The organism is Limosilactobacillus avistercoris (genome assembly GCF_014836425.1).
Lineage (GTDB): Bacteria > Bacillota > Bacilli > Lactobacillales > Lactobacillaceae > Limosilactobacillus > Limosilactobacillus agrestimuris.
This window is the reverse complement of the sequence record NZ_JACSQW010000002.1, coordinates 1-57,463: the sequence shown is the minus strand read 5'-3', so window position 1 is coordinate 57,463 and position 57,463 is coordinate 1. Positions and strand designations below refer to the sequence as shown.

At 39.1% G+C, this 57,463-nt stretch carries 58 protein-coding genes, 10 tRNA genes, 1 pseudogene and 1 other annotated feature (1 of these 70 cut by a window edge); of the genes and pseudogenes, 10 read left to right on the top strand and 59 right to left on the bottom strand.

Annotation, left to right across the window (positions count from 1 at the left end):
- The 8 genes from H9564_RS01005 to pdhA all read right to left on the bottom strand — a co-directional run.
- Positions 1 to 690: the 5' portion of an FtsW/RodA/SpoVE family cell cycle protein gene (locus H9564_RS01005; RefSeq protein ID WP_404804667.1), read on the bottom strand. The gene continues 519 nt to the left of window position 1, outside the view; the window shows 690 of its 1,209 coding nt (coding positions 1-690); its start codon is at positions 688 to 690; its stop codon lies beyond the left edge, outside the window.
- 116 nt (positions 691 to 806) lie between these two features.
- On the bottom strand, positions 807 to 2,651 hold the full coding sequence (gene typA / locus H9564_RS01000) for a translational GTPase TypA (RefSeq protein WP_191683720.1): 1,845 nt from the start codon (positions 2,649 to 2,651) through the stop codon (positions 807 to 809).
- Positions 2,652 to 2,758: 107 nt separating this feature from the next.
- On the bottom strand, positions 2,759 to 3,550 hold the full coding sequence (locus H9564_RS00995) for an inositol monophosphatase family protein (protein ID WP_225209496.1): 792 nt from the start codon (positions 3,548 to 3,550) through the stop codon (positions 2,759 to 2,761).
- Positions 3,534 to 3,830, bottom strand: a complete 297-nt coding sequence (locus H9564_RS00990; RefSeq protein ID WP_191683719.1) for a UPF0223 family protein — start codon at positions 3,828 to 3,830, stop codon at positions 3,534 to 3,536. Before H9564_RS00990 ends, H9564_RS00995 begins: the two co-directional genes overlap by 17 nt.
- 119 nt (positions 3,831 to 3,949) lie before the next feature.
- Positions 3,950 to 5,377: a dihydrolipoyl dehydrogenase gene (lpdA, locus tag H9564_RS00985; protein WP_191683718.1), complete on the bottom strand. Its 1,428-nt coding sequence runs from the start codon at positions 5,375 to 5,377 to the stop codon at positions 3,950 to 3,952.
- 5 nt (positions 5,378 to 5,382) lie between these two features.
- Positions 5,383 to 6,720, bottom strand: coding sequence for a 2-oxo acid dehydrogenase subunit E2 (locus H9564_RS00980; protein WP_191683717.1), 1,338 nt, complete (start codon positions 6,718 to 6,720; stop codon positions 5,383 to 5,385).
- A 44-nt stretch (positions 6,721 to 6,764) separates the two neighbouring features.
- Positions 6,765 to 7,742: an alpha-ketoacid dehydrogenase subunit beta gene (locus H9564_RS00975; RefSeq protein ID WP_003716864.1), complete on the bottom strand. Its 978-nt coding sequence runs from the start codon at positions 7,740 to 7,742 to the stop codon at positions 6,765 to 6,767.
- A gap of 2 nt (positions 7,743 to 7,744) precedes the next feature.
- Entirely contained in the window at positions 7,745 to 8,851 is a 1,107-nt protein-coding gene (pdhA, locus tag H9564_RS00970; protein WP_191683716.1) for a pyruvate dehydrogenase (acetyl-transferring) E1 component subunit alpha, read from the bottom strand.
- Positions 8,852 to 9,138: 287 nt separating this feature from the next.
- Between pdhA and def the strand changes: the two genes are divergently transcribed.
- Entirely contained in the window at positions 9,139 to 9,702 is a 564-nt protein-coding gene (gene def / locus H9564_RS00965) for a peptide deformylase (RefSeq protein WP_191683715.1), read from the top strand.
- A gap of 103 nt (positions 9,703 to 9,805) precedes the next feature.
- Here def and H9564_RS00960 read toward each other — a convergent pair whose 3' ends face one another.
- Positions 9,806 to 10,279: a hypothetical protein gene (locus H9564_RS00960; protein WP_225209494.1), complete on the bottom strand. Its 474-nt coding sequence runs from the start codon at positions 10,277 to 10,279 to the stop codon at positions 9,806 to 9,808.
- Positions 10,280 to 10,414: 135 nt separating this feature from the next.
- Between H9564_RS00960 and H9564_RS00955 the strand changes: the two genes are divergently transcribed.
- Both H9564_RS00955 and H9564_RS00950 read left to right on the top strand, forming a co-directional pair.
- Positions 10,415 to 10,627, top strand: coding sequence for a DNA-directed RNA polymerase subunit epsilon (locus H9564_RS00955; protein ID WP_191683713.1), 213 nt, complete (start codon positions 10,415 to 10,417; stop codon positions 10,625 to 10,627).
- A gap of 71 nt (positions 10,628 to 10,698) precedes the next feature.
- Complete coding sequence (locus H9564_RS00950) at positions 10,699 to 11,631, top strand: diacylglycerol/lipid kinase family protein (RefSeq protein ID WP_191683712.1); 933 nt, start codon at positions 10,699 to 10,701, stop codon at positions 11,629 to 11,631.
- A 69-nt stretch (positions 11,632 to 11,700) separates the two neighbouring features.
- On the opposite strand, the gene H9564_RS00945 is transcribed toward H9564_RS00950, so the two are convergent.
- The 3 genes from H9564_RS00945 to H9564_RS00935 all read right to left on the bottom strand — a co-directional run bounded on the left by H9564_RS00945 (position 11,701) and on the right by H9564_RS00935 (position 14,266).
- On the bottom strand, positions 11,701 to 12,336 hold the full coding sequence (locus tag H9564_RS00945; RefSeq protein ID WP_191683711.1) for a DUF421 domain-containing protein: 636 nt from the start codon (positions 12,334 to 12,336) through the stop codon (positions 11,701 to 11,703).
- A gap of 12 nt (positions 12,337 to 12,348) precedes the next feature.
- Positions 12,349 to 12,792 carry a DUF3290 family protein gene (locus tag H9564_RS00940; protein ID WP_191683710.1) on the bottom strand — a complete coding sequence of 148 codons (444 nt, stop codon included), beginning with the start codon at positions 12,790 to 12,792 and terminating at the stop codon, positions 12,349 to 12,351.
- A gap of 82 nt (positions 12,793 to 12,874) precedes the next feature.
- Positions 12,875 to 14,266: a C40 family peptidase gene (locus H9564_RS00935; protein WP_191683709.1), complete on the bottom strand. Its 1,392-nt coding sequence runs from the start codon at positions 14,264 to 14,266 to the stop codon at positions 12,875 to 12,877.
- A gap of 268 nt (positions 14,267 to 14,534) precedes the next feature.
- Between H9564_RS00935 and H9564_RS00930 the strand changes: the two genes are divergently transcribed.
- On the top strand, positions 14,535 to 14,960 hold the full coding sequence (locus H9564_RS00930) for an ArsC/Spx/MgsR family protein (RefSeq protein WP_191683708.1): 426 nt from the start codon (positions 14,535 to 14,537) through the stop codon (positions 14,958 to 14,960).
- Positions 14,961 to 15,110: 150 nt separating this feature from the next.
- Here H9564_RS00930 and H9564_RS00925 read toward each other — a convergent pair whose 3' ends face one another.
- The 27 genes and pseudogenes from H9564_RS00925 to H9564_RS00795 all read right to left on the bottom strand — a co-directional run bounded on the left by H9564_RS00925 (position 15,111) and on the right by H9564_RS00795 (position 41,847).
- A complete protein-coding gene (locus tag H9564_RS00925; protein ID WP_191683707.1) occupies positions 15,111 to 16,082 on the bottom strand; it encodes a ribose-phosphate diphosphokinase in 972 nt (323 codons plus the stop codon).
- Positions 16,083 to 16,155: 73 nt separating this feature from the next.
- Entirely contained in the window at positions 16,156 to 18,636 is a 2,481-nt protein-coding gene (gene recD2 / locus H9564_RS00920) for an SF1B family DNA helicase RecD2 (protein ID WP_191683706.1), read from the bottom strand.
- 23 nt (positions 18,637 to 18,659) lie between these two features.
- Positions 18,660 to 19,352, bottom strand: a complete 693-nt coding sequence (locus H9564_RS00915) for a tetratricopeptide repeat protein (protein ID WP_191683705.1) — start codon at positions 19,350 to 19,352, stop codon at positions 18,660 to 18,662.
- 16 nt (positions 19,353 to 19,368) lie between these two features.
- Positions 19,369 to 20,025, bottom strand: a complete 657-nt coding sequence (locus tag H9564_RS00910) for a histidine phosphatase family protein (RefSeq protein WP_191683704.1) — start codon at positions 20,023 to 20,025, stop codon at positions 19,369 to 19,371.
- A 140-nt stretch (positions 20,026 to 20,165) separates the two neighbouring features.
- Entirely contained in the window at positions 20,166 to 21,299 is a 1,134-nt protein-coding gene (gene mnmA, locus H9564_RS00905; RefSeq protein WP_191683703.1) for a tRNA 2-thiouridine(34) synthase MnmA, read from the bottom strand.
- 102 nt (positions 21,300 to 21,401) lie between these two features.
- Positions 21,402 to 21,752: a DUF1831 domain-containing protein gene (locus tag H9564_RS00900; protein ID WP_191683702.1), complete on the bottom strand. Its 351-nt coding sequence runs from the start codon at positions 21,750 to 21,752 to the stop codon at positions 21,402 to 21,404.
- Positions 21,752 to 22,918, bottom strand: a complete 1,167-nt coding sequence (locus H9564_RS00895; protein ID WP_191683701.1) for a cysteine desulfurase family protein — start codon at positions 22,916 to 22,918, stop codon at positions 21,752 to 21,754. Before H9564_RS00895 ends, H9564_RS00900 begins: the two co-directional genes overlap by 1 nt.
- Positions 22,919 to 22,926: 8 nt before the next feature.
- On the bottom strand, positions 22,927 to 23,625 hold the full coding sequence (locus tag H9564_RS00890; protein ID WP_191683700.1) for a 5'-methylthioadenosine/adenosylhomocysteine nucleosidase: 699 nt from the start codon (positions 23,623 to 23,625) through the stop codon (positions 22,927 to 22,929).
- A 12-nt stretch (positions 23,626 to 23,637) separates the two neighbouring features.
- Entirely contained in the window at positions 23,638 to 23,892 is a 255-nt protein-coding gene (locus tag H9564_RS00885; RefSeq protein WP_318241057.1) for a hypothetical protein, read from the bottom strand.
- Complete coding sequence (locus H9564_RS00880; protein ID WP_191683699.1) at positions 23,885 to 24,436, bottom strand: NUDIX hydrolase; 552 nt, start codon at positions 24,434 to 24,436, stop codon at positions 23,885 to 23,887. The genes H9564_RS00885 and H9564_RS00880 overlap by 8 nt, the downstream gene beginning before the upstream one ends.
- 1 nt (position 24,437) lies before the next feature.
- Positions 24,438 to 24,653 (bottom strand): cold-shock protein, encoded by a 216-nt coding sequence (locus tag H9564_RS00875; protein ID WP_191683698.1) that lies wholly within the window; start codon positions 24,651 to 24,653, stop codon positions 24,438 to 24,440.
- Between the two features lie 88 nt (positions 24,654 to 24,741).
- The gene (gene ileS / locus H9564_RS00870) at positions 24,742 to 27,537 is read right to left on the bottom strand and encodes an isoleucine--tRNA ligase (protein ID WP_191683697.1); all 2,796 of its coding nucleotides are present in this window, start codon (positions 27,535 to 27,537) and stop codon (positions 24,742 to 24,744) included.
- 55 nt (positions 27,538 to 27,592) lie between these two features.
- Positions 27,593 to 27,812, bottom strand: a binding site (T-box leader).
- 340 nt (positions 27,813 to 28,152) lie between these two features.
- Positions 28,153 to 28,741 (bottom strand): annotated as a pseudogene (locus tag H9564_RS00865) (DivIVA domain-containing protein); the annotation flags it as partial.
- A 26-nt stretch (positions 28,742 to 28,767) separates the two neighbouring features.
- The gene (locus H9564_RS00860) at positions 28,768 to 29,553 is read right to left on the bottom strand and encodes a YlmH family RNA-binding protein (protein ID WP_191683695.1); all 786 of its coding nucleotides are present in this window, start codon (positions 29,551 to 29,553) and stop codon (positions 28,768 to 28,770) included.
- Positions 29,554 to 29,559: 6 nt separating this feature from the next.
- Positions 29,560 to 29,826, bottom strand: a complete 267-nt coding sequence (locus H9564_RS00855) for a YggT family protein (RefSeq protein ID WP_225209493.1) — start codon at positions 29,824 to 29,826, stop codon at positions 29,560 to 29,562.
- A gap of 17 nt (positions 29,827 to 29,843) precedes the next feature.
- On the bottom strand, positions 29,844 to 30,248 hold the full coding sequence (locus H9564_RS00850; RefSeq protein ID WP_191683694.1) for a cell division protein SepF: 405 nt from the start codon (positions 30,246 to 30,248) through the stop codon (positions 29,844 to 29,846).
- An 80-nt stretch (positions 30,249 to 30,328) separates the two neighbouring features.
- Positions 30,329 to 31,567: a cell division protein FtsZ gene (gene ftsZ / locus H9564_RS00845; protein WP_191683693.1), complete on the bottom strand. Its 1,239-nt coding sequence runs from the start codon at positions 31,565 to 31,567 to the stop codon at positions 30,329 to 30,331.
- 20 nt (positions 31,568 to 31,587) lie between these two features.
- Positions 31,588 to 32,934 (bottom strand): cell division protein FtsA, encoded by a 1,347-nt coding sequence (gene ftsA / locus H9564_RS00840; protein WP_191683692.1) that lies wholly within the window; start codon positions 32,932 to 32,934, stop codon positions 31,588 to 31,590.
- A gap of 116 nt (positions 32,935 to 33,050) precedes the next feature.
- Entirely contained in the window at positions 33,051 to 33,881 is an 831-nt protein-coding gene (locus tag H9564_RS00835) for a cell division protein FtsQ/DivIB (protein WP_225209492.1), read from the bottom strand.
- A gap of 12 nt (positions 33,882 to 33,893) precedes the next feature.
- Positions 33,894 to 34,994 (bottom strand): undecaprenyldiphospho-muramoylpentapeptide beta-N-acetylglucosaminyltransferase, encoded by a 1,101-nt coding sequence (gene murG, locus H9564_RS00830; RefSeq protein WP_191683690.1) that lies wholly within the window; start codon positions 34,992 to 34,994, stop codon positions 33,894 to 33,896.
- 1 nt (position 34,995) lies between these two features.
- A complete protein-coding gene (gene murD / locus H9564_RS00825; protein ID WP_191683689.1) occupies positions 34,996 to 36,372 on the bottom strand; it encodes a UDP-N-acetylmuramoyl-L-alanine--D-glutamate ligase in 1,377 nt (458 codons plus the stop codon).
- 22 nt (positions 36,373 to 36,394) lie between these two features.
- Positions 36,395 to 37,369 carry a phospho-N-acetylmuramoyl-pentapeptide-transferase gene (mraY, locus tag H9564_RS00820; RefSeq protein WP_191683688.1) on the bottom strand — a complete coding sequence of 325 codons (975 nt, stop codon included), beginning with the start codon at positions 37,367 to 37,369 and terminating at the stop codon, positions 36,395 to 36,397.
- 14 nt (positions 37,370 to 37,383) lie between these two features.
- Positions 37,384 to 39,537, bottom strand: coding sequence for a penicillin-binding protein (locus H9564_RS00815; RefSeq protein ID WP_191683687.1), 2,154 nt, complete (start codon positions 39,535 to 39,537; stop codon positions 37,384 to 37,386).
- The gene (locus H9564_RS00810) at positions 39,537 to 39,908 is read right to left on the bottom strand and encodes a cell division protein FtsL (protein WP_191683686.1); all 372 of its coding nucleotides are present in this window, start codon (positions 39,906 to 39,908) and stop codon (positions 39,537 to 39,539) included. The genes H9564_RS00815 and H9564_RS00810 overlap by 1 nt, the downstream gene beginning before the upstream one ends.
- A 25-nt stretch (positions 39,909 to 39,933) precedes the next feature.
- Positions 39,934 to 40,884 (bottom strand): 16S rRNA (cytosine(1402)-N(4))-methyltransferase RsmH, encoded by a 951-nt coding sequence (gene rsmH / locus H9564_RS00805; protein ID WP_191683685.1) that lies wholly within the window; start codon positions 40,882 to 40,884, stop codon positions 39,934 to 39,936.
- A gap of 13 nt (positions 40,885 to 40,897) precedes the next feature.
- Positions 40,898 to 41,326 (bottom strand): division/cell wall cluster transcriptional repressor MraZ, encoded by a 429-nt coding sequence (mraZ, locus tag H9564_RS00800; RefSeq protein ID WP_191683684.1) that lies wholly within the window; start codon positions 41,324 to 41,326, stop codon positions 40,898 to 40,900.
- Between the two features lie 161 nt (positions 41,327 to 41,487).
- The gene (locus H9564_RS00795) at positions 41,488 to 41,847 is read right to left on the bottom strand and encodes a DUF3397 family protein (RefSeq protein WP_191683683.1); all 360 of its coding nucleotides are present in this window, start codon (positions 41,845 to 41,847) and stop codon (positions 41,488 to 41,490) included.
- A gap of 135 nt (positions 41,848 to 41,982) precedes the next feature.
- Here H9564_RS00795 and H9564_RS00790 point away from each other — a divergent pair, with 135 nt between their 5' ends.
- Positions 41,983 to 42,102: a DUF4044 domain-containing protein gene (locus H9564_RS00790; protein ID WP_081446177.1), complete on the top strand. Its 120-nt coding sequence runs from the start codon at positions 41,983 to 41,985 to the stop codon at positions 42,100 to 42,102.
- A gap of 103 nt (positions 42,103 to 42,205) precedes the next feature.
- Here H9564_RS00790 and H9564_RS00785 read toward each other — a convergent pair whose 3' ends face one another.
- The 3 genes from H9564_RS00785 to H9564_RS00775 form a co-directional block, all read right to left on the bottom strand.
- Positions 42,206 to 44,503 carry an FtsK/SpoIIIE family DNA translocase gene (locus tag H9564_RS00785; protein WP_191683682.1) on the bottom strand — a complete coding sequence of 766 codons (2,298 nt, stop codon included), beginning with the start codon at positions 44,501 to 44,503 and terminating at the stop codon, positions 42,206 to 42,208.
- A gap of 12 nt (positions 44,504 to 44,515) precedes the next feature.
- On the bottom strand, positions 44,516 to 45,025 hold the full coding sequence (trmL, locus tag H9564_RS00780) for a tRNA (uridine(34)/cytosine(34)/5-carboxymethylaminomethyluridine(34)-2'-O)-methyltransferase TrmL (RefSeq protein WP_191683782.1): 510 nt from the start codon (positions 45,023 to 45,025) through the stop codon (positions 44,516 to 44,518).
- A 212-nt stretch (positions 45,026 to 45,237) separates the two neighbouring features.
- Positions 45,238 to 46,086, bottom strand: a complete 849-nt coding sequence (locus H9564_RS00775) for a methyltransferase domain-containing protein (RefSeq protein ID WP_191683681.1) — start codon at positions 46,084 to 46,086, stop codon at positions 45,238 to 45,240.
- A 105-nt stretch (positions 46,087 to 46,191) separates the two neighbouring features.
- Between H9564_RS00775 and H9564_RS00770 the strand changes: the two genes are divergently transcribed.
- From H9564_RS00770 to H9564_RS09060, 3 genes are all read left to right on the top strand, one after another.
- Positions 46,192 to 47,217, top strand: a complete 1,026-nt coding sequence (locus H9564_RS00770; protein ID WP_191683680.1) for a lactonase family protein — start codon at positions 46,192 to 46,194, stop codon at positions 47,215 to 47,217.
- 111 nt (positions 47,218 to 47,328) lie between these two features.
- Positions 47,329 to 47,652, top strand: a complete 324-nt coding sequence (locus H9564_RS09065; RefSeq protein WP_225209491.1) for a hypothetical protein — start codon at positions 47,329 to 47,331, stop codon at positions 47,650 to 47,652.
- 142 nt (positions 47,653 to 47,794) lie between these two features.
- Complete coding sequence (locus H9564_RS09060) at positions 47,795 to 48,706, top strand: IS3 family transposase (RefSeq protein ID WP_318241059.1); 912 nt, start codon at positions 47,795 to 47,797, stop codon at positions 48,704 to 48,706.
- Between the two features lie 99 nt (positions 48,707 to 48,805).
- Here the strand turns inward: H9564_RS09060 and H9564_RS00760 are convergent, their stop codons facing one another.
- The 3 genes from H9564_RS00760 to H9564_RS00750 are packed head-to-tail and all read right to left on the bottom strand — an operon-like array spanning position 48,806 to position 51,159.
- Entirely contained in the window at positions 48,806 to 49,690 is an 885-nt protein-coding gene (locus H9564_RS00760) for an RluA family pseudouridine synthase (protein ID WP_191683679.1), read from the bottom strand.
- Positions 49,690 to 50,505 carry an NAD kinase gene (locus tag H9564_RS00755; RefSeq protein ID WP_191683678.1) on the bottom strand — a complete coding sequence of 272 codons (816 nt, stop codon included), beginning with the start codon at positions 50,503 to 50,505 and terminating at the stop codon, positions 49,690 to 49,692. The genes H9564_RS00760 and H9564_RS00755 overlap by 1 nt, the downstream gene beginning before the upstream one ends.
- Positions 50,506 to 50,514: 9 nt before the next feature.
- A complete protein-coding gene (locus H9564_RS00750) occupies positions 50,515 to 51,159 on the bottom strand; it encodes a GTP pyrophosphokinase (protein ID WP_191683677.1) in 645 nt (214 codons plus the stop codon).
- Between the two features lie 166 nt (positions 51,160 to 51,325).
- Between H9564_RS00750 and H9564_RS00745 the strand changes: the two genes are divergently transcribed.
- Positions 51,326 to 51,961 (top strand): DsbA family protein, encoded by a 636-nt coding sequence (locus H9564_RS00745; RefSeq protein WP_191683676.1) that lies wholly within the window; start codon positions 51,326 to 51,328, stop codon positions 51,959 to 51,961.
- 61 nt (positions 51,962 to 52,022) lie between these two features.
- On the opposite strand, the gene H9564_RS00740 is transcribed toward H9564_RS00745, so the two are convergent.
- The 4 genes from H9564_RS00740 to spxA form a co-directional block, all read right to left on the bottom strand.
- The gene (locus H9564_RS00740; RefSeq protein ID WP_191683675.1) at positions 52,023 to 53,399 is read right to left on the bottom strand and encodes a C69 family dipeptidase; all 1,377 of its coding nucleotides are present in this window, start codon (positions 53,397 to 53,399) and stop codon (positions 52,023 to 52,025) included.
- A gap of 49 nt (positions 53,400 to 53,448) precedes the next feature.
- On the bottom strand, positions 53,449 to 54,441 hold the full coding sequence (locus H9564_RS00735; RefSeq protein WP_191683674.1) for a competence protein CoiA: 993 nt from the start codon (positions 54,439 to 54,441) through the stop codon (positions 53,449 to 53,451).
- Positions 54,442 to 54,528: 87 nt separating this feature from the next.
- Complete coding sequence (locus H9564_RS00730) at positions 54,529 to 55,218, bottom strand: adaptor protein MecA (RefSeq protein ID WP_191683673.1); 690 nt, start codon at positions 55,216 to 55,218, stop codon at positions 54,529 to 54,531.
- Between the two features lie 127 nt (positions 55,219 to 55,345).
- Positions 55,346 to 55,747, bottom strand: a complete 402-nt coding sequence (spxA, locus tag H9564_RS00725; RefSeq protein ID WP_191683672.1) for a transcriptional regulator SpxA — start codon at positions 55,745 to 55,747, stop codon at positions 55,346 to 55,348.
- Positions 55,748 to 56,038: 291 nt separating this feature from the next.
- On the opposite strand from spxA, the gene H9564_RS00720 reads away from it, so the two are divergent.
- Entirely contained in the window at positions 56,039 to 56,533 is a 495-nt protein-coding gene (locus tag H9564_RS00720) for a hypothetical protein (protein ID WP_191683671.1), read from the top strand.
- A 108-nt stretch (positions 56,534 to 56,641) separates the two neighbouring features.
- Here H9564_RS00720 and H9564_RS00715 read toward each other — a convergent pair.
- The 10 genes from H9564_RS00715 to H9564_RS00670 form a co-directional block, all read right to left on the bottom strand.
- A tRNA-Asp gene (locus H9564_RS00715) sits at positions 56,642 to 56,716 on the bottom strand.
- Between the two features lie 4 nt (positions 56,717 to 56,720).
- Positions 56,721 to 56,794, bottom strand: a tRNA-Met gene (locus H9564_RS00710).
- A 13-nt stretch (positions 56,795 to 56,807) separates the two neighbouring features.
- Positions 56,808 to 56,879, bottom strand: a tRNA-Glu gene (locus tag H9564_RS00705).
- Positions 56,880 to 56,887: 8 nt separating this feature from the next.
- Positions 56,888 to 56,975, bottom strand: a tRNA-Ser gene (locus tag H9564_RS00700).
- Between the two features lie 3 nt (positions 56,976 to 56,978).
- Positions 56,979 to 57,053 (bottom strand) — tRNA-Ile (locus H9564_RS00695).
- 7 nt (positions 57,054 to 57,060) lie between these two features.
- A tRNA-Gly gene (locus H9564_RS00690) sits at positions 57,061 to 57,131 on the bottom strand.
- 17 nt (positions 57,132 to 57,148) lie between these two features.
- A tRNA-Phe gene (locus H9564_RS00685) sits at positions 57,149 to 57,221 on the bottom strand.
- Between the two features lie 4 nt (positions 57,222 to 57,225).
- Positions 57,226 to 57,300 (bottom strand) — tRNA-Asp (locus H9564_RS00680).
- A gap of 4 nt (positions 57,301 to 57,304) precedes the next feature.
- Positions 57,305 to 57,378, bottom strand: a tRNA-Met gene (locus tag H9564_RS00675).
- Between the two features lie 13 nt (positions 57,379 to 57,391).
- A tRNA-Glu gene (locus H9564_RS00670) sits at positions 57,392 to 57,463 on the bottom strand.

Below are 57,463 nucleotides of genomic sequence, written 5' to 3'. Positions count from 1 at the left end.
CATCCGGTACCCGTGAATCAAACCATTTTCAACTGCTTTTTCGATTAACAAGTAACCCATAATTGGAATAAACAGTAAAACACTAATACCAAAACTCCAGCGGAAATCACAGGCCAAGAAGAGAACCGCAACGATCATAATATTAATTGCCATCCCACCAATATCTGGCTGAAGAGCAATCAGGAGTAAGCATAGGGCTACCACAAGCCACGGGCCACCACCCGAACTAATAAAGTGAGCGTTTCGCGAGCGTGCTCGTGCCATCCGATCTGATAAGTACAAAATAAAATAGACCTTACAAATTTCAACCGGCTGAATATTAATAACTCCAAGATTAATCCAGCCTTTTGCACCATTCACAGCATGACTCAACACGAGAACAAATAAAAGCATCCCCACCATAACAAATGTCGAATCACGTAAAAAGCGTGGCGTTCGATAATGCTCTAAAGAATAGTTAGCACCAAAAATCAAACAACAAATTCCCATTATGACATAGATTATTTGTTTAATCAGGTACGCAGTTGGTGATCCGCCGTTCTGCATTTCGATTGCCGCACTGGAAGAATATACCATCACAATGCCGATCATACAAAGAACTAAGTAGGGCACCATTAAATAATAATCCCAGTAATGAAAGTTTTTCCAAACCTGGGAAAGATGAATTTTATGAATATGCTTAACTTTCACTATTGCACCCACCTAATTGAAAAAATTCTCTTTTATTATACACCAAAAACAAAAATAGTCCTGAAGGTGGTGCAAGAAGTCATCTTCAGAACTATTTTTAAAATAATATTATTAACTTACTTCCGTGAGGCAGCACGGCGGCGCTTAGCATCCTTTTCACGGGCGTTAGTATTCAAAATTTTCTTCCGTAAACGAATATTTTCAGGTGTTACTTCACAGTATTCATCTTCGTTTAAGAATTCAAGGGATTCTTCAAGGGAGAAGTGGGTAGGAGTCTTAATGTGGGCCATTTCATCAGAACCAGCCGCACGAACGTTGGTTAAGTTCTTACCCTTAGTAATGTTAACCGTAATATCATTTTCACGGCTGTTTTCCCCAACGATCATTCCTTCGTATACTTCTGTACCTGGATCAATTAATAATTGACCACGACTTTCAATCCCCATCATGGCGTAAGTGGTAGCCTTACCAGCATTCATTGAAACAAGAGTACCCTTTTGACGACCAGGATTCCAGTTCTTAATAACTGGAGCATACTTTTCAAAGGTATGACTCATAATTCCGTAACCACGAGTCATTGTCATGAATTCAGTTGAGTAACCAATCAACCCACGTGATGGTGCTAAGAAGATTAACCGGGTTTGACCATTGTCACCTGGTTCCATGTTCTTCATTTCACCCTTCCGCTTGGAAAGACTATCGATAACTGCACCCGTGTATTCATCAGGAGTATCAATTTGAACTTCTTCGTATGGTTCACACATTACACCATCAATTTCACGATAGATAACTTCTGGACGTGAAACTGATAATTCGTATCCTTCACGCCGCAAAGTTTCGATCAAGATTGAAAGGTGTAATTCACCACGACCAGAAACAGTCCAGGCACCTGGATCATCAGTATCTTCAACCTTTAATGATACATCAGTTTGTGTTTCACGCTTCAAACGATCTTCAAGTTGACGGGCAGTAACAAACTTACCTTCACGACCAGCAAATGGAGAATCATTAGTCCGGAAAGTCATCCGTAATGTAGGTGGATCAATCCGTAATGGTGTAATTGCTTCTGGGTGTTGAGGATCAGCAACAGTTTCACCAACGTTGATGTCTTCCATTCCTGAAACAGCAATCAAGTCACCGGCTTCGGCTTCCTTAATTTCCAACCGCTTTAGACCGAAGAAACCAAAAAGCTTAGTAACCCGGAAGTTCTTCTTGGAGCCATCAAGCTTCAACAAGGTAACGTTATCGCCGACCTTGATCTTACCACGGAAGACACGACCAATACCAATCCGACCAACAAAGTCGTTGTAATCCAAGATTGCCACTTGGAATTGAAGTGGTTCATCAGAATTATCAACTGGTGCTGGAATAGTCTTAACAATAGTATCAAACAATGGCTTCATGGTATGTTCTTGAGTAGAAATATCAGAGTCATAGCTTGAAGTACCGTTCATAGCTGAAGTGTAAACAACAGGGAAGTCAAGTTGATCTTCATCAGCGCCCAATTCAATAAAGAGGTCAAGAACTTCATCAACAACTTCTTCAGGACGTGCACCCTTACGGTCAACCTTGTTAATAACTACGATTGGTGTCAAGTGTTGTTCAAGAGCCTTCTTCAAAACAAACCGAGTTTGTGGCATTGTTCCTTCAAAAGCATCAACAACTAAAAGAACACCATCAACCATCTTCATAACACGTTCAACTTCACCACCGAAGTCAGCGTGTCCTGGGGTATCAAGAATGTTAATTTGGTACTTACCATACTTAACAGCAGTGTTCTTAGACAAAATGGTAATACCACGTTCACGTTCAATAGCGTTAGTATCCATTGCCCGATCTTCAATTGAGAAGTGTTCTGGCAAAGTGTCTGATTGTTTCAACATTTCGTTAACCAAAGTAGTCTTACCGTGGTCAACGTGGGCAATAATCGCAATGTTCCGAATGTCGTCACGAGATTTCAAGATTCGATCTTCCTTTCATCTTAACTCTACTCTAACAAGTTCAGTATACACTGTCCCGCGAGTGATTTCATAAAAAAACTGCGACAAATTAGTCACAGCTTCGACAACTATTTAGTAATTTGCCAAACATCCTGACAAACTTTTTTCGTTGCTACTAATACAGTGTTTGATGATAGCACATTAATTGGTTGGTCGTCAATTGTTTTCACAATCAAACCAAGTTCTTCCGCAATTACCCTTCCGGCAGCAATGTCCCACGGTTTTAGCCTTGATGTATAACCACCAAGCTGGCCTTTTAGGACATGAATGATTTCTATTCCTGCACTTCCATACATCCTTAATCCAGCGGCTCCCCTTGCAATTTCTTGCTGATGAAAATTATTTTTCATTAACTGCCAACCGTTAATTGCAATGAGACTCTCATTAAGGTGCGCATCGACCGGCTTTGCCAGCTGTTTATCATCCACATATGCTCCATGTTCTCGCCAAGCATGGTATAAGTGTTTATTCATTACGTCCATAATGTAGCCCAGTGTTGGTTGCCCATCACAATATAGAGCTAACATGATTGCAAAATGATCCCGTTGTTTAACAAAATTCAGTGTCCCATCGATCGGATCAATAATCCAAGTATTGCCACTCAAATCTTGATCAAGTTGGTGCTGAAAGCTCTCTTCTTCACCAACAATACGTGCTGATGGATCAATTTCCATAAGTTTTCTTCTCATCAGTCGTTCATTCTGCTGGTCAACATTAGTCACTAAATCATTAGCAGAAGATTTGATATCAATTACCAGTGGCGTATTCATTAGTTCAATCGTCTGGTCTCTGACCGCCCACAGAAGTTTCTGTGCTTTGCGGTCAAATTCTTTTAACTCTTTATTATTTGGCATCCCCATTTACTCGTATCTCCCCGGCCTGTTTTCCCTTTGTCATTTGCATAACTTTATACAGCGAATAACCCGATACATCCTCAAAACGCTTCCCCAGTTGCTTTTCATATGCTTTCGAATTTGCAACCTGTTTAAACTTTTTATATTGATCGAGCACTGCCTGACGATTAACGCCAACTTCGTATGCATCCTCAACGACACGGAACATCCCAACTACTGCACTAATCTCTTCGTTTGTCCAGTCCGGATCAATCGGATAGGAATAGTTATTTTGTTTTACACCCATCGTTATCACACTCTTTTCGTAAACTTTAATTTACCACATATCTTATTTTAGCTTTAAACCCACAAAACACGCTACCTTAATGATAGCGTGTTTTGGGATTTTGGATGTTTTACGACATTCTAAATGTGAGTTGGAAGTCCAAGGGCAACATCAGCTGCTTCTTGAATTGGTTCATTTAATGTTGGGTGTGGGTGAATTGTCAAAGCAACATCTTCGACATTCATACCACAGTTAACAATCAATGAAAGTTCACCGGCTAAAGTACTTGCTTCTGGGCCGACAACTTGTGCACCAACGATGTTCTTCTTATCCTTAGTGTAGATAAAGCGAACAAATCCTTCTGGTTCATCAAGTGAAACAGCACGTGCGTTACCAGCGAATGGGAATTGTGAAGTAGCAACTTCGATTCCCTTTTCCTTAGCTTGTTCAACATTCATACCAACTTCGGCTAATTCAGGATCAGTGAAGCAAACTGCAGGAACACCAACCCAATCATTAGCAGTATTCTTACCAGTAATTGCACCAGCAGCAGTCTTTCCTTCGAAGAATGCCTTGTGTGCCAAAGCGGGACCTGGAACAATGTCACCAATAGCATAGATATGATCAACTGAGGTCTTACCTTGCTTATCAACAACAACCTTACCATGGTCATCCAACTTAACACTGGTCATTTCAAGACCAAAGTTATCAGTGTTTGGCTTCCGGCCTACTGAAACCATGCAGTAGTCAGCAGTTAATGATTGTTCCTTACCGTCTACTTCATAGTTAACAGTAACGCTCTTGTCATCCTGTGAAGAACTCTTTGCCATTGCGTTTGTAACAATGTCAATGCCCTTCTTCTTCAAGTTCTTTTCAACAACTTTAACCATATCTTTGTCAAAGCCATTCAAAATTGAACCGGTTCCTTCAAGAATTGTTACGTGTGAACCAAGGTCAGCATATGCACCAGCTAATTCAGTACCGATGTAACCACCACCGATAACAACGAATTCTTTTGGAACTTCAGGAAGGTTCAAGCCACCAGTAGAGTCAATAACCCGACCTTCAAACTTGAAGCCCTTAATTTCAACTGGACGTGAACCAGTAGCAAGAATTAAGTTGTTCCACTTAATTACCCGGCCGTTGTCATTGTCCATGAATTGTTTAGGACCAGTCTTCATAACCCGAAGTTGTGAGTCACTGTCCATTACAGCTTCACCATCAATGATTTCAACCTTATGCTTCTTTAAGAGCATCTCAACACCACGGGTCATCCGGTCAACAACCTTGTGTTGCTTCCAATCTTGAGTCTTTACAAAGTCGATTGAAGCATCAGTCTTTGAGATTCCGTATGTTGAAGAATCCTTAGCTTGTTGCAAACGGTGACCAGCAGCAATTAAAGCCTTTGATGGAACACAACCAACATTAAGACATACACCACCAAGTCCTGGTTCACCCTTTTCAATCAAGGTAACCTTTTGACCTAATTCTGAGGCACGAATAGCGGCAACGTAACCACCAGGACCTCCACCTACAATAACAGTATCTTTTTGTTCAACATCAGCCATACTAATTAGCCCTCCATCATCAATAATTCAGGATCTTCAAGGAGCTTCTTCAAGTAGTTCAAAGCTTCTGTAGCAAGGGCACCATCAATCAAACGGTGATCAACGGTTAATGACAACTTCATGTTGTGACCAACGACAATTTCACCATCTGCGTTAACAACTGGTTCAGTTGCAATTGTACCCATACCAAGAATAGCTACTTCTGGTTGATTGATGATTGGTGTGAACCATCCACCACGCATTGAGCCAATGTTAGAAATAGTCATGCAGCCATGAACCATACTTTCTGGGCTAAGTTTGTTTTCTTCAGCAGCTTCAGCATTATCTGAAATTTCCTTAGCGATTTCAAACATACTCTTTGAATCAGCATTCTTAATGTTAGGGTTGTAAAGACCGTGGTCAGTACTTGTAGCAATACCAATGTTGTAGTAGTGCTTTTGAACAAGTTCTTGAGTACTGTCATCAATTGAACTGTTGAATTCTGGGTACTTCTTCATCATCGCAATCAAAGCCTTAACAACATAAGGTAAGAATGTTAGGTGAATTCCTTGATCAGCTGCTACAGGCTTGTACTTCTTCCGGTTAGCCATCATCTTAGAAACTTCTGCGTTAGCAAATACAGTTACCATTGGGCTAATGTCAGCAGATTCACGCATGTTCTTAGCGATGATTTGACGCATCTTGGACAATGGTTCACGGGTTTCAGCATCCTTGCCAGCACCTTCATAAGGCTTGATAGTATTACCTGCAGCAGGTGCACTAGAAGCAACGGTAGCATTGGCAGCAGGAGCGGAGGCAGCAGCACCATTGAAGTTATCAATATCTTCTTTTAATACTTGACCGTGATTACCACTTGGTTGTACCAATGAAATGTCAACGCCCTTGTCACGAGCATATTGACGTACAGATGGCATTGCCATAACAAGCTTGTTAGGTTCAGCTAATGGTGCTACTCCGCCTTGCTTTGGAGCAGGTGCAGGTGCACTAGAAGCAGCTGGTGCTTCACTTTCAACTGGAGCACTTGATTCTTCAGCAGCAGTGTCGTCAGCACTGTCATCGGCATCTTCAGCGTCTTCATCTTCAACGTTTGTGCTTACGCCATCCTTGCCATCATCGATCAATACAAGGTCATTACCCTTTTCAACATGATCGTCTTCCTTTGCTTCGATCTTCTTAATTGTCCCGGCAACAGGAGAAACAAGTTGGGTAGTTGATTTATCAGTTTGAATTTCTACTAATGGGTCACCATCTTTGACTTGGTCGCCTTCCTTAACTAAGAAAGAAGCGATGTCCCCTTCAGTCAAACCTTCACCCATTTCAGGTAGTCTAAATTTATAAGCCATATCGATTTAACTTCCTTTCTTAATCAGTGGTGTGTGCACCGCGATTAATAATTAACAGCTTGTGTTGCGGCATCTTCAATGTCATCAGCACCAGGAAGCCATACATTTTCTGCTTGTGGGAATGGGTAAACAGAGTTTGGAGCAGCTACACGAATAACTGGAGCATCCAAGTACATGATGGCACCTTCTGAAATAGCAGAAGCTACTTGTGCACCGACACCGGCCATCTTTTGTGCTTCTTGAACGATTACTACATGGTGAGTCTTCTTGATAGATTCAAAGATAGTGTCTGTGTCAAGTGGGTAAAGTGAACGGAGATCGATAATTTCTGCTGAGATATTCTTCTTAGCAAGCTTCTTAGCAGCCTTTTGAGCTTCTGAAACTTCACCACCATAAGCAATGATTGTTACATCGTTACCTTCTTCAACGACATTTGCCTTGTCCAAAGGAACAGTGTACTTGTCATCAGGAACTTCGCCCTTAACTGAACGGTAGAGACGAAGGTTTTCAAGGAAGAGAACTGGGTCATTATTTTCAATAGCGGAAATAACAAGTCCCTTAGCGTCATAAGCTGAACTTGGTGTAACAACACGAAGACCTGGAATACCTACGAAGAAGTTTTCAAGATCATCCCCGTGCAATTCAGCAGTATGAGTACCACCACCGTATGGAGTACGGATAGTGATTGGCATGTTCTTAGTACCATCATATTGGAAACGTACACGTGACATTTGTCCAGCAATTGAGTCCATTGCTTCAAAAGTGAAGCCCATGAATTGAATTTCTGGAACTGGACGCCAACCAGTAGCGGCTAAACCAATTGACAGACCTAAAATACCAGATTCAGCTAATGGTGTACTAAATACACGGTCCTTACCGTACTTTTCTTGCAAGCCGTTAGTAGCACGGAAGACACCACCGTTTTTACCAACATCTTCACCGAAGACCAAGGTCTTTGGATCTTCAGACAAAGCAATGTCAATACCTTCAGTAATAGCTTTGATATAAGTCTTTTTAGCCATGATTACTTCGACTCCTTTGCTTCGTACTTCTTAATTTGTTCTTTGATATCTGGGGTTGGAACTTCGAAGGTCCGCTTAAGCATGTCTGTAACCTTTTCTGGTTCTACAGAGTCAGCTTCCTTCATAGCCTTCTTGAAGTCTTCCTTGCATTCATCAGCATACTTGTTTTCTTCGTCTTCAGACCAGAGGCCCTTCTTAGTCAAGTACTTACGAAGCCGAATCAATGGATCCTTGTCGAACCATGGCTTTTCTTCTTCCTTGGTACGGTAACGACTAGGATCGTCACCAGCAGAACTGTGAGCACCGAACCGGTAAGTCAAAGTTTCAATTAATACTGGACCATTTCCGGCAGCAGCGAATTCACGAGCTTCCTTGGCAACTTCGTAACATGCCAAAACATCCATCCCATCAACTTGAACACCTGGAATACCAGCTGCAACACCCTTTTGGGCAATAGTTTGAGCATATGTTTGAAGCTTCCGTGAGAATGAAATTGCCCAACCGTTATTTTGAATGATAAATACGGCAGGAGCTTGGAATGCACCAGCAAAGTTCATCCCTTCGTAGGTGTCACCTTGTGATGAACCACCTTCACCGGTATATGCATAAGCAACGGCATCCTTTTCACCGTTCTTCTTAATACCAAGGGCAGCACCGGCCATTTCAACCATTTGGGCACCGATAATAATTTGTGGACGTAATGCACGAGCGTCAAACATGTTACCTTTAAGGTGACCTTTTGACCAAAGGTACATTTGAGCAACAGTTGCACCGTGTTGAATCAATTGAGGTAAGTCACGATATGCAGGGAATAAGAAGTCATTCTTCTTAAATGCAGCCGCGGTCCCCATTTCTGAGGCCTCTTCACCCCAAGTTGGGGCATAAAATCCTAAACGACCTTGCTTAGAGAAACTCATGGTTTGTTCGTGAAGTGCACGTTCCCAAACCATCTTCTTCATTAAGTCAACTAACAGATCATCACTGAAGTTGGCCATTAAATCCTTGTTAACGACATTCCCATCATTATCGAGAATTTGAACAGGCTTTGCATATGGAGCGCCTTCTTCAGCTTTAATCTTTGCAAAGTCAACAGCTTTGGTATTGGCCATTATAAAACATCCCTTTCCAAATCCAATTAACATCATCGTAAGCGATTACTTACCTTACTTACATTATTTAGTATACCGCTCTTTCAATATAATACAAGCGCTTTCATTGACTTATTTTAATTAATTAGGCTAAGAATTTATTAATTTGTATACATTTTCAGTAAAAATAGTTAGTTGGGCTTTGCTTATTTTATATTTTGGCGAAATTTTTATTCAATATTAGTTTGTGATAAACTACTATTTGTTTGAACTATAACAATAATAATTAAATTTGGAGGATGATCATTGTGTATTTAATGAAAGATATTGTTCGCGATGGTGACCCTGTCTTACGTAAACGCGCTGCGAAAGTTGAATTTCCATTATCAAAAGAGGACCAAGAATTCGCCAAGCGTGCTATGGAATACCTTGAAGTAAGCCAGGATCCAGAACTATGCAAGAAATATAAACTCCGCGCCGGTGTTGGTTTAGCTGCTCCTCAAGTTGGCATTTCAAAGCAAATGGCTGCAGTTCTCGTTCCATCTTTAGATGAAGATGACGATAAGCCTTCTTTTAAGGACGTTATTATCAACCCAGTTATCGTTAGCGAATCTGTCCAGTACGGAGCACTAACAGAAGGTGAAGGTTGTCTTTCTGTTGATAAAGATGTTCCTGGTTACGTTCCACGTCACGATCGCATTACGCTTCGTTACCAAGATGTTAATGGTGAGACTCACCAAGTTCGTCTTAAAAATTACCCAGCAATTGTTTGTCAACATGAAATCGATCACCTTCATGGAGTCCTTTTCTACGACCATATCAATAAGGAAGATCCATTCAAGGCTCCTGACGATACTATTATGATTAGCTAAAAAATAAAGAGGTCGGTGAAATTTCACCGACCCCTTTTTGCTTTTTAAATACTGTAAAAGTTTAACCACAAAGAATAATAAAAGACGTTTCCCAAAGTCCCGCTTATTTATGCTGATCTAGACGCCGTAAATCTGCAATGTATTCACGAGTTGCTTCATTTAAAACATAAGCAACATCAATATGCAAGATATTTTCATAAGTCCACCAATCAGTTACCTTAAATACGGTCGAATTTTCTTTATACGCCTGAACTTTATTCTTTTTTGCATACTCAGTTAGCTTTTGTTCAAGAATATTCCTATTAAGTTGATCCTTTGTTAAGTGGTATTTTGCTGGATTAAAATGAAACTCAAAAGCAAGAACACCTTTCCCCCAAACATCTGCAACAATCTCAGAAGAAAGATTAAATGTTTGACCACTTAATTGACCAAGACAATTATTTACCGCCTCATTAGTTACTGACTGGGCTTGGTTTTTCAATATTAAAGTTGCGTGATTAATCAGTAAGCGATGAACAACAACATAAATAATGATTACAGCGATAACCGCCAAAAGAACTAGCCAAAAAAATGACATAGGCTCATCCCATTTCTTAATTATATTTAACTTAATCATACCATTTTCCAATTTTAAGTAACACAATTGATTAGATGTGCTAAAATAATTTAAGTAACTAAAGTTTAAATTAAATAATAAGGAGCATTTTACAGTATGACTTTTAAGGTATACTACCAACCCGATGCAACTAAGCGACCGGTTCGTGAAAATACTCAATCATTGTACATTGAAGCTGACTCAGAAGCTCAAGCTTTACTACTGGTTGAAGAAAATACTGACTACAACATCGAATTCGTTGAGCAATTAGACGATAAAGTTTTGGAATACGAAAAGCAAAATCCAAACTTTAAGATTACTAAATTCTAATTGCTAATTAAGACAGTCGGGAATTCAATTCTCTCGGCTGTCTTTTGCTTGATATTAAGGGAGGTCTAATTATGCATTACGAGATAATCCTAAATCCGACTGCAGGAAATGGGAAAGCTCAAAAGACTTGGAACATTCTCCGTCCCACCATTGAAGGACAGTTAGATTATTCCCTCCATCAAACTAGCTACGCTAAACACGAAGCATTTTTGGCAAAAAAGATTTCCGCAAACTCTAATAAAAATACCGTTGTAATCGTAATTGGTGGGGACGGCACTCTGCATAACGTTCTTAATGGCTTAATAAAAGCTGGAGTACCCCTTCCCTTATCATACATTCCTACTGGTACTGGTAATGATTTTGCACGTGGCTACGGAATTTCATTAAATCCCGAAAAGGCTCTTCAACAAATTATCTCTACCACAGAAGCACGAACCATTACAATTGGTCATTATTTTGAATCAATCAAAAAAGAAGAAGGCTTCTTCTTAAACAATATTGGAATCGGTTTTGATGCCGCAATCGTTAGCCGGACTAACTCATCTAGTACGAAGAAAAGGTTAAATAAGATCCGATTAGGGAGTCTTTCCTACTTAAGTAAGGCTTTTGGTGTCATATATGACCAACAACCTTTCCAGCTAACTCTTCAGGAACAAAACCATCATTATATTTTTCCTAAAGCTTTTATCGTGGTAGCAACTAACCATCCTTATCTTGGGGGCGGCTTCCAAATTGATCGGTCCGCAAATGTTGGTGAAGATGCTATTAATGTGGTGATCGCTGAACAAAAAAATTGGCTTCTTACTCTTTGGGAAGTGATTCAGCTTGCACGGGGTAAACTAGCTGAATCACGATTCGCTCATCGATTTCACGCAAAGAAGCTTCACTATTCCACGACTTCTTTAGAATTTGGCCAAATTGATGGCGAAAACATGGGAAATCGTTTTTATGATCTAACAGTTAACACTAGTCATTATCAATTTTGGCAGGCCCCATTGAAATAAGTTAGTGTAAAAAAAGTTCCCAAGTTCGGTTTACCGAGCTTGGGAACTTTTTTATATTCTTTACATTGACTAGTTCTTTGGATAACCGACCAAGTGTAATTTACCATGGATATATTCACCAAGATAAATATCATTAACACTACTAAAGCCGGCATCATTGACCTGCTGTTCAAGCCATTCCTTATCATGATGGATCAATTCAAGAACATCACTATTAATTTGGTCACCATTGATCAAGGGAAAGCGAACATTTTCTTCATTATTTTCAATTACCACTAGTTGTCCATTCTGTTCTAAAATTCCACTCTTAACTTTTGAAATTTCATAAATTCCGTGACTTCGCAAGCGGAACATTAACTCGTTAGCTGTCATTCCAGCTCGCATACAATTGCCAACAAGGACCTGACCATTTTTAATCAGTAAACGCGGTTGTCCATCAATAATGTTTTGAATAAGCACATTATGTTCCTTAGCATATTTAACAACAAATACAATAAGCGTCCAAATTAGTAAAACCATCACAAACTGTAATACAGTAATATCTTGGTTATAAATAATGCCACCGATTATTCCCCCAAAGACATAATTCTGTACCTGGTCAATTGCAGAGGTCGGTGCTAAGTTTCCCTTTCCCAAAATGTTAATTTGGAAAATTAGACAAACCATCCCTAAAACAAACTTGATCGTGATTAAACCATAATCCATAACTTTATCCCCCTACTTTTCAATAATCACACGATGATCGACAACGTGAGCGCGAGTAAGAGTATAATTGTCCCCATTAGGGCTTAAATTTACTCGATAATCTTTTTTATTAAAGCGAACAATAATTCCGTCAGTTAATGTTGTTGAATTAACCACCACTTTATCTGAACTAATATTATGGTCTCTAGCAACCGCACGAATAAATGGACGCATTTGTAATGATTGGGATTGTTGAGAGTAACTCTTTTCTAAATTGGTAATTTGAAGGCCCGCAAAAATTAGTAAAAGCAAGAAGAAGATAATTCCTAGATCACGGTAGCGAGTCTGTAACTGGTGGTGAAGGTAGCGAAATGAATTAATTAACACTAAAATGATTAAAACTAAAATTACTGCATAGTTAATAACACTATTAAACTGTTGCTGGTGTAAAAAATAGTCCTCTGTATAAAAGGTCATATATTGTTCTCCTTATCAGCTTAATAAGCAAAAAAGAAACTAGGCAAAACCTGGTTTCTTTTTTTTACTACTATAATTAATCTTACTTAACTGTACCAGCAAAACTTGGCGTGAAGTAAGGACTTAAGTTATATACAGCCACATTGGTTCCTGGCTTAGCGGCAGCAGCATATTGGTTGTTCCCCATGTAAATACCAACATGGTATGTACTTCCATGGTTACCCCAGAAAAGAAGGTCGCCTGATTGGGCTTGGCTAACCGGCTTTTGATCTACATAACTTTCCATTGCAACGGTGTTATGTGGTAATTGCTTACCCTCAGCGTTTGCATATACATATTGAACAAAGCCTGAACAATCCATTCCACTTAATGAATTACCACCCCATTCATATGGAACGCTATTTGAATTAGCAATCTTGCTTGCCAAACTTACCACTGAACCTGAATGTAAATCAACGTTATTTTGAGTAGTAGTTTGAGGCTGTTGTGAAGCTACCTGGCTTTGTTGTTGTGGCTGTGATTGCGTTTGAACAGTAGCAGAACTGTTAGAAGTTTGGTTCTGGGTATATGCCACTTGTTGAACAGCAGGTTGTTGTGAAGCAGTACTACTATTTGCAGTTACTTCTTGACTAGTATTAACTGCTGAAGCTTGACTTGTCTGTTGGTTATTAGTGACAGGAGCCACTGAACTTTGTTGACTAGTAACAGCTGTTGAATTATAAGCCGCTGCATTTGCATCACTTGTGTAAGCGGTTGCCGTAGAGTTAACAGCTACTGCTTGTTGGCTAGCGACTTGCTGACTTGCAACCGCAACCGTTGAACCTTGCTGACTAACAACTGCTGAGTTATAAGCTGCTGCATTTGCGTCACTCGTGTAAGCAGTTGCAGTCGGGTTAACAGCTGTTGCTTGTTGGTAGGTCCCTTGTTGATATACAGGCGTTACTTGTTGTGAAACAGCTTGTTGAGCTGGTGCAGTTTGCTGTGCTTGATCCTGTTGAGCACCATTTTCAGCTACAGTGTAGGATTGAGGTTGAGCACTTACTGTACTTGATTGGGTTGTTGCTGAGTTAGCACCCTTTCCTTCAACTAATAGCTGTTGACCAACGTAAATCAGGTTTGGATTCTGAATATGGTTCCAGGAAACAAGGTCATTAAGGGTAACATTAAAGTGAACAGCTAGTTCGCTTAAAGTATCACCACTTTTAACCACATAAGTACCGTTATGTGTAGTTGAAGCTGACTTAGCTGCAGATGATGAAGATACCATTGGAGCCAATGACAACTGATTATCGTTCCGAATAGCACTTGCTGAAGAACTCATTGATTCAGGTTGTTCAGTGCCTGCATTATTATTCTTAGCCTTTGCTTCAACAGTATTGTTTACTTGGGCAGTTAAAGCAAAAACACTTAATGCACCTACCGTCCCAGCAACTAATCTTTTTGATGAACTATACTTATGTACCTTTTTTACCATACAGAAACATCCTCTCAAAATAAACGAAAAATAATTGCTAATTACTTAGTATTTAACTTTAAATCTCTTTAACCATATCATTTTTTTAGAAATTCTTGTACTAATTTTAATATTTTTAAAGATTTTATTTTTTTATTAAAGCAAAATAATGTGATAAATGTTACAAAAAGGTTATTTTGCTTAAGTTTTATTAAAGACAATAGTAAATTCAAACTGCCAATCTCATTTCATTGATAAAATAAAAATAGTTATAGAAGGAAGTGATTGCATGATTTGGATATACTATCACACTAACGATCCTTCAAAACGAAAAGCAGTTAAATGGCTTACCGCTCACCGATTATCTGTAAATGAACGGAATATTGAAAAGCAACCATTAACTCAAGCAGAGATTTTTAACTTGCTGAGTAAATCAATTAACGGAACTGCTGACTTAATTTCCAGTCGTTCTCGAGATACAAAAGCTCTCAAGTTAACTTCTGAAAACTTAACAATTAATCGACTTGTAAGAACGATTCAGAAGAATCCCCACGTTTTGAAAAATCCGATTATCTGTGATGAAAACAAGTTAGTAACAGGTTTCGATCAAGAAAAAATGGGCATTTTCATTTCACAACAAGAACGCAAAGATGAACTTGCGGACTTATTATTGAAACAAAATCTCCAAACAAACCATTTTGCATTTCCTTTCTAATCAAAATGGCTTAATTATGCAATTATCATAATCTTATACATATTAAAAGGTCACCGGTATTCAATAGTCTGAATACTGGCGACCTCTTTTTTAGCCTTTTAGGACGACACACTAGCTCTAAGAACTTACTAGTCGTCTCCCTAATTTATTCTAATGCTTAAATAATTCACGAATTGATTGGTGATTGTGGACCCGTACTATTGCTTCCTTTAAGAGTTCGGCAACAGAAAGACGACGGAGCTTCTTAAATTCTTTTTCAGCAGGCAAATTAATTGTGTCTGTAACCCACATTTCTTCAAGTGGTGATTCTTCTAGCACTTGAGGAGCATTTCCGGATAAGACAGCATGAGTTGCAATTCCATAAATCTTCTTTGCGCCAAATTTCTGTAATGCCCGTGCAGAGAGGTTCATCCGAACCCCAGTATCAACAATATCATCAACGATAATTGCAACCTTATCTTTAACATCACCAATAACATATTCAGGAACTTCTTGATCAGTTCGTTCCCGAACTTCATCATTCCGATTATCAACAATCGCAATTGGCGCCTTAATTTCTTCTGCAAATCGCCGTGCTAAACTAACCCCTGCATGATCAGGTGAAACCACGACAATATCATCGCCAAGTTCCCGTTCTTCGACATACTTTGCAAACAATTGAGTTGCCTGTAAATGATCGACTGGAATATCAAAGAAACCTTGAACTTGAGCAGCATGCAAGTCAATCGTAATTAGACGATCAATTTTATCCATTTCAAGCAAGTTAGCAATTAATTTTGCGGTAATTGGTTCCCGACTTCGTGCTTTCCGATCTTGCCGTGCATAACCATAATACGGCATCACAACATTAATCTTTTTAGCGCTTGCCCGACGTAAGGCATCAACCATAATTAACAATTCCATCAAGTTAGTATTAACTGGATCGGAAACCGATTGAATTACGTAGGTTTCACAACCACGAACACTTTCATCAATCGTCACTTTGATCTCCCCATCAGCGAAGTGACTAATTGAAGCCTTGCTAAGAGGTAAACCAATTTTATCAGCGACACTTTTAGCTAGTGGTTCGTTAGAGTTCAGGGCAAATAAGCGAACATTTTTCGCATCTTTTATTTCAGTCATTGTTATTCTCCTCAAGATAAAATCAACAATACACTGTTATTATCGCAAGTTTTTCTATCCGGTGCAAGCTGAACTATTTTTTAAAATCGGTTGGTCTTATTCCATCCATTCCGATCATTGGATCAATTGTCCCTGCTTTAACTAAGACGGGCGTAAGAACTGCTTCCTTCACGTTACCAGTTTCGGGTAATTTCACTGACCCTTGTTGTTCATGATCATGTTCTTTAGTTTTATTAAGCTCAAATTGATCTTCAGTTCCCTGTTCAAGAGGTGATTTTAATTCTCCATGGTGGTTCCAAACATCTGTTAATCGTTTCAATAAACTAGTCTGCCGGTTAACAGACTGGTTGTTAATCGCAGTCACAAACGCGTAAGTCTCACCAAGCATAATTAATTTATCCGCAGCCCGGGTAATTGCAGTATACAAAAGATTGCGTTGGAGCATCCGCCCGAATTCGCGTACAAGGGGCAAAATCACAATTTTAAATTGGCTCCCCTGAGACTTATGAATTGAAATACTATAAGCTAACCGAATCTGTGACCATTCCAGCCGACCATAATTAACCTCGTTCCCGTCAAAGTCAATTGTCATCGTCGCATTCTTTTTCCCCTTAGTTCTACCATTTTCAATTGAGACAATCCGTCCAATATCACCATTAAAAACGTTATTTTCTGGACTATTAACTAATTGTAGGACTTTATCGCCAACCCGGAAAATCTGACCACGAAATTCGATTTCCTGTTTACTAGAAGTTGCCGGATTATATACCGTCTGTGAAAGATCATTAAGACGATCAACCCCCGCTGCTCCGCGGTACATTGGAGCAAGAATTTGAAGATCATTTGCGTCATAGCCACGTTTTTGGCTCATCTCAATAATTTGTTTTACAACTCCTGGAACCTGTTGTGAATGACACGCAATAAATGACCGATCCGCCATCTTAACTGTCAAATCACTAGGAATTTTTCCTTCCCGAATAGCATGGGCTAACGGAATAATTGTTGAATCATCTGCCTGTCGGTGAATCTTTTTCAATTCGATCCGTGGTAAATCAGCAAACTCCAACAAGTCATGAAATACCTGACCAGGCCCAACTGACGGTAATTGATCCTTATCACCAACAAAAATAACGTGCATTGACGTTGGGATCGACTGAACTAGGACTTTAAATAGTAACGTATCAACCATCGACATTTCATCAACAATTAATAATGAGCCTTCAAGATCCTTTGCATTTAACTCAGTCGGCATTTCACGACCATTTAACCCCAATAACCGGTGAATTGTGCTGGCTGGCAAGTCAGTAGCTTCACTCATGCGCTTTGCCGCACGCCCCGTTGGAGCAGCTAATAAAATTGGAAATGCCTTTTCCTTGTATTGATTAGGATCAAGGGTAATATCATGCATTTCAGCAAAAGCTTCCACGACACCCTTAATAATCGTCGTTTTTCCTGTTCCTGGTCCCCCAGTAAGAAGCATTACTTTAGATGTCAGTGCAGTTTTAATTGCCTCAATTTGAATATCATCATATTTGATTCCTGTCTTAATCGGCAACTTTTCTAAAATAGTTGCAACTTGTTGTTCATTTTTTGAATTGTCCTGTTTCTGGAAAAGGCGATGTAAGTTTTCAGCAATTTGCCACTCAGCTTTATAAAGGCTTGCTGGATAAATCCGTTTCTCTTCGTATTGAATGGCACCCTCTTTTTCCATCGTTACAATCTGCTGGGTTACTTTGGCTGTCGAGATTGGTTCCCCACTACCCTCAGCAAGCAACCGCATACTTTCCTGAAGTAATGGCTTAGCGCTTGTATAGGTGTCACCACTTGCCATTGTTAAATCATCAATCGATTGAATAATGGCAGCCGAGATTCGCCGCTCGTCATCCGAAGGGATCCCCATTTTAATTGCAACTTGATCTGCACGTTTAAAACTAATTCCGTCAATATCTTGAACAAGCTGGTAGGGATTTTCACTAATAACATGGAGAGTCTCGTCTCCATACCGATCAAAAATTGCGCTACTTAGGTTACTCCCAAAGCCAAGATCGTTTAATCCAATAATAATTTGATCCATTCCCTGGTTAGCATTGAGATTTTCTACAAGACTGGTTCGTACTGCTTCACGTAGCTTTAAACCATCCAAGACATGTGGATCAGCATTAATTTTATCAATTGCTTGAACCCCTAAATGATCGACAATTTTTTCTGCAGTCTTTTTTCCCACTCCAGGAAACTGTTTCCCAGAGAGAAAGTTAATGATTCCTTCTTTACTCGTTGGCTGGTTGGCATGATATGAACTGGCCTGAAATTGGCGTCCATATTTCGGGTGATCGACTAGTTTTCCCTCAAATCGATATGTTTGGTCATCACGTAAATCACCAAAGCTTCCCGTAACCGTTATTTCGCTTTCTTTCCAGTCAAAGTTAGCATCTTCTACCGATACCAAAAGAACCTTATAAAAAGAATCAGGACTATCAAATATGTCTGATTGAACCTGGCCAATAAAAAAAGATGGCTCTTCTGGCGCCTCAAATAGGTTAATTTCTTCTGCCATGAAAGTCATCCTTTCTCTAATTATTATTTATCATTTTGTGGTTTCTGGGTTGCTTGTAAAGTCTTTGCAATTTCTGCAATCCGTTTTTCACTCTTCGCGTAGTAATCTAGATCAAGCTGCTGTGCCTGGTTTAAGTAGTCCTTATAAGGCTCACCAAGAACCATTGCCACTAATCCACGGTTAAACTGTGTATCAGCTCGACCAGGATGACGCTTAAGAATTGCATCATAGTATGAAGCTGCTTGCTTAAATTCACCTAATGCTAACAATGCATCTCCTAATGCTTGGTTAATTTCCGGATCCTCTGGACGTAATTCATGAGCGGTCAGGCCATAAGCGACTGCCTGCTTATACTGTTTTTTCTTACTGTAACTTTGGGCAAGCATCAGGTAAGAATCAGCCTTTAACTTCTTATCATCAATCTTGTTATAAAGCTTAATAGCCTGATCAACCTTTCCGACTTCATAATACAAATTTCCGAGGCCATAATTTAACAGGTTTTGGGCTTCTTGATCGTTTTTTGCTTCAAAAATTCCTAAAGCCTTCATAAAGAGCTCTTCAGCTTGAGCATAGTCTTGAAGACGAGTCAGCAAGGAACCAAGATCATAGTAATTATTAGCCTTTTCAGGATGTTCATCAATTGCAGTAATCAACTTATGGACTAAACGTTCAGTTTGCTTTTTTTGTTCTTCACGGTTAGTTTTCTGTTCAGTCATTGAAATTCACTCTCCCTCAAATTGTATCGGTTGGATCGACGCTAGTTTTATGCAGATATGATGTATCGTTCCATTTTTCCAATTCGAAATGTTCAGCATCATCAGTCGTTAAAATAGTTGTCGAGGTGTTACTAAGGCCTCCCCGATCTTTAAGGTGGGTCATTGGAGTACCAACTAATGCATTAATGCTAGCATTCAGGGCTGCTCCATGGGAAACAATTAAGACTGACCCATGTGGATCATTACAACAAAATTCTCTAATTGCTGTCCCCATCCGGTCAATAACTTGTTCAAAGCTTTCACTTTCAACAATTGTACTGTCATACTTATCAGGGTGATGACGGAAATTTTTAAGTACTTCAGGCCATTTTTGAGCTACCGCATCAAAGTGCATTCCTTCCATTTTTCCCAAATTAAATTCTTTTAACCGACTATCAATTGTTAATGGGACTGGCCGGTTAAGGTGCTGTAATAATGTCATTGCGGTTACCCGGGCACGCTTCAACGGGCTTGCATATATATGGTTAATCGGAACATTCTTCAACGATGCAGCAAGCATTTCGATTTCTTTATAGCTTTGATCAAGTAACGGTGAATCGCCATTTGCCCCTTGATAACGAGATTCAAGATTCCATTGAGTTTTTCCGTGACGGATTAAATAAACTTTAGTCATATTATTCGACCTTTTTCCTCTATTTTAACAAAATATCGCCATCATGTTTCAAACTTTTCTAAATATATGTATAGGGAAGTCTACCGTCTATATATTAATAACGGTAACTTCCCTGATTTGCACTAATTTACTTATGTTTTTTAGACGTATTGGCAAAGGTGATCGTGATTGTAAGCCCGATCAATAATTGCACTTCCTAGACATTCTTCACCATTATAGAAAACTACTGCTTGACCTGGCGTAATTGCCCGTGCTGGATCATCAAAGGTTACGGTTACCATTTGGCCATCCTCAGAAAGGTGAACTGTAACCCCAACATCTTTTTGCCGGTAACGGAACTTTGCAGTACAGTGGAAATCACGACCATACCGACTTACAACATCATCAACCCAATGAATATCACTTGCTTCCAAGTGAGTTGCATAAAGGTGTTCGTTTTCGTATCCTTGACCGACATACAGAACATTTTTCTTAATGTCCTTACCAATTACAAACCACGGGGCATTACTCTTCTTGTTTCCCCCAAGGCCGAGCCCACGACGCTGACCAATAGTGTAGTACATTAAGCCCATGTGTTGACCGACAACCTTTCCGTCGACGGTTTCCATATTTCCAGGTTGGGCTGGTATGTACTGGCTTAAGAATTCACGGAAGTGCCCATCTTCACCAATGAAGCAAATCCCAACTGAATCCTTCTTCTTTGCAGTCGCCAAACCTGCCTCTTCAGCAATTTGCCGAATTTCTGTTTTAGTGTAGTCAGCTAACGGGAAAAGAACCTTGTCCAATTGGTGGTAGTCCAATTGACTTAAGAAGTAAGTTTGATCCTTATTCTGATCCTTAGCCCGCATTAAGTGCATCCGCCCATCACTATCACGCTTTAAATCAGCGTAGTGACCAGTAGCAACATAGTCAGCACCAAGTTGGTTTGCGTAATCAATAAAGGACTTAAACTTAATTTCCTTATTGCAGACCACATCAGGGTTAGGGGTCCGTCCCTTCTTGTATTCAGCAATAAAGTATTTAAATACCCGGTCCCAGTATTCTTTTTCAAAGTTTACAGAATAATATGGGATCCCAATCTTAGCGGCCACCTTTGCAACATCCCGGTAATCCTCTGTTGCAGTACAAACACCATTTTCATCCGTGTCATCCCAGTTTTTCATGAAGACACCAATAACGTCATAGCCTTGACGCTTCAATAATAGTGCAGTAACTGAGGAATCTACTCCCCCACTCATTCCTACAACAACTCGCTTACGGCGATTTTCGGCCATTTTATATCACCATCATTTCAAATAGATTCTGGAACAATCTACGATAGAAGGTCGCATGTTACCAGTATGAACTATTGTATCAAAGCTTGCTAATTACTGCACCTATTTGCCCTCATTCTTAACAAAGACATCTCGTTGTAACATTTCTTTAAGAATAAAGTGGTATTGTTCAACAAATTCCGCTGATCGCTGGTGATTAAAAATATTAATTTTCCGTGTCCCGTTACCAGTAATCGTTTCCATCTTAAAGCCACTTAAGTCACTGTTAATTAGGATCCGTAACTTAGCAACCGGTTTAAACGGGTTCTTCGTATCTACACTACCCACATACTCAAAATTGCCCCGCTTGGTTTCTTCAAAGCCCAAATCTATTAATGTATAACGTTTTATCTCAGGACTTAATGAATAACGGTCAGGATCGCCCTGAAGTTGAATACTCTTTTCAAATTCCATTATTCTTCAACTCCCTTAACCTTTTTAACTTTGTTGACAATTTCTGCAATTGCATCTGCCAACTCCTTAACATCTTCTTCAGTATTCATAATACCGAAACTAATCCGGATTGACTCACTAATCCGTGGGCTTTTCTTACCAAACATTGCGGTCAAAACATGTGATGGTTCAATACTTCCAGCTGTACATGCAGAACCGCCAGAAACGGCAAAGCCAGCTAAATCAAGATCCGTTTGTAAAACGTACGTTGAAATTCCCTTAATCCAAAGGTTTAACACATGGTTAAGGTTATTCGGATCCACACGACCATTAACTTCAAAACCTACTCCGGCATCCGTCAAGCGTTGAATAATTACTTGCTTAAAATGGAAATAACGTTCCTGACGTCGTTGCTTTTCTTCCGGAGTATCAATCGAGACAGCCTTGGCAAAAGCCGCAATTGCTGGAACATTCTCCGTTCCCGCACGCCGTTTTGTTTCTTGATCTCCCCCGCGAACAAAACTAGGGAAATTGATTCCTTGACGACGATAAAGGAACCCAATCATCTTCGGACCATTAATTTTATGGGCAGAAGTTGAAAGCATATCGATATGATCAGCCTTAACGTCAATTGGCAATAAACCATAAGTTTGGACAGCATCAGTATGGAACCATGCTTGGTGATCTTTTAAAATTTCACCAATCTCATGGATTGGCATCCGGCTACCAACTTCATTATTCCCCATCATAATCGTGACAAGAATGGTATCGTCACGTAAAGCATTTCGAAAATCAGTTAGTGAGATTTCACCATTTTCATCTACAGGTAAGTAAGTTACTTCAAAGCCCAGTGATTCAAGGTAGTGTAACGGCTTCAAAATTGCTTCATGCTCGATCGCTGTAGTAATGATATGCTTTCCTAATTTTTGCCGGGTTAGTGCAGTTTGAATCACAGCAGTGTTATCACTTTCTGTTCCTCCACTAGTGAAGATAATTTCATCTTCATTTGCATTAATACTTTTAGCAATTACCTGCCGACTTTCATCCATCACCAGTTTTGATTGACGACCATATGAATAACCAGTTGAAGCATTTCCCCAACTCGTAGTCATTTGCTTTGTCATCTCATCTATAACTGGCTTTGTCATTGGGGTGGTAGCAGCATTATCAAAATACTTCTCACTCACTTTTTTCACTACTCCTTATTCAAATCATTAAAAAGTTGTAACAGCATCTTTGCGGACCGTTTACCAGCATCAATAATAAATTCATCAAAGCTAACACCAGCAGCTTCATCCCCGGTATCAGACATTGCACGAACAACAACATATGGGATGCCATGATCAGTGGCAACTTGTCCTACGGCAGCCCCTTCCATTTCACTTGATAATGCTTCAGGGAAGTAATGGAGGATCTTTTGAATTGCGTCCTTACTTGCAACAAACTGATCACCAGAAACAATCAAACCACGCTTAACATTTAACCCGGTCTTTTCACCAGCAGCTTCAAGAGCCTTTCCCCACTTTTCAGATGCCTTAAACCGTGGTTCTTTTCCTGGTAATTGACCATAAACATAATCAAAGACTCGTGCATCAACATCATGGTATGCAGTCTCACTTGAAATAACAACATCACCAACATGAAGGCCTTCACCAATTCCACCTGCAGAACCAGAATTAATCACAACATCCACCCCACAATCAGTAATTAAGTGCTCAGTTGTAATTCCAGCTTCAACCTTACCAATTCCAGATTCAACCAAAGTAACATTCTGGTTATCAATTTGACCAGAATAATACTTTTTTCCACCAATTTCCTTAACACTTTCGTTTTCCAATGCCGCCGTTAATTCCTTGATTTCTTCTGGCATTGCGCAAATAATTCCAAACTTCATTCTCTTCATTCCTTACTTTACAAAAAATAAAATTAAATAGACGATAATAATTGCAATCACTAAAGCAATAATTGCAATGTTTAATCGTCTTCGTAACCGGTACATTTTCTGCTCACTTGTCAACTGCTCTTGCTCAATCTTTTGAGCAGTTCGTGATTGAGAAGTAAACGATTGGCGTCCTTCTTCACTACCGTCTCCCGTACTTTGTTGACGATATTGCTGACGCGTCATCCGTTCACTATTGCTATTTTGAGGATCCTTATCCACGATTACTCATCCCTTGCCAATAGTAAATTGCCATAATTGTCTTGGCGTCTTCAATTTCTCCCGCATCAATCATTTTTAATGCTTCGTCAAGGGTAACCTTTTCTAATACTAATTGTTCATCACGATCCTGGGGTAACTTTTCCTTCACTGGGGTTAGATCAGTTGCTAAATACAACGTCATAAATTCATCCAAGACTCCAATTGAAGTATAAAATGATGAAATCTTTTTGATTGTCCCGGCTTCAAAACGGGTTTCCTCATTCAATTCACGCTTTGCTGCATGAAGAGCATCATCACTATCACGTGAATCTACTTTTCCTGCAGGAATTTCTAAAGTGGTGTTATGAATTGGTGAACGCCACTGCTTCTCCAGTATCATCTTGTGATCATCCGTTAAAGCTAAAATTGCTACCGCTGGAACATGGTGGACAATCTCCCGCTGTGCCTTTAAGCCTTTGGGAGTTTCAACTTCCTCAACAGCAACTTTAATTACTTTCCCATCAAAAACAGTTTTCTCACTTAAGGTTTTTTCTTCAAAATTCATTTTAAAAACCTCGCTTACTTAGTCGTTGAACATGTGCCGCTTGTGGCCCCCGTTTTCCTTGAACAATTACTAACGAGACCTGTTCGCCCGGGGTTAAGATTCTTAAACCATGACCATCAATTCCTGAATAGTGAACAAAGATTTCACCTTCATTAGGAACGTTGATAAATCCCCATCCTTTTTCACGATCAAAACTTTTGACTGTGCCTTGTAACATTAATTTCACCTACAAACAAAAATACCAAGCAACATAAACGTCACTTGGTATTTTACAACGCTATTCAGGGTTTGTCATTGATGGACAACTATTTTTCTAAGCCTTCATCAACAGTTTCTGGGAAGTTTTCCCGGACAACCTTAGCACAACGAGCACAAAGGGTTGGGTATGCTGAGTCTGAACCAACATCTTCCTTCACCATCCGACAACGTTGACAAGTTTCACCTGGGGCAACACTGACCTTAACGGCAACTCCATCGTTATATTGATCGGTATCTTCATCCGCTTCATCAAGAGAATGAAGAACTAGTTTTGAAACACCAAGTAATAATTGAACATCTGCATTCAGACTCTCTAATAATTTCTTATTATGGTCGTTAACATAAAGGTCAATTTGTGCTTCTAGTGATTTACCAATCATTTTGGCATTCCGTGCTTCTTCAAGACTCTTCAATACATGAGAACGAACTTCCATAAATTCTGACCACTTGTCTAGTAAGCCATCTTCACCATCAAAGTGACGAACTTCAGGAATTTCTGTTAATTGAACGAATTCTTCAGGTTCATTCATGTAGCTCCAAACTTCTTCAGTCGTGTGAGGAAGAATTGGGGTAAGCAACTTAACCATTGTTAGTAAGATGTCATAGAAGACTGTTTGCATAGAACGACGAGTCCATGAATTCTCAGGTTCAATGTAAAGAACATCCTTAGCAACGTTCATGTAGAAGGCTGACAAGTCATTATTAACAAAATTAATTAATAACCGGTAAGCATCAAGGAAGTCATAGTTATCGAAATCAGCCCGCATCTTCTTAAGAAAGTGGTTTAACTTAACGAGCATGTATTGATCAACTGAACTCAAGTATTCATATGAAACAGTATCTTCACTAGCGTCAAAATCACTAGTATTAGCAAGCAAGAAGCGGAAAGTATTCCGTAACTTACGGTAAGCTTCAGAGATTTGTTGGAAAGTTCCCATTGAAACCCGAACATCAGCAGAGGTATCAGCACTCATTACCCAAAGACGGATAATTTCAGCACCCATTTGTTGGACAACCTTGTTCGGATCAATAACATTTCCTTGAGACTTACTCATCTTGTTGCCACGCTTATCAAGGGTAAATCCTTGAGAAATAATTGACTTGTATGGTGCTTGCCCTGAGCAAACAACACTGGTAATCAAACTAGAATTAAACCATCCACGGTATTGATCTGAACCTTCAAGGTAAAGATCAGCTGGATATGTCAAGTAGTCACGTTCAGTTAATACTCCTTGGTGAGAAGAACCAGAATCAAACCAGACATCCATAATGTCAGTTTCCTTAGTAAACTTCCCATGAGGTGAATGCTCATTAGTGTAGCCTTCGGGAAGAAGATCCTTTGCATTACGTTCAAACCAAACGTTAGAACCATACTTTCTAAAGAGATCGGCCACATGGTTAATTGTTTCTTCTTCCATGATTGGTGTACCATCTTCGGCATAGAAGATTGGCAATGGAACACCCCAAACACGTTGACGAGAAATTACCCAGTCACCACGGTCTTTGATCATGTTGCGCAAACGAACCTTACCCCATTCTGGGTAGTACTTAACGTTTTCCAAAGCATCTAAAATGTTTTGCCGCATCTTTTCGATAGAAACAAACCATTGATCTGTTGCCCGGAAAATGATTGGCTTCTTTGTCCGCCAGTCAAATGGGTAACTGTGATTTAATGGTTCTTCAAGTAAAAGGGCATTGTTATCTTCCAACTTTTGAAGTGAAATATCATCAGCCTTTTGATAGAAGACACCATCAAAGTCCTCACCATTTTCTTTCGTCAATACCCCTTGATCATTAATTGGAGCAAAGATTGGTAAATCATACTTCTTCCCAAAGTTGTAGTCATCATCACCATAACCTGGTGCAGTGTGAACTAATCCAGTACCAGCATCAGCAGTAACGTAATCTGCAACCCCAACTAATAAATCACGATCAAGGTATGGGTGTTGAGTGGTTAATCCTTCAAGTTCCTTACCAGCTAAGTGCTTAACTACTTTATAATCTTCCCAGCCAAGCTTTTCAGCTAAACCGTCAAGCAAGTCAGTAGCAACAACAAATTGCCGTTCGTCGTTTGCTGGCTTAACAACAGAATAATCAAACTTAGCGTTTACAGCAACCGCCTCTGAAGCTGGAATAGTCCATGGGGTGGTCGTCCAAACTACTAAGTAGGTATTATTATCTAGAACACCCTTACCATCCTTCACTTGTTCAGCAAAGAAGGCTGTCTTAGCAGTAACATCATGGTATTCAACTTCTGCTTCAGCCAATGCTGATTCAGATGACCATGACCAATAAACAGGTTTCTTAGCTTGGTAAAGAAGGCCCTTCTTAGCAAATTCACCAAAGACACGAATTTGAGCAGCCTCAAATTCCTTATTCAATGTTAGGTATGGGTGATCCCAGTCAGCACTAACACCTAAACGCTTAAAGTCAGTTCGTTGTTTATCAACTTGTTCCAAAGCATATTTCCGACAAAGATCACGGAATTCGGTTAAACTCATCTTTTTCCGGTCATAACCAGCCTTAGTCAATTGGTGTTCGATCGGTAACCCGTGAGTATCCCATCCTGGAACATATGGTGAGCGGTAACCACTCATTGACTTGTAACGAACAATAAAGTCCTTTGAAATCTTATTCATGGCGTGACCAATATGAATATTACCGTTGGCGTATGGAGGACCATCGTGAAGAATAAATGTTGGTTTCCCCTCATTTAATTTTTGCCGTAATTCATATACTTTATTTTCTTCCCAGACACTTTCACGTTGTGCTTCTGTGACTGGTAATTTTCCCCGCATTGGGAACTTGGTTTTACCCAAATTTAAGGTATCTTTAACCCGCATATGCAATTCTCCTTCCATATTTTTTATAATTAGTAAATAAAAAAACTTCACCCCTAATTGGGACGAAGTTTTCTCGTGGTACCACCCGTTTTCAGGATATTCGACTTTCCAAATACCCCCTCAATCATTGATTAACGGTAATGAACCGACCTAACTTAAAAATTCAGTTAGGTACTCAGGACCGATCAAGCAACGCAGTACTAAGTGTTAACCTCACACCTTTTGCTAACTCGCTGAACCGTTCATGCCTTGCTAATGTCCCTCAACGTTTTTACTAATTATTTCTATCTAATTTCAACAACTAGTTATTATCCGGGAAGACAACAACCGTATCTCCATCATCACTATTACTTGATTCTGTTGAAGTCGAATCGACAGAATCAGTAGTTGCTGATGAAGAATCACTATTTTGTGACATCAATGAATTAAAATCAATTGAAGAATTAAAAGAAACAGTTTCCGCTGAATTAGTAGAAGTAGTTTCTTTTTCTTCTTCTGGTTGAACTACAACTTCAGAATTTGATGTAATATCTGGATTGTTATTACTATCAATTTCAACATTCGCTGATGTAGCATCAGAAAGTGAAGTTGTACTTTCCGCTTCTAAATTACTAGTTGTAATTGAGGTTGATTCTACACTTTCACCCGAATTATTGTCAAGACGAGTTCCTAAAATATTTTGAATTTCGCCGTATTTATCAATATCGTCATTAGCTAAAAGCTTATCCCATTCAGCACTTTTGACAACCTCTAACTGAGATTCAAGCATCACTTGTAGACGTTGGCGGAAAATTCTGGTTTGCTTCTTTAGATCACTAGTTTCAGAAGTTAACTTGCGAGTCCCTTCTGCAGTATTCTCAACAATTTGATTAGCCTTTTCATTAGCAGTTGAAACAATATCAGTTGCTTGTTTTTGTGCTTCGCGAACCATAATATCAGCTTCACGCTTAGCATTATTTTTAACCTTATCCGCAGCTTCTTGAGCAACTAAGATTGATTTATTTAATGAGTCCTTTAACTCACTAAAGTACTTCAACTTACTCTCATCAGCCTTTACTTTTTCTTGTAATGCCCGATTTTGTTCACTCAATTCTTGAACTGTTTGTGCAACTTCTTTAATGAAGTCATTCACTTCAGTTGGATTGTAGCCACGCATTTTGGTGTTAAATTGAATTTGATTTATTTCATCTACAGTTAAACTCATCAGTTTTTTCCTCCATGTGATCTTAATTAAGCATGAATTATTGATAAGGTAATTCGTTGCTTATTTTTTCTCGTAATGGTCCCAACCTGGTCAACTCGTAACCGGCCAGCATACCTTACGGACAGCATATCATGTTCACCAACCAAGTAGTCTGGTCGTTGCATTTCTTCCCAATTAATCTGCACAAGCCCATGCTCTAACAATTGTTTTGCTCGATTACGAGAATAATTAAAACCAGCAGCAACTACCGCATCAATCCTTAATGACGAAACAGTAGTCGTTAATTGTTCCCAATCATCTTCTGGCGCAATTAATTGCTCAAGGGAAATTAGCTTCCACTTAACCTTAATCTTCCCAACATGGTCAATTCGTTCACGCACAAAACGGGCCATTTGATTAGTAATTACTACTTGCCACCTTTTACCATCAGTAACAATATCTCCAAATGCAGCCCGATCCAGTCCTTCACCCAATAACGTTCCCATTATTTGACGATGGTGTAACTCAGCAAATTTTTGTGGATAATCAATTTCTAAACAGGTAACCTCAAAATCTTTTACTTGTGGCTGATAATAAGACGGAAAGAAAAGGACCCGCTTCATTTCCGCATGCTGCCAACCACCGTTCGATACCATCTTCACGTTATCGTTACCATTCACAAGTGTCTGGGCAATATAACGTTGTCGCGGATTAAGAAATGGTGTCAGTACAGGGCGGTATTGATCTGTAGTTTGTACTAACCAATCATTAATCTGATCTATAATCGGCCCTTCATCAACCCGAAAATGTTGTTTTATGTTTAATTCATCCATAATTAATCAAAGCATCATGGTAATTGCTTTTAGTCCATATTGAACAAGGTAAAGGATAAAGATCGCTACAATTGGTGAAAAGCTAATTCCTCCTAGTGGTGGAATAAAATCAAACCACCGCATATAAGGTTCAACCAACCGATTAACAATCTCACCTAATCGGCTTCCCCTTGCATTTGGGAACCATGATAGCAAGCACCAAATGACAATCACCAAAATATAGATATCAATTAGTTGGTAAATTACCCAGGCTAAAAAATTAATAATTGCCATTGCAAGCTCCTTTTATATTAAATCTTATCTGTATCATTCTTAAGGTTATCAGATAGGTTACCAGAAACCTCAAAGTTTTTTGGTGTACAGAGGAAAATTTCTTTTCCAATCCGCTTAATATCACCACTAATTGCAAAAACAGTTCCATTTAAGAAATCAACAATTCGACTTGCCACTTTTGAATCCATTTGGGAAAAGTTAACAATTACTGCCCGATCATTTAATAATTGATCGGCAATTTGTTTAACATCCGCATAGAGTCGTGGCTCATAAAGGGCAATCTTACTTGAACGTTGCCGGATACTATTCATTGAAACGACTTTATTATCGCTTTGTGAAACCGGGGTCTGTTCATCATAGTATTCGTCTTGATTATCAGACTCACTATCACTAAAGAGACTCTTAAAAAGGTTATTTGCCATCTTACTTCCTCCTTACCTTCCTAGAATTACGAAATGGGAGATGCCCTAAACCAGTGCCTCTCCCCATCACTATCTATTAATTATTGACGACGATTCTTAAAGAATGGTGGCGTTGATAAATTATCATCGTCATCATCAGTTGCAGCAGAATCATCGTTAAAGACGTTAAATTCTGGCTTCTTCACATGTGAGAATTCATTATCCGTCTTTTCGTTTGAATCATTAATCCCTGCAGTTGGAGCATTCCAACCATCAAATGGATCTTCAGGAGTAGCTGATTCTTCAGGCTTATTATCCTCACTCTTTGGTTTATCATTTACGGGAGCTACATGTTGTGCCTTCTGAGCATTTTTACTCTTCTTAGCGTCAATTCCTGTAGCAATTACAGTAACACGAACTTCATCGCCTAATGATTCATTCAAGGACATCCCAAATGAAATATCAACATTTGTACCAGCCGCTTGTTTAATTACGTCAGAAGCTTCTTGAGCTTCAAACATTGAAAGATCTTTACCACCAGTAATATCCATCAACACATGTTGGGCACCAGAAATTGAAACTTCAAGAAGTGGTGATGAAATAGCCTTCTTAGTAGCTTCCGTTGCACGGTTTTCACCAGTTGCACTCCCAACCCCCATCAAGGCAGAACCTTGATTAGACATTAAGGTCTTAATATCGGCAAAGTCCAAGTTAATGTAACCTGGAGTAACAATCAAGTCAGAAATACCTTGCACACCTTGACGAAGAACATTATCTGCTTCCTTGAATGCTTCCATCATTGGAGTCTTCTTATCAATCATTTCTAACAAACGATTATTAGCAACAATGATTAAAGTATCAACATTTGCCTTTAACTTTGCTAAGCCTTCACTAGCAAACTTATCACGCCGGGGACCTTCGAAAGTAAATGGACGGGTAACAACACCAACAGTTAATGCACCACTATCCTTAGCAATCTTGGCAACAACAGGTGCAGCACCGGTACCGGTACCACCACCCATTCCGGCAGTAATAAAGACCATATCTGAGCCTTCAAGTGCTTTTTGGATTTGTTCTTCACTTTCTTCAGCAGCTTTGTCACCAACTTCAGGATTAGAACCAGCACCAAGCCCCTTAGTCAATTTAGGTCCTAATTGGATCTTGGTCTGTGCTTGAGAAGCGTTTAGTGCTTGGAGGTCAGTATTAGCAACGATAAAATCGACACCCTGAACCTTTTCAGTAATCATTCGATTTACGGCATTACCACCACCGCCACCGACACCAATAACTTTAATCTTAGCTCCGGCAAATTGGTTTTCCATTGAATTCTCGTTATCCATTCGACACCCTCCGTTAATCATTAATCAAATAAATTATTGAAGAGGCTCTTAAATTTACTGCTAAATGAGCCATCCTTCTTTTTTGTGGTTTGTTCCTGGCTAGTCCGTTTTTGAATAGGACCATTACTATCTTCAACTGATTCTTGACTCTGAAGTTCACGATTACCAGCATTAGTATCCGGCATAGCCTTTCCAAAGTCAGCCTCTTGGACTACTTGTTTAATTAATCGGTCTATCCCGGATAACCGATCTTCATAAAGACCAAGTGCGTAACTAATAGCAAAACGCGGATGACGAATTCCCATTTGTTCTGGGACAAAAACTTTTACGTTACCAGAGAAGTATTGTTTAGTTAATGACCTAATGCCAGGTAAGGCAGCAACTCCACCGATTAAAATCACACCACCTGGTAATTCAGGTGCATTAATCCGGTCAAGTTGACGGGCAATCCGGTCAAAAATTTGCCGAATCCGCGCTTCAATTACTTCTGAAACATACTTTTCACTATATTGAACTGGCTTATCTTGACCAACAACTTCAACGTCAATCTGAACATCATCAGCCTGTGTACTATCGGCAAAGCCATGATCACGTTTTAATTGCTCTGCATTCTTTAACGAAGTATTCAAAACAGTTGAGATATCCTTAGTAATGTATTGGCCACCTTCAGGATCAACATAACTGTACTTTAACTGATGATCATGAATAATGCTTGTAGTTGTTTGGCCGCCGCCAAGATCAATTACTAATGTCCCAAAATCTTGTTCACCATCATTAAGTAGGTTAAAGCCAGTGGCAATTGGTGTAACAACAAAATCCCGGACCATGTAACCAGCTTTTTGAATCGCTTTTTTAGCATTATGGACAATCGTCTTTGGACCAGTATAGAGAGTTCCCTTCATTTCAAGACGAACTCCAACCATTCCACGTGGATCTTTTATCCCATCAAAACCATCAACGGTAAACTCAGTTGGTACCAAGTCGATTACCGTTCTTTCAGGTGGGATGCTTTGCGTCAATGCTTCTCGTGCTAAATCTAAGACATCTTGATCAACAATTTCACGCGATTGACCATTATTAGCAATGGTTATCATTCCATGAACCCGTTGCATTTGTAAATAGTTTGCTGGCAAGCCAACAATTACTCCTTTAATGTCTATATTGGACTTTTCCTCAGCCTGAGCAATGGCATTTGAAATTGCACGAGCGGTTTTATCAATGTCAACTATTACACCGCGACTCATTCCGGCCGCTGGTTCAACACCGGCACCAATAACCTTAATTTGCCCTTTTACATTTTCACATACTAATGCTTTTATCGAGGTGGTTCCAATATCTAACCCAACATAAACCTCAGAATTATCCATTGAAAGGAACCTCCTAAATTTTTACACTAAATTAATATTTTTATTTATTAGTCTAACCTAAATTTTACCACAGTTAGTCACTTGTAAAAAAAGATCTTTGTGATTTTTTTATAAAATCATTTATCTTTTGCCCCATAATTATACGAATAGGCACCAATACGAAGATCAACTACCCCTTGTCCTTTCATCTTGGTTAGAATTGATGGGTAATATTTCATCTTATCACCAACATTCGTTAACGTGGCCTTAACGGTATTTCCATCTTTCATGTAAAGAATCACTTGGTGAGGTGACTCTTTTGTTGGTTGGTATTTAACTGATGAAATCCCGTGAGAAATTACTGGCTTCAATTTTCCCAGCTGTTGACCAAGGATTTCAAGTTGTTGACGGTGGCTTTCAAACCCCTGAAAATCAATGTTTGTATTATGCGCTGTGGTTAACTGTAATTGACCGTTTGACAACACAGCATGTTTTTGTTTACCAACTTGGGCCTCACCTAACAACCGATTTTCTGTAATTGCAACGTGAACACTTTTGAGGCCACGAAGGCTAACTTCAAGTGTTTTAACCTGTGGATTTTTGATTCTAGCCTCATGCTCTAAATATTTCTGGCCTAACCAGGCAGTCCAAATAAGCCTTCCTGGACGAATTGTAGATGCATCTTCAACTTCTCTATCTGTTAATTCGTTATTCCCACTAATCGTAATATTAGTGATCTTACTTATCGGTAGAATGATATAAATCATTACTAACAGAACAATTCCAAAAAGCCACATTAGCGCACTAATTCTCTTTTTGCTGGAATTTTGACGCTGCTTCTTTATTCCAACAACCTTATTACCAATCGGTTGATGTGGTCCCTTTCGTGCAGAAATATTCCGCTTTTCCAGATGAGCTAAGCGTTGAGAATAACGACGATGCTCTGGAATAGAATTGCCTCTCGTCATTTCATCCACCAACTAATGCTCGTTAATTGCTTTATGGAGAACAGAAATTAACTCATCAGCAGCTTGTGGATGACCAACCTTACGAGATGCATTTGCCATTTTATCACGAAGGCCTTGATTTTCCATAATTTTATCTGCCTGAAGCAATAATGTCCTACTATCTAAATGATCCTCAGTAATCATTACTGCAGCATTCTTCCGAACTAGCGATTGCGCATTCTTTACTTGGTGATTAGCAGTTACATATGGACTTGGAATTAAGATTGTTGGTACACCTAAAGCAGTTACTTCCGCAATTGTAGTCGCTCCCGCTCGGGAAACTAATGCAGCTACTTTAGGCATTTTGGCTGGCATATCCTTAATATACGGAACAACTTTAACATTTTCACCAATTTCCGTTCCTTGTAACTGTTTTTGAACGTTATCATACCGCTTCTGTCCAGTAGCAAAGATCACTTGATAGGAACGCTTACTAAATTCCGGAATTGCATCTACAACTGTCGAATTAATTTTTGGTGCACCTTGACTTCCCCCAAAAATCATCAATGTTGGGACATCATCCTTTAGCCCATACTCTTCCCAAGAAAAGTTACTAGCAGCTTGAGAAGCAACTTGTTGCGCTCGCGGATTACCAGTCATCGTCACTTTTCCTTCCGGGAACTGACTGCGTGCAGCTTCAAACGCAATTGCTATCTGATCCACATACCGACTTAAGAACTTATTTGTTACCCCAACAACACTATTTTGTTCATGAATCACTGTTGGAATGTGTTGTTTAGCTGCGGCATAAAGGACCGCCCCACTTACATAACCACCAGTTCCCAAAACAACGTCCGGTTTAAAATCATGAATAATCTTTTTTGCATGGTGAACAGAACGGAGAAAAAGGTAAACTGTCTTAATGTTTTCCAATGAAAGTGACCGCTTAAACCCCTGCATTTGCATTGTTTCAAGCTTAATTCCTGCATCTGGAACAATTTTATTTTCAAGTCCCCGGGTAGTCCCAACATAAAGAACCTCTGTATCTGGTTCTACCTGTTTTAACCGCTCAATCAATGCTAATGCCGGATAAATATGACCACCGGTTCCACCACCAGAAACAAGTAACCGCATATTATTTCTCCTCCTGTTCTTTAATTAACGTATTAACAGCTTCAATAAACTTATCACCACGAACCTCAAAGCTTGGGAACTGATCCCAGCTAGCATTAGCAGGGGACAGTAAAATGACATCCCCGGGTTCACTAACCTTCCAAGCTTCTGGGACAGCAGTAATTGCATTTTCACTTTCAATTATTGTTGGAATTTCAGCTTGTTTTGCAGCATCTTTCATTTTATCTTTACACTGTCCAAAAACAACGATCGCTTTAACATGCTTTTTGAAATATGGAACCAGTCGTTCAAATGTATAGCCACGATCTAACCCACCAGCTAGTAGAATAACTGGTTGTTCAAAGCCCTGAAGTGCGACTTCAGTTGCTTCAATATCAGTTGACTTAGAATCGTTATAGAACCGACGACCCGCGTAATCTGTTACGTATTGAAGACGGTGACGGACACCACTAAAAGTTGTCAGGACATCAACTATTTCCTGATTAGCAACCCCACTTAATTTAGCAGCAGCAATTGCAGCTAACGCATTTTCAACATTTTGTGGACCGATTAGGCGAATGTCCTTAGCGTCCATGATATACTCACCACGCCAATAGATCTTGCCATTCTCCTCATAAGAACCTTCATGACTTTTATTTTGGCGTGAAAATGGAATGATCGTTGCCTGTGAACGCCGTGCAATTTCTTGCCATTCATCACGATCCCAATTCATGATTAAGTAATCATCACTGGTTTGGTTGCGGGTGATATTTAACTTAGCATTAATATAGTTTTCACGTGTTTTATGGTAATCAAGGTGGTTAGAGAAAATATTAGTAATAATGGCAATATGTGGATGAATAGTGGGCGCTCCTAGTAACTGAAAGCTTGAAAGTTCAGTAACCAACGTATCCTCTGGTCCTAATTCAGCAGCTACTTTACTAAAGGAAACACCGATATTACCGGCATATTCAACCCGGTGAGAGTTATTTTTTGCAATCATCAATTGTGTCAGGGTCGTTGTCGTCGTCTTCCCGTTACTTCCAGTAACACTTACCAAGTGTCCTTCAAAAATCTGCCAACCCAACTCTGCCTCAGTGATAATCGATGTCTTCTTTTCAACAAACTTAGCAACTAATGGATTATCATAAGGGATTCCCGGATTTTTTACCACAACATCAAAGTTGTCTTCCGCAAGACTAAGCGGATTAGAACCAGTAATTACTTTAATCCCATCATTTTCAAGTCCTTCAACAATTGAAGGATCCTTAGGTGTTGCCTGGTCATTAGCAACAACGTCAGCACCCAGCTTTCTTAATAGGTGTGCTGCATTTAACCCACTAATTCCAAAACCCATTACAAGAACTTTTTTATTATTATAGTTTGTTACTTTTTTCATTTCTCTTGCCACCTAGCTTAAATTAAATATTAAAAATTAAAATACTTGCTACCGCAATAATTGAAGCAATTAAACCGACACACCAGAAGACGATATCAATCTTCCACTCACTCCATCCGCAAAGTTCAAAGTGGTGATGGATCGGGGTCATCTTAAAGATTCGCTTCCCAGTAAGTTTAAATGATGCTACTTGCATGATTACGCTAGCGGTTTCGCAGACATAAACAATCCCAATTACTAATAATGACCATTCATGATGAAGTAATAGTGAAACTGCAGCTAGTGAAGCACCAATGGCTAACGAACCCATATCACCCATAAAAATTTTAGCGGGTTTATGGTTATAAGGAAAGAACCCACACAAGGTTCCAATCATTGCTAAACAGAATAAAGCAATTTCTGCATAACCAGGTTGGTTAATATTTACAAGGGCAATAATAAGGTAAGCCAAGAATGAAATAATTGATAATCCACTAACTAATCCATCCAAACCATCAGTCAAATTAACAGCATTTGAAAAACCAACAATCCAAAAAATGATAAAAAGGCCGTACCACCAACCAGCTTGACTAGTTCCAAAGCCCATTTGGAAGCCTTCATGCTGGTAAATTACTGTAAAAACCATTGCGGCAATAACTTGACATAAAGCTTTTTGCCATGCTTTAAATCCTTCATTTTGGTGGTGAAAAATCTTTATACTGTCGTCCCACATTCCAATTAATCCATAAACTACCAGGACAAACAAGAGGGCCCACATAGTATTAGTTAACATCCCTATGAAACCGCCGACCAATAAAACGGTAATAACGGCTGAAATTATAAAGAGGAGTCCTCCCATAGTAGGTGTCCCCGCTTTTTTAGCATGCCACTTAGGTCCTTCTTTACGAATCTGCTGCCCTTCTTTTTTCGCCCGGAAATAACGGATTAAAGAGGGCATTAATAGAAAAGTAATTAAGAATGAACAAACTAATGTTATTACAATACTAAGAAAATTCATGTTTTCCTCCTAAATTAATGTCGAGAAGAATACTCGACAGTCAATGTTGATGACTTTTTCACACTATCATTTGGTTTAATACTTTGCTTAGTAACATAGCCAGAACCTTTTTCTTTTAACTTGATCCCCATCATTTGAGAAAGTTTCTGGACATCATTAGAACTCCAATTATTAATATCGGGCATTTTGTATTCTCCTCCAGTATCCAAAATAATATGTTGGTTAATCAGAGAAGGTTGCCCCTTAGTAATTGATTGCTTTTTAACGCTGTGTCCAGAACCAATTACAACTGGAACAAGATGTTTCTTATTAAGCTGATCACTTGCGTCCTGAGGAGACTGGTTTACAACATCCGGGACCTTAACAATTCCCGAATTCTTTTGTTTAGTACTCTTCTGACGACTCAAAATAAATTTCATCGTTGGGTTAAAGACTTCCGCAATCATTTTAGTTGCTGGTTTACTAAGATTATGTGGTTTCCTTAATGTTACGTACATTACATAACGCGGCTTGGTTGCAGGAGCAATGCCAACAAATGAGTAAAGATAATTACTATCACCATTGCTATATCCACCAGCACCACCAATTTGTGCGGTTGCTGTTTTTCCGGCTATTTTATAATCGTCAATTTGATAATCATGTCCGAGGCCCTTTTTATCATAGATAACCCCTTCCAACATTTTAACTACCTTTTTAGAAGTTGAGGCTTTGATTGGCTGTCCAACCTGTTGAGGTTTTACCTTCTGAATAGTTTTTCCTTCGTTATTAGTAACCTTATCAACAATATATGGTTTCATCATCTTACCATTATTGGCAATTGCGCTAAAGCCTTGCATCATCTGCATAGCATTGACGGTAATTCCTTGACCAAAGGCAGTGTTAGCTTGTTGCAGAATTCCCTTAAAGGCACTATAACCACTTACTTCACCATCCATCCCTTCAACGTTAACCTTATTAAACATCCCAAAACGGGTTAAGTATTTTTTCCAAGTTTTTGCCCCCATATTCTGTTCAACATGGGCAAAGCCAACATTACTTGAAAGATCAAAAGCGTCCTTATAGGAGATTGTTCCCCAACCGGACGCTTGCCAATCAGTAACTTTACCGCCACCAATTTGCCAAGTACCAGAATTAAAGGTTGCATTCGGATCAAAATGACCAGAATCAATTGCCGCGCTCAAGGCAAACGTCTTCATTGTTGAACCAGGCTCATAAACATCTTGAACCAGCATATTTCGCCAAACAGGATCTTTCTTCGAACGAAGCGTCGGTCGTTGAGAGGCTGCAATAATTTTACCAGTTTTTGCATCCATCACAACTGCAATCATTGATTCTGCCTTCGATTCCTTAAACACCTTAGTTAGCTTATTTTCCATAATATGTTGAACCTTGGCATCAAGCGTCGTGTAAACATTATCACCGTTCACTGCTTTTTTTACCACTTGGTTACTATTAGCTAGACTATACCCATAAACGTCTCGTTTATCTTGACGGAGACCATTCTTTCCGGTTAATTTCTTGTTAAAGTACTTTTCTAGGCCGACTTGACCAACCAATGTCATCTGGCCAGTTTCTTTATTGGTAACTCGTGGTGTCGCCATCCCAACGATTTGAGAGGCAAATTCACCCTCTGGATAAGAGCGGGCAGGTGTTGCAATGAAACCAATTCCAGGCAGCTTTTCTGCTTTAATTTGCTGCATCTTGGCAACTGATAGGTTTGCCCCAGCACTCCCAAACTCAACTTGGTAGGACTGCCCTTTTTTTGAAAGAGTCTTTAAAATTTGAGATTTAGGCATGTCAATATATTTGGCAAGGATTTTTGCAGTCCGCTGCTTATTTTTTACGTAAAGTGGCTTACCATCTGCAGAATGCTGACTTTTATCTAAAACTGCATAGAGGGTATACTTGCTTGTATCTGTTGCAAGGACCGAGCCATGCTGATCATAGATATTGCCACGCTTAGCAAGAATTGTCCTTTTCTGTGTGTAAATTTGTTCGGCTTGAGAACGTAAATTAACGTGCTGGACATCCTTTGTAATCGCAATATACGCAAAACGAACGATAAATAACGTAAACATTGCAACCACGATTATAAAGAGCCACTTACCAAAAGTTTCTCTGTTGCCACTATTTCCGTTATTTTTCGTTCGTTGAGTCATCTTATTCATTATTTATTAACGTTCCTTACGTTTGAATTATGATCCACTAATCCATATTTCTTAGCGGCTGATCTTAATTGGGATTGACTCGTCATTTCAGCAATTGCCTGCCGATGACTGGCATTGTCATTTTTGGCTTGATATACCTTTGTTTGTAAGTCTTGCAATTGATGTTGACGAGTATTAATTGTAATTTTCGTTGATAAAAGCGAAATGGTTAAACATAAGGTTAAAATACTACAAACTGCAACTAGCCCACGTTCAAAATTTGACCAAGCCACTGTTTTCACAGCGGGGCCTAATTGTTGACGCGCCTGTGCTCCAGGATCAGTCGTCCTCGGCTGATCACGAGAAATCCTTTTTGCAGTATTTGAAACCATCTTTAATCACTTTCCTTTTGTGTTCTTACTTTTTGATTCTTTCAATTACCCGTAATTTTGCGCTATGAGCACGATGATTATTAGCTAATTCTGCATCACTCGGTAGGATTGGCTTCTTGTTAATCAACTTGTACTTTGGTTGCATTTCTGGTGGAATGACCGGTAATCCCGGTGGTAATTCGTCTGCTAATGAGACCTTCTCATGAAACATCGTTTTAACCAACCGATCTTCTAATGATTGAAATGTAATCACACTGATCCGCCCACCAACATTAAGCATTTCAAGCGCTTGTTCTAAAGAATCCTCTAATGCTCCCAATTCATCATTAACAGCAATTCTAATCGCCTGAAAAGTCTTCTTTGCTGGATGACCACCATGCCGCCGTGCAGCAGCTGGAATGGCTTCCTTAATCACATCAACAAGCTCAAAGGTTGTTTTAATCGGCTTACTTTCCCTTCGTCGCTCTATTTTTCGTGCGATCTGTTTAGCAAATCGTTCTTCCCCATAGCGATAAAGAATTTTAACTAATTTCTCATATGGCCACTCATTAACAACATTCATTGCAGAAAGTGATTGTTGTTGGTTCATCCGCATATCTAATGGTGCATCTAATTTATAGCTAAAGCCACGTTGTGCATCATCAAACTGTGGAGATGAGACCCCCAAATCATAAACAATCCCATCAACTGTTTGAACCCCATTTTGTAACAATGCAGTTCTTAAATTTCGAAAATTATCTTCGATTAAGATTGAACGTCCATCATCGATAAAACTTTTTAGGTGTTGTCGATTATATTCAATTGCCGTTTGATCCTGATCAAATGAATATAGGTGTCCTATCGTTAACTGATTAAGGATCGCGGCACTATGACCACCCCCACCTAGCGTTGCATCGACATAGGTTCCGTCTGGATGGATATTTAGACCAGCAACAGCCTCATTCAATAATACTGTTACGTGCTTAAATTCTGTCATCTAAAATCCTCCATTAAAAATCAATATTTAAATCTTCAGCGATCTGATCAAAATCATCTTCCGTGGCATCCGTAAATTGTGCCCACTTTTCTGCACTCCAAATTTCAAGTCGGTTAACAACGCCTACCACAACACACTTCTTTTCTAATTGAGCATGTTGACAAAGGGTATCTGGCAAATTAATCCGGCCTTGTTTATCAAATTCACAATCAGTTGCGGCAGAATATAAAAAGCGAACAAATGCACGTGCATCACGCTTAGTCAGCGGTAACGCCTTTAATTTTTCTTGCAATTGTTCCCATTCATTAAGCGGGTAACCAAATAGACACCCATCTAAGCCACGAGTGACAATAAAGTGAGTGCCTAATAATTCACGAAATTTTGCAGGGATAATCAAACGGCCTTTGCTATCGATCGAATGAGTATATTCGCCCATAAACATTAGCTTTGCCTCCCCACAACCACTTTATAGGTAAAGTCTACCACAATCCCCCACTTTCCACCATAAGATTTCAAAAATAATTGTTAATAATAAAAAAATTAGCAAGATCGCACTTATGTGCTTAAGTGCTTCTTGCTAATTAACATTCTCTATTACCAATGTTATATCAGCGGTAAATTTTGACAAAATAGTGAAACGATAAACGTAATCGTTGCAACAATTACAGATAATCGCCAAAAAACTGGCCAATAACGTCGGTAGATAAACTCATTATAGTGGATTGTTTGGCCAATAATTAATAGGATTGCAATAATCATCCAAGTAGCAATCGGGTACGCTATCCAATAAAGGCTTCTAATATTATCAATGCTCAACAGCCATAAAATAATCGTCCAAATAATGGGGCTATGTTTATGATGATGTTGATGACGATAATGATGAAAAACCTTGCTGATTAAATCTTCTACAAACCAAACAATAATCAGTAATATTACCTGAAGAAATGCTATTCGATAATCCATACTTAGTTCTAACTACTCCTGACTAATATTTACAATCATTAGTTTAGCACAGACTATTGAGATTGTTTGAAATCACATTCAAAAATGATGTAGACTGTTACTATTATCAATTCATCAACGAAGGGCGGTAAAAAGATGCAACGAAAAAAGAAAACTCGTTTTCAAAAAATTACAATGGTTGCAATTTGGTTGATGCTAATTGCCATGCTTGGCTCACTAATCTTTGGAGCAATTGCATCATTAGGTGTAATGTAGTTTACATTATCTAAAGAATTGAAAAGTGCGAGGAAGAAACTACTATTCTTCCTCGCACTTTTTAATTCTTTATCATAAAAGTTCAATTACAAAAAAGCTTGTACTACTCCTCATCTTGACTCTTTTTCTTAAAAACCTCACGAGGTTTAGAACCACTAGCAGGCCCAATGTAGCCCCGCTGTTCCATATCGTCAATAATTCTTGCAGCCCGATTATAACCAATACGAAATCTGCGCTGAATTAATGAGGTAGAAGCTTTTTGTTGATCAACCACGAAATCTAATGCCTCAGGGAAGAGTTCATCCTCATCCTCAAGCTTTTCCTCTTGTTCAATTTCATTATCAGTAACAACCATCTTCTGGTCATATTCTGCTGGACGCTCTTCTTTTATAAAGTCCACCACTGCTTCAACGTCTTGATCAGAAATAAAGGCGCCTTGAACACGAACTGGTTTGTTTTGGTCGATCGATTCAAACAACATGTCTCCCCTACCGAGCAATTTTTCAGCACCATTAGTATCAATAATTGTTCGAGAATCAACACCACTTGAAACAGCAAAGGCAATTCTCGATGGGACATTTGCCTTAATTAAACCAGTGATGACATCAACTGAAGGACGCTGAGTAGCCAAAATCATATGGATACCAGCAGCTCGCCCCATTTGTGCAATTCGGACAATTGCATCTTCAACATCGTGAGAAACAGTCATCATTAAATCAGCCAGTTCATCAACAATTACCAAAATTAACGGTAACGCTGGTTGTTCGGTCGCATCTTCTTGATCGTTGTTCTCCTGAACAAGTTGGTTGTACCCCTTTAGGTTGCGGACCCCAAATTTAGCAAACAGTTCATAACGACGTTCCATTTCAGCAACTACCTTTGCCAATGCTTTAGCTGCCTTCTTTGGTTCTGAAACTACTGGGCTTAATAGGTGTGGAATCCCGTTATAAACGCTTAATTCTACCTTTTTAGGGTCAATCATCAAGAATTTTATCTGGTGAGGTTTAGCTTTCAATAAGATGCTGGTAATAATATCGTTAATCGCAACTGATTTCCCACTTCCGGTAGCACCAGCAATTAAGAGGTGAGGCATCTTGGTTAAATCAGCCATCATCACATTCCCTGTAACAGTTCTTCCAAGTGGAACATTCATTGGGTGATCATCATGAGGCATTGATTCTACCATATCGCGAAAACCAACAGTCGCAATTTGCTGGTTAGGAACTTCAATTCCAATTAATGATTTTCCAGGAATCGGTGCTTCAATCCGAATATCTTTTGCAGCAAGCGCTAGGGCTAAGTCATCTGCCAAGTGTGTAATCCGACTCACTTTAACTCCCACTGCTGGACGCAATTCATATTTTGTCACCGATGGACCAAGGTTAACATTCTCAACGGTTGCATCAACACCAAACGACTTTAACGTATCCTGAAGCTTTTTGGTATTCTTCTTAATCGCGTGTAAATCGTCTTTTTGATCAGCTTGCGGAATTTTGGTCAATAAACTTAATGGTGGCAACTGGTAATCAGCATTTTCCTTTTCAGCAGTAGTAGCCAATTGCAAATCATCATTAGAATTTGGCAACTCTTGAGATTTTCCGAGCTTGCCCGAAGCCTCATCATTGCTTGTACTTGCTACTGTAATCCGCGGCTCGGCAACTTTTGGTGTTGCTGAGGGTTGAGAAGCATTAACATCTGTTAGATTTTTTTGAACCGGTTTCACTTTGTCAGCTAAAGTAGTAATTTGCTCCTTAACTGGTTGCTTAACCCGTGGTTTGGCCGCAAAAGACTGTCTAACCCGTTGAATAAGTATTGGTGTTTTTTTCAGTTGGCGACCAAGATTAATTAAATATTGTTCCCAGGGAATCGCAAAAAAGATAATAATTCCTGCAACAATCATTAACCAGGCCAACACAGCCGTTCCCTGATGGCCAATCAAATAGTTACTACCAGTATAGAGGAATGCCCCTAGCATCCCCCCACCGATGTTAGTAGAATTGCTTGTCTGAAAAAAGACCCTTGTTAAATTATTCCAGGTTGTAGATATAAAATTGGCGTGAAGGTTCAAATGATTAAACATTAGATAGTGTAACCAAATTAATCCCCCACAATATGCAATAATAAATCCACTAATCCAGCGACGATTATATCTTGGTCGATGACCGAAGAAGGTTAATGATAATCCAGAAATAAGAACAAGGATCATTACTACCGGATAGGATCTACCAACCAGAATATTAAATAAGCCAATCAATAATTGACCAATCGCTCCAAGATTAAATAGCCCAATAAGCATCAAGAATGCAAGAATAATTCCTACTAAATTATCAACAATCCTTGCTTGACTTTTTTTACTTACAGTTCGGCGACGACCAGTTCCTGACCGCTTCTTTCTTGCCATATTATTCCCCACTTATTTTAATTTATCAAAGTGATATTTATGAACCCGTGCTAAATTTGGAAAGCTTTGCTGACGAAGGGCCTCGTAGATCACAATTGCCGCACTATTCGACAAGTTTAATGCCCGGATATTGTTATCGTTTTGCGGAATTCGAATAGCATTTTCTGGATACCGACGCATAAATTCTTCTGGTAACCCGGTCGTTTCCTTACCAAACAGGAAATAGTGATCCCCAGAAGTTGTATAGTCAACATCAGTATAGTCACGGCTTGCAAATTTAGATACAAGGTATAGCTTACTAATATCAGGAACGGTAGAAATAAACTCGCGCAGATCATCATGATAGGTAATTTTTACCTTATCCCAATAATCTAATCCCGCTCTCTTCATGTGCTTATCATCCGTTGAAAATCCAAGCGGCTTAATTAAATGTAATTCCGTATTCGTCCCGGCGCATGTCCGGGCAATATTCCCAGTATTTGCAGGAAACAATGGTTCAAATAATACAATATGGTTTGTCATCATAATTCTCCTTAGACAAATAAAAAAAGCAGGGTCTCGGTGTTGGCACGGCGAAACGCTGCTTTAATGAAGTACTCTTTGGCAATTACCAACGAATCTGTTCGATGTCAATTGCCAAACGATTTCCCATAAAGTATTTTACCACTTTTAATTAAGATTGGCAACACCATTAACTAATTTTTTGTAGAAAGTTAAAGATAACTTCTTAAGTCTCACTTTCTCCCTACCAATAGGCTAACATCAACGGTAATTGAGTGAAGTTTTGCCAATTCATCATCGGTAAGGTGTTGGACATTCTTCCCCCAACTCATCGGCGTCATCTTAACCATATCCGTGATTAATTCTTTAGGAAGATCAAATTGGTACCGGACACGAATCACCTGTGCATCCGGGTAGTGCTTCTTAAATAATTCAAGGACCTTACTATTATCATAGTGGTAATGTTGATCTTTGTTTCCATATAATAAGTGTCTCAATTCCAAGAGATAGTCTGCATTAGGAATTACCTTAATTAGGAGGCCATCTTCTTTTAAGACTCGATTAAATTCTCGATAATCAGACGGAGAAAACAGTTCTAAAACTGTATCAAAGGATTGGTCAACAAATGGCAACTGACGAAGATCAGCAATACAAAAGAAAGCCTTCGTATCAAGTTGAGTTGCCAAAGTAATCCCAGGTTTTGAAATGTCAAAACCAACATAAAAATCCCGATCTTTTCGAAGCAATGCTAATTGTGCTAGCGGTGTTCCTTCCCCTGTACCCACATCAAGAATTGTTTGAGGAGTTGCCGGGAGGAATTGATTAACCCGTTCAATAATTGGTTTAAATAATCCTGCAGAAAGTAATTTTCGTCGTGAGATAAACATTGCCCGATCATATTCTGTTGTTCCCTGGGTATTTAAAAAATGAAGGTAGCCATGACGGTTAAAATCAATTGTATGACCCTTTTCACAAACAAGCGAATTTCCGGTTAAATTCAAATAACGATGGTGACAAACAGGACATTGAAATAGTTCAAGATGACTTTGAACCAAATTTTCAGCACGCTCAATCTTTTTCACTTTAATTTCTCCTATTTTTTTATTATTTACAGTGTACCATAGCTAGTATTAGGCTTGCTGAATTGCTATCATAGAGATGAACAAATTCAAAGGAGGCAGTTTAATTTGACTGAACAATTTTTGATCGGTACGTATACCAAAAAGGATAGCAAGGGTGTTTATAAAGTTACCTTGGATCCTGAAAAAGAAGAGATTACTAACGTCGAATTAGCTATTCCATCACAAAAGCCAGCCTACTTACAAGTAGGTTCTGATAAGCGAGTTTACGCTGTAAAGCAAATTGATGACCAAGGTGGTGTGGCATCATATTCACTAAAAGATGACAATGCCAAGATGCTCAGCAAGGTTCTTGCAGCAGGCGCTCCTCCGGCATACGTTGGTCTTGATGAAAAGCGGCACCTACTTTACAGTGCTAATTACCATACTGCAAAGATTGATGTCTTCAAGATCAATCAAGATGGAACACTAACTCAGACTGACTCAGTTCTCCACCAAGGTGCTACCGGCCCTCAACCAGAACAGGATAGTCCACACGTTCACTTTGCTGACTTGACTCCTGACCAACGCTTGGTTGTCTGCGACTTAGGAATGGACCTAGTCGTCGTTTATGATGTTTCTGCTGACGGTAAATTAACTGCTGTTTCCCGTTATAAGTCAGAAGATGGTTTTGGTTCTCGTCATATTGCGTTCCATCCTAATGGTAAATATGCTTATCTTCTCGGTGAACTAAGTAGCAAGCTTGAAGTACTAAAGTACAATGCCACTGATGGAACCTTTAGTCACGTCCAAACAATCAAGACAATCCCTAATGATTGGACAGCTCATAATGGTGCTGCTGCTATTCGACTTTCAAAGGATGGTAAATTTATTTACACTTCAAACCGTGGGGAAAATACCATCGCAGTCTTTGAAGTTCAACCAGACTTCACTGTTAAGCATATTCAATCAATTTCAACTGAAGGTGACTTTCCTCGTGACTTCAACCTTAGCTCTGATGAATCATTCTTGTTAGCCTCTAACCAAAATAGTGATAACTTGACCCTTTACAAGCGTGATGCTAATACTGGTAAGTTAACCTTACTACAAAAGGATGTTAAGTGTCCTGAACCTGTTTGTGTTCAACGTTTTTAATAAAATTGAGCTGAAAATTTGCCCAATTCTTTAAATAAAACTAATAACCCTCCGGAGTCCGGACTTTGACGTGTACCCCCAGAGTTGGAAATCAACTCTGGGGGTATTTTTATGACTAAAATTAGTATTAACACTAAGATTAAAGCCGTTGAGGAGTATGCCAATGGAACAGCTAGCTTAACTGCTATAAGGAGCAAATACGGAATCTCTAAACTAGAATTTCAAATTTGCGTGGGAATTTATGCAAAATTTGGTAAACAGGCACTGCTCAATCCACCTAAAGTGACTGGGGATTTCCGGCTGAATCTGGTAAAGTGGAAACAAGAAAATTTGGCATCAATTTCTGAAACTTGTATTCACTTTGCCTTTCGATCGCCCGGTTCAATATTTAAATGGGAAGCTCTTTATAATAAGCAAGGCCGCAAGCTTTATTAGAATTACGCCGCGGAAGGAAACCTAAAAATGGTCACACAACACGACAAGGATCGAGACCAACAACTACTTCAACTCCAAAAACAGAATCAAGCTCTACAAAGAGAAAACTTATTATTAAAGATACAACTCGACGCCTCAAAAAATTGACAGCCTTGAGAAAGCATCCAAAAAAGAACTTGCGCAAGTAATTAATGAACTCAAGGCTAAATACCTGTTAAAGGACTTAATTGATGCGCTCCCAATTTCGATGTCGACTTACCAATACTGGCAGAAACAGTTTAAGTACCCTAACGAAGATGAACTTGAGCTTAAAGCGGTAATCAAAGGGCTGTTTAACTACTATGAAGCCGAGTATGGAGTGCGACGACTTAGCGCCCAAGTGCGCGCTTATTATCAGCTAATCGGTAAAACAGCTCCTAATCACAAGCGAATCCAACGCCTCATGCATGAGATGAATCTTAAATGTACTAAATACAATCAGCGGCGGCGCAAATACGATTCTTCCAAGGGTCCTAACGGTAAGAAGGCCAAGAACAAGCTTAATCGTCGCTTTATGAGTAATCGTAAATATCAGAAAATGGTCTGTGACATTACTGAATTTAAGGCATATAACGGCCAAAAAGTCTATCTGGAAGTCATTAAAGATCTCGCCACTAAGCAGATTTTAACTTGGGCCATCGGTCAAAGCCCTACACTCCATTTTGCCTTAACACCACTGCAAAAGTTACTAGATCAGTTACCATATACTGGTTATCAATTAACTCTTCACACCGATCAAGGATGGCACTACCAACATCACGCTTGGCGAAAGCTTTTGCGTGAAGGACACATTCGACAAAGCATGTCTCATCGAGCAACCTGTTTAGATAACGCCGCTTGTGAAACGGTCTTTAGCAAACTTAAAGCTGAGATTGGCCAGGATACTAGTTATCGAAGTCGCGATGAATTAATCCAGGCAATTGAAGAATGGCTTCATTTCTATAATGAACGACGAATACAGACAAAACTAGGCAACCAAACACCACTCCAATACGAGCAGAATTTAGTTGCCTAAGAAAAATAATTATTCAATTTACAAGTAAGAACATACAAGTTCCAACTTTAAGGGTACACGTCACTTTGCCAGACACTGGAGGGTTATTTATTTTATTGTTTAAATTAAATCAATTAACTTTTGAATATCTTCCGGAAGTGGGGCATGAACCTCAATGTATCGTTGCTTAAAAGGACTATAAAACTTCATCCAGTAGCAATGAAGTGCTTGACGAGAAATTAACGGTTCACCACCATACATTTCATCCCCAATTAACGAGTGTCCTAAATAACGAAAGTGAACCCGGATTTGGTGAGTCCGTCCAGTATGAAGGCGAATACGTAGTAGTGATCCCCTCGTCGATGATTTCTCTAACCAATATTCCGTAACCGATGGCTTCCCCGTAGAAATTACGGTCCGCGTGACAAATTTTTCCGGATCACGATCTATTGGTGCATCAATATACCCATGGCTAGCCTTAACTTGTCCCCCAACAACCGCATAGTAATTTTTCTTTACTTGGTGTTTTTTTAGTTGCTGGTCCATAATTGCATGCGCAAAACGGTGTTTCGGAAAAACCACCAGGCCACTCGTATCTTTATCTAATCGTGTAGCAACATGAATCACTAAATTCTCATAACCCTGTCGCTCATAATAACCACGAACTCGGTTAACCAAACTATCAGCAACTGTCACGTGATGTGCAGGAACGGTCGCAATGCCTGCCGGTTTATTAAGAATCAAGAAATCACGATCTTCATAAACAATTTCAATTGGCAGGTTACTAGGAATAACGTTATCATTGGCTTTTTCTGGAGGCAAAATTAGTGAGAAATGATCACCGGGATTAACAGTATCCACTGTCCACCGATCCTCACCATTAATTTGCATTTTTCCACCATGATAAACTGCGACCTTAATCAAGCTCGCACTAACGCCTTCATGTTTTAGTGCAGAACGTAATTTCCGTGGCTGGTGTCCGTTATATTGCCATTCAAATTCCATTACTTTACTCCACCAATAAATGAATCCTTAACCCGGTGCCAGAAGTTATTATGCCGATATTGGGCAAAATTAATCCGTTTCTTAGCGACTTGATAAGTAATCTCTATTAGTTTTCGTTCCCCCACCGAGGGCTTTAGCCGTACTTGATCACGATCACAAGTCATCACATGGCCATTAAGATCCTTCAATCGAAGCATCAATTTGGATTCAGAACCGAAAATAATTGGGGATCCCAAAGTTCTAAATACCCGATTATTTAATGAAGCCATTTCAGCAAGCTGAAAACCAACAATTTGTGGATCCATAATTGCTCCACCGACAGATTTGTTATAAGCAGTTGACCCCGTTGGAGTAGAAATACATAAACCATCTCCACGGAAGGTTTCAAATAATTCATTATTAATAAACACATCGCAGACCATGGTCTTTGTAATATTACGAACGGTCGATTCGTTTAGGGCAGTATAGTGATCAATCGAGCCATCAGAATAGATCGCGTGCATATCAAGAAGTGGGTATGACACCGATTGTCCACTGTCATTAACCAAACTATCAACTAGGTCATCAATTTCGTAATTTCGCCAGTCAGTATAAAAGCCTAAGTGTCCCGTATGGATCCCAACAAAGCGAATTTTATCCAATAAGGCTTCATAATGGTGGAATGCAGACAGTAGTGTCCCATCTCCACCAATCGTAATAACCACATTGGGAGCATTTTGGTCTAAAACAAGTCCGGCCTTACTTAACTCTGCCTTAAGTAATTTACTAATCCGTTGTGATTCCGACGTCTCATTATTATAAATTGCGACTCGCATATAATCTCCTTATCTATCCGGAATATTCTGATCTCCCGGTGTCCGATTTGAAAACATTGTTTGTGCTTCTTGAATTTCTTCCCGAATTTCTGACATTTCATTATCAAGTTTGAACGCAGCTTCTGCAGCACGCTGTAATCTTGCTGACAACTCTTCTGGAAATTCACCTTGGTACTTATAGTTCAATGAATGTTCAATTGTTGCCCAAAAATTCATCGCTAATGTCCGAATTTGAATTTCAGCAAGGATTCGTTTTTCACCAGTAATCAACTGAACCGGGTATTCAATTACAATGTGGTAAGAACGATACCCACTCGGTTTAGCATTACTAATGTAGTCACGTTCTTCCAGGATTGTCATATCACTTCGCTGGCGAAGCAAATCAACTACTTGGTAAATATCCTCCACGAACTGACACATAATCCGCACTCCAGCAATATCTTGCATATCTTGTTCAAGCCGATCCTCTTGAACATGTCGGCGAATCATTTTCTCTTTAATGCTATCAACCGGTTTTACCCGACCAGTAACAAATTCGATTGGTGAATGTTGTGTTTCATCTTGGTATTGTTTCCGAATACCCCTTAACTTAATCTTCAATTCATTAACAGTTTGTTGGTAAGGTAGTAGAAAGTGTTGCCAATCTTCAACCATAGAAAACCCTCCCATTAAAGTTCGCATTTAATTCTAGCACACTCATCCCCTCAACAGCATAAAACTGGTTCATAAATCATAATTCTTTACAAATTTAATTTTTTTTGTAAAAATAAATTTGTTTAGAGAAGAAATTAAGTTAGTATTAAACGAGGGGGAGCATTTAATGCTAGAAATACATTTATTTGTCAATCCACTCGGGAGTCGTTGCTTCCGCTGTGAACGTGACGTTCTTAAAATTGATCATCAACTTAACACAAAAGTTAATTATCGTTTTATTCCGTTTTTCAACATGGCAACAATCCAACAAACAATTGAATTTTACCATCTTGATCCACGTAGTTTAGCCGTTCGTCAAAACGTTTCTAACACCATTTATCGAGTAATTCTTGACTATATGGCAGCATCTTTTCAGGGGAAAAAGCGGGGGCGTCAATTCCTCTTGATGTTGCAAAACGCGTTAATTAAAGAAGACAGTAACTACAGTGATAGTTTAGTAGAAGATATTGCTTCACGGTCTAAACTTGATCTTGAAATGTTTTTAGAAGATCGTCATTCCAATTTAGCTAAGAAGACCTTCCACCAAGACCAACAATTTGCCAAAAGCTTAGGAGTTACAAAGCCAGCTACTGCAGTTGTCTTTGATTCTAAGCAGTTGCAATACGGCTTTTTACTCAATAACTTTGACTATGAAACCCTTATTACTGCCTATAAGAATAAACAATTAGAGAATGACCTGTCGATAGCAACCTTTGTTAAGAACTACCAATCTCATCCTTTAACTAAAACAATGCAAAAATAATAACACAAGGAAAATGGCCTTCAAAGTCTAAATTAAACTTTGAGGGTCATTTTATTATTAGTTAATACTGAAGATGAGCATTTTTAAATCCATAATCAACTAGTTTTCCTAGTAACTTCATTGATTCCTGATACGAAATCTCTGCCATTTGTTCATTAATCTTGCTCAAAAATCCGGTTATATCATCCTGCTTCACAAATTCCTTATCTGCTTGGTGCTGGAGTGCTAACGTTCGAGTCATTACTTGTTCCGAAAAATCTTCAATTAAGGGTTCAACTTTTTGGTAATGCTGATCAGCAATTGCCATAATAACATGGTTTAACCAGTAACTATCTTTAATGTCAAATGTCGTTTTAGTATCACGATAATGCCGTGGAGTTTCTTCAACATTAGTATAGAAAGGAACAACCGCATTAACCGTATTAGGACCAAAAGCTAACCACTGGACAGCACTAATTTGTGGATCAATATTATTTCTAATTTGAAGGATGTGGAGCTCAAGATTACGGTTTAATGCAATTGACCGAAATGGTGCTTTCTTTACGACATAAGGATCATATTCAGTATCCTGATAATGAGAGCTCATTAAATCCTTAATCTCTTGGATTGTAATTTTATGTTGCGGATAATTAATAAATGGCAGCATCTGATCAGTTGGCTTATTTCCTTGCTCGCCACTCAATTGCTGTTCAACAAACCAAGCCCGTGGATTATTATAGTGGGCATCGCGGTAAGTACTGCTACCGAATATTAACCGTAAATTGTAGTTATCTTCTTCGGGATTAAGGTGGTTGAGATCAATCAATTCTTTTAAATCAGCAGAACTTAATGTCGCTGTCGATGAGAAATCAAAATTAGTAATGTTTAACCGGTTTGGTGCAATTACATAAGCTTCATCAGGAATTCTCACCGCAGCCCAGTGGTGACCTCCAATCGTTTCTAAATACCACACTTCATCTTTGTCACCAAAAGCCATCCCATTAGCCTCATAAGTCCCATACTTTTCTAGAAGATAGCCAACTCGCTCCACGGCTTGTTTAGCTGTCTTAACGTAGGGCAAGACCAAGGTTAGAAAATCCTCTTCACCGATTCCATTATCACTATTATAAGGATCAAGACTGAGGATCCGTGGATTACTCGTAATTGTCTCAGTAGCAGTCATCGAAACATTAGCGGAGTTGATCCCACTCGCCCCAAAAATACCAGCACTACTATCCGCATCGGGAGTTGAGGTATAACGTAGTGCGTTGGTTGGTAAATCAATTTTGAACTTAGTCGTTTTACTTTCATAATGCTGAGGTTGCTTTTCAGGAGTAACTACAATAAACCGTTGTGGATCAAAGTTATTTGAGTAATCCTCAACCCGACAAACAATCGTTGAACCATCTATAGTTGCTTTTTTTCCAGCAAGAAAAGTTGTACAAGTATGACGTCTCATTTAGATCATCCCCGATTTTATTTTTTCATCTCTATTATTTCATATTTCATTAATATCCACTAAATAATTTTTGTAGTTCTTGATACTGCTCCGCAAGGGAATGGGGTGTGCAGGGATACTTAACTAAAATAATTCTCTTTCCCCTTCTTACAACAATTCCACCCATAATTAATTGCTTAGTAAATAATTTTAGGTAAGTATTAATTAATGTCATCGGAGGAATGCAAGGAAAAATTACCCATTCGCTAGCTTCCACCTTTCTTAACATCTTTAACCATGAAGTTTGGCTAAAACTAGTAAATAACGGTATACTAACTAATTTTCTACTTACCAAATAACGCCAATATATTTCTGGATGTTTAGTGACCTGAATTCCGCCAAACTGCTGATGACAAATAAGTGGTAAGCCATTACGCGGAAAATTAATTTTAACTTCTGGTAATAGTATAAGTTGACGCAATATTCGATAATTTTTGTTAATTTGCCTTAAATTTAGTCGTTGTTCCCAAATAACAGCATTCTCTATCTTAATTGCCGCTGATTTAACGCTCCAGAAAATAAGTCCATATTGGTGATTTAGTAATTGAATAAATTTTTGAGTTTGTCGTTGGTGAATCTTTAACTTATATGGCGAGCCAAGAAACCAGTAACATTTTATCCCAAGTTTTTCATAACCACGAGTTCGCTCTTGAAGGTCTACTAACGATAATGGACTACACTGAAATTCAATTACTACCCGCTGTCCATGAACATTAAGTAACACATCCGCTCGTTGTTTTAATGATGAAATGTAAACCTCAAGTTCTGGATGCCAATCATTTCGTCGTGCCCATTCAAATATCTGTTGTTTCCCTAAAAGGTGTTCATAACTTTCCCCTTTTTGTAATGGGCATTGACTATTGACACAATGTGCAAAATGAGCAACCTTACATTGTCCCTTCTTAAGAATTAACCGCTCTCCACATTTAGGACAATAATATTTCTCCCTTTTACTAGCGTTAAACGCATTCACAAAATAATCATTGGACTTAGCAACTAACAACTTATTTACCCTCCCTTATATAAAGACGGTAAATCCTTTAAAATGCATTAAAAAAGTACCCTTATTAACTACAAGGGTACTTTTTAGTTAGCTAAAATAATGCTGAATTAAATGTAATGCCGAAATTTCCATCAGCTTTTTTGAATGCTCTGCTAAATAATCTGACGCAATATTTGTTGGATCTCCATATTCGTATGCTAATGCAATCTGGTTCTTTATTTCTTCATCAGTATTTTCATCGGTAACTAAGTACTGTAAGGTCAGGTAGTACTGACCCTCGTACTTATAGAGTTCACTAACAACATTATAATCATCAGCAACCTTTGCATACTGAATTAGATCTTCAAGCTGCGCAAACCTAACAACAATTAACTTTGTTAGTGGTTCAGTATCGCTTGCCGGAGAAGCATAATCATCAGCATCTTCGAACGATTGCTCAGTTTCATTAGTTCTCGATTTCTCGTTTCGCCGTTGTGCAATACTTTGGCGAATATAATCAGTAATCGCATCTGTTTGCTCACTATCGGCTCCAGTAATTTGATCATTTTTACTAATAAATAATTCTAAGCCATTTCCTGTAGGCATTACCTGAAATGTTACAGAATCATTATCTTGAAATTGGTGAGTTGAATCAACTTCCTTCAATATACTGTAAAAGAAATCTTGGATCTGTTTATGATCACTTAACAGGTCCAGGATCTTAATTCCCCGTTCTTCCAGATCGTTCGAGTCGACTAAAACACGAATTGTATTTTCATTAATGCGCTCCATTTCCATTAAAAGCACCCCCTTCGACTCGAGTTATGTATTACTACCATTCTAACTAATTTACCACAAAAGTAAAGAAGAAAAGGCGCAACATAGAGCTCGCTGGAGTCTGTACATTGTGCCTGTTTAATTATGATTAAATTGTGTTAGCTTTTCGTTCAGCTTCCGCTAATTCTAATTCACGAACTTGACGTGGAAGGAAGCGGCGAATTTCATCTTCATTGTAGCCAACTTGAAGACGCTTTTCGTCAACAATAATTGGCCGTCGTAACAATCCAGGATTTTTACTAATCATTTTGTACAACTGCTTCATTGGCAGTTCATTCAAATCAACGTTTAATTTTGAATAAGCCTTAGAACGCTTAGAAATAATATCTTCCGTTCCATCTTCTGTCATCCGTAATATGTTCTTTATCTCACTCACATTAAGTGGTTCAGAAAAGATATTTCTTTCTTTAAAAGAAATTCCGTTTTCTTGTAACCATGTCTTTGCTTTCCGACATGATGTACAACTTGGAGACGTGTAAAGTGTAACCATTTAATAAAAAGCCTCCTTTAGAGCTAATACTTGATGTCAACTCACCACTACAAAATTAATTATACAATGCTTTTTATATCATTAAAAGTGCCATTGTGGTTTATTTACTTTTAGTAAGTAAAATTATAGCACGTGATTCATGTATTTCAAGCGTTTTTAAAGATAATTAATTATTTTAAATTAATATTAAAAATTACCAATTTACTGTTTCTACTTAAAATTACTGATAATTGGTAATTAAGGAAAAGAAAGTATTATAATAAATCTATACACTTAAAAGGAGGAACTGCCATGTTATCAAAATTAAGCTTAACCTTTGGATCACGGCAAATCTTGCAAGATATTATTGATAAATACCCAGATAGAAAGTTCAAACTAATGCAAGCTTCAGAGCATAGTCACAATTTAGCATTGTTTGACTTTTCTAATAAACCAACTGTTTTCAAATCACCAGTTGAATATACTGTTTTGGGAGAACAGTTAGATAGTGAATACAGAGGAATTCTTTATTATCAATCATTCCAAGTTGATAATGATCACCAAAAGATCCTCTTTAATACTCTTAATAAGATAATTGACAATTCAAATCCACTGGTTAATGGACAGGCTTTTCTCCAAGTCGATAACAAAGAAGAAAGTACTACATTAGTTCTTCTAACTGCATTAAACGATTTAGATGAACTAATGGCCTGGAAGAAAACCGATGTGTTTAAGCAACTTGATAGCTTTACCACCCGTGATCCGAATAATACGTACTATGATGAAGTATATCGTCCATTGATGTAATTAATTTTAATAACACTAAAAGGATTCCCGTCTATTGATGGGAATCCTTTTTGTTAGATAATTATCATAAAACAAAAAGCAACCAAGACATATCTTGGTTGCTACAGACGGTCCGTACGAGACTCGAACTCGTGATCTCATCCGTGACAGGGATGCGTCCTAAACCAACTAGACCAACGGACCAAAATTGCGGGGGCTGGATTTGAACCAACGACCTCCGGGTTATGAGCCCGACGAGCTACCAGGCTGCTCTACCCCGCGATAACAAAAAAAGTGACCCGTGCGGGATTTGAACCCACGATACCAGCGTGAAAGGCTGGTGTCTTAACCACTTGACTAACGGGTCATAATTAACGGAGAAGGAGGGATTCGAACCCTCGCACCGCTCTCGCGATCTACACCCTTAGCAGGGGCGCCTCTTCAGCCACTTGAGTACTTCTCCAAATGGGCCTAAATGGACTTGAACCATCGACCTCACGCTTATCAGGCGTGCGCTCTAAACCAGCTGAGCTATAGGCCCATATAAAAGCGGGTAACGAGAATCGAACTCGCGACAACAGCTTGGAAGGCTGTGGTTTTACCACTGAACTATACCCGCATAATTATTAAATTAAATGGCGCGGGACGGAATCGAACCGCCGACACACGGAGCTTCAATCCGTTGCTCTACCAACTGAGCTACCGAGCCAAAACGGTCCGTACGAGACTCGAACTCGTGATCTCATCCGTGACAGGGATGCGTCCTAAACCAACTAGACCAACGGACCAAAATTGCGGGGGCTGGATTTGAACCAACGACCTCCGGGTTATGAGCCCGACGAGCTACCAGGCTGCTCTACCCCGCGATAACAAAAAAAGTGACCCGTGCGGGATTTGAACCCACGATACCAGCGTGAAAGGCTGGTGTCTTAACCACTTGACTAACGGGTC

Excerpts from the sequence above, each read along its gene's own strand:
- H9564_RS00995 (WP_225209496.1), bottom strand. The coding sequence starts at position 3,550 with ATGGGGATGCCAAATAATAAAGAGTTAAAAGAATTTGACCGCAAAGCA.
- H9564_RS00990 (WP_191683719.1), bottom strand. The coding sequence starts at position 3,830 with ATGGGTGTAAAACAAAATAACTATTCCTATCCGATTGATCCGGACTGG.
- lpdA (WP_191683718.1), bottom strand. The coding sequence starts at position 5,377 with ATGGCTGATGTTGAACAAAAAGATACTGTTATTGTAGGTGGAGGTCCT.
- H9564_RS00980 (WP_191683717.1), bottom strand. The coding sequence starts at position 6,720 with ATGGCTTATAAATTTAGACTACCTGAAATGGGTGAAGGTTTGACTGAA.
- H9564_RS00975 (WP_003716864.1), bottom strand. The coding sequence starts at position 7,742 with ATGGCTAAAAAGACTTATATCAAAGCTATTACTGAAGGTATTGACATT.
- pdhA (WP_191683716.1), bottom strand. The coding sequence starts at position 8,851 with ATGGCCAATACCAAAGCTGTTGACTTTGCAAAGATTAAAGCTGAAGAA.
- H9564_RS00960 (WP_225209494.1), bottom strand. The coding sequence starts at position 10,279 with ATGTCATTTTTTTGGCTAGTTCTTTTGGCGGTTATCGCTGTAATCATT.
- H9564_RS00955 (WP_191683713.1), top strand. The coding sequence starts at position 10,415 with ATGACTTTTAAGGTATACTACCAACCCGATGCAACTAAGCGACCGGTT.
- H9564_RS00950 (WP_191683712.1), top strand. The coding sequence starts at position 10,699 with ATGCATTACGAGATAATCCTAAATCCGACTGCAGGAAATGGGAAAGCT.
- H9564_RS00945 (WP_191683711.1), bottom strand. The coding sequence starts at position 12,336 with ATGGATTATGGTTTAATCACGATCAAGTTTGTTTTAGGGATGGTTTGT.
- H9564_RS00940 (WP_191683710.1), bottom strand. The coding sequence starts at position 12,792 with ATGACCTTTTATACAGAGGACTATTTTTTACACCAGCAACAGTTTAAT.
- H9564_RS00935 (WP_191683709.1), bottom strand. The coding sequence starts at position 14,266 with ATGGTAAAAAAGGTACATAAGTATAGTTCATCAAAAAGATTAGTTGCT.
- H9564_RS00930 (WP_191683708.1), top strand. The coding sequence starts at position 14,535 with ATGATTTGGATATACTATCACACTAACGATCCTTCAAAACGAAAAGCA.
- H9564_RS00925 (WP_191683707.1), bottom strand. The coding sequence starts at position 16,082 with ATGACTGAAATAAAAGATGCGAAAAATGTTCGCTTATTTGCCCTGAAC.
- recD2 (WP_191683706.1), bottom strand. The coding sequence starts at position 18,636 with ATGGCAGAAGAAATTAACCTATTTGAGGCGCCAGAAGAGCCATCTTTT.
- H9564_RS00915 (WP_191683705.1), bottom strand. The coding sequence starts at position 19,352 with ATGACTGAACAGAAAACTAACCGTGAAGAACAAAAAAAGCAAACTGAA.
- H9564_RS00910 (WP_191683704.1), bottom strand. The coding sequence starts at position 20,025 with ATGACTAAAGTTTATTTAATCCGTCACGGAAAAACTCAATGGAATCTT.
- mnmA (WP_191683703.1), bottom strand. The coding sequence starts at position 21,299 with ATGGCCGAAAATCGCCGTAAGCGAGTTGTTGTAGGAATGAGTGGGGGA.
- H9564_RS00900 (WP_191683702.1), bottom strand. The coding sequence starts at position 21,752 with ATGGAATTTGAAAAGAGTATTCAACTTCAGGGCGATCCTGACCGTTAT.
- H9564_RS00890 (WP_191683700.1), bottom strand. The coding sequence starts at position 23,625 with ATGAAGTTTGGAATTATTTGCGCAATGCCAGAAGAAATCAAGGAATTA.
- H9564_RS00880 (WP_191683699.1), bottom strand. The coding sequence starts at position 24,436 with ATGAATTTTGAAGAAAAAACCTTAAGTGAGAAAACTGTTTTTGATGGG.
- H9564_RS00875 (WP_191683698.1), bottom strand. The coding sequence starts at position 24,653 with ATGTTACAAGGCACAGTCAAAAGTTTTGATCGTGAAAAAGGATGGGGA.
- ileS (WP_191683697.1), bottom strand. The coding sequence starts at position 27,537 with ATGCGGGTTAAAGATACCTTAAATTTGGGTAAAACCAAGTTCCCAATG.
- H9564_RS00860 (WP_191683695.1), bottom strand. The coding sequence starts at position 29,553 with ATGGATGAATTAAACATAAAACAACATTTTCGGGTTGATGAAGGGCCG.
- H9564_RS00855 (WP_225209493.1), bottom strand. The coding sequence starts at position 29,826 with ATGGCAATTATTAATTTTTTAGCCTGGGTAATTTACCAACTAATTGAT.
- H9564_RS00850 (WP_191683694.1), bottom strand. The coding sequence starts at position 30,248 with ATGGCAAATAACCTTTTTAAGAGTCTCTTTAGTGATAGTGAGTCTGAT.
- ftsZ (WP_191683693.1), bottom strand. The coding sequence starts at position 31,567 with ATGGATAACGAGAATTCAATGGAAAACCAATTTGCCGGAGCTAAGATT.
- ftsA (WP_191683692.1), bottom strand. The coding sequence starts at position 32,934 with ATGGATAATTCTGAGGTTTATGTTGGGTTAGATATTGGAACCACCTCG.
- H9564_RS00835 (WP_225209492.1), bottom strand. The coding sequence starts at position 33,881 with ATGACGAGAGGCAATTCTATTCCAGAGCATCGTCGTTATTCTCAACGC.
- murG (WP_191683690.1), bottom strand. The coding sequence starts at position 34,994 with ATGCGGTTACTTGTTTCTGGTGGTGGAACCGGTGGTCATATTTATCCG.
- murD (WP_191683689.1), bottom strand. The coding sequence starts at position 36,372 with ATGAAAAAAGTAACAAACTATAATAATAAAAAAGTTCTTGTAATGGGT.
- mraY (WP_191683688.1), bottom strand. The coding sequence starts at position 37,369 with ATGAATTTTCTTAGTATTGTAATAACATTAGTTTGTTCATTCTTAATT.
- H9564_RS00815 (WP_191683687.1), bottom strand. The coding sequence starts at position 39,537 with ATGAATAAGATGACTCAACGAACGAAAAATAACGGAAATAGTGGCAAC.
- H9564_RS00810 (WP_191683686.1), bottom strand. The coding sequence starts at position 39,908 with ATGGTTTCAAATACTGCAAAAAGGATTTCTCGTGATCAGCCGAGGACG.
- rsmH (WP_191683685.1), bottom strand. The coding sequence starts at position 40,884 with ATGACAGAATTTAAGCACGTAACAGTATTATTGAATGAGGCTGTTGCT.
- mraZ (WP_191683684.1), bottom strand. The coding sequence starts at position 41,326 with ATGTTTATGGGCGAATATACTCATTCGATCGATAGCAAAGGCCGTTTG.
- H9564_RS00795 (WP_191683683.1), bottom strand. The coding sequence starts at position 41,847 with ATGGATTATCGAATAGCATTTCTTCAGGTAATATTACTGATTATTGTT.
- H9564_RS00790 (WP_081446177.1), top strand. The coding sequence starts at position 41,983 with ATGCAACGAAAAAAGAAAACTCGTTTTCAAAAAATTACAATGGTTGCA.
- H9564_RS00785 (WP_191683682.1), bottom strand. The coding sequence starts at position 44,503 with ATGGCAAGAAAGAAGCGGTCAGGAACTGGTCGTCGCCGAACTGTAAGT.
- trmL (WP_191683782.1), bottom strand. The coding sequence starts at position 45,025 with ATGACAAACCATATTGTATTATTTGAACCATTGTTTCCTGCAAATACT.
- H9564_RS09065 (WP_225209491.1), top strand. The coding sequence starts at position 47,329 with ATGACTAAAATTAGTATTAACACTAAGATTAAAGCCGTTGAGGAGTAT.
- H9564_RS00760 (WP_191683679.1), bottom strand. The coding sequence starts at position 49,690 with ATGGAATTTGAATGGCAATATAACGGACACCAGCCACGGAAATTACGT.
- H9564_RS00755 (WP_191683678.1), bottom strand. The coding sequence starts at position 50,505 with ATGCGAGTCGCAATTTATAATAATGAGACGTCGGAATCACAACGGATT.
- H9564_RS00750 (WP_191683677.1), bottom strand. The coding sequence starts at position 51,159 with ATGGTTGAAGATTGGCAACACTTTCTACTACCTTACCAACAAACTGTT.
- H9564_RS00745 (WP_191683676.1), top strand. The coding sequence starts at position 51,326 with ATGCTAGAAATACATTTATTTGTCAATCCACTCGGGAGTCGTTGCTTC.
- H9564_RS00740 (WP_191683675.1), bottom strand. The coding sequence starts at position 53,399 with ATGAGACGTCATACTTGTACAACTTTTCTTGCTGGAAAAAAAGCAACT.
- H9564_RS00730 (WP_191683673.1), bottom strand. The coding sequence starts at position 55,218 with ATGGAAATGGAGCGCATTAATGAAAATACAATTCGTGTTTTAGTCGAC.
- spxA (WP_191683672.1), bottom strand. The coding sequence starts at position 55,747 with ATGGTTACACTTTACACGTCTCCAAGTTGTACATCATGTCGGAAAGCA.
- H9564_RS00720 (WP_191683671.1), top strand. The coding sequence starts at position 56,039 with ATGTTATCAAAATTAAGCTTAACCTTTGGATCACGGCAAATCTTGCAA.